53 protein-coding genes and 1 pseudogene (1 of these 54 running past the window's edge) are annotated in these 57,146 nt (G+C 63.0%); 25 read left to right on the top strand and 29 right to left on the bottom strand.

The features are described from left to right. A partial coding sequence (locus QRN52_RS12280) for a GH36 C-terminal domain-containing protein (protein ID WP_284753003.1) occupies nt 1-396 on the top strand: 396 nt, incomplete at its 5' end. Between the two features lie 75 nt (nt 397-471). Here the strand turns inward: QRN52_RS12280 and QRN52_RS12285 are convergent. After that, nucleotides 472-849: an isochorismatase family protein gene (locus QRN52_RS12285; protein ID WP_350225147.1), complete on the bottom strand. Its 378-nt coding sequence runs from the start codon at nt 847-849 to the stop codon at nt 472-474. 465 nt (nt 850-1,314) lie between these two features. Here QRN52_RS12285 and lpdA point away from each other — a divergent pair, with 465 nt between their 5' ends. Further along, the gene (lpdA, locus tag QRN52_RS12290) at nt 1,315-2,718 is read left to right on the top strand and encodes a dihydrolipoyl dehydrogenase (protein WP_284753004.1); all 1,404 of its coding nucleotides are present in this window, start codon (nt 1,315-1,317) and stop codon (nt 2,716-2,718) included. Between the two features lie 43 nt (nt 2,719-2,761). Continuing rightward, nucleotides 2,762-4,384, top strand: a complete 1,623-nt coding sequence (locus tag QRN52_RS12295) for an MFS transporter (RefSeq protein ID WP_284753005.1) — start codon at nt 2,762-2,764, stop codon at nt 4,382-4,384. 75 nt (nt 4,385-4,459) lie between these two features. Here the strand turns inward: QRN52_RS12295 and QRN52_RS12300 are convergent, their stop codons facing one another. The 5 genes from QRN52_RS12300 to QRN52_RS12320 are packed head-to-tail and all read right to left on the bottom strand — an operon-like array spanning nt 4,460 to nt 10,875. Next, nucleotides 4,460-6,856 carry a bifunctional salicylyl-CoA 5-hydroxylase/oxidoreductase gene (locus QRN52_RS12300; protein WP_284753006.1) on the bottom strand — a complete coding sequence of 799 codons (2,397 nt, stop codon included), beginning with the start codon at nt 6,854-6,856 and terminating at the stop codon, nt 4,460-4,462. 14 nt (nt 6,857-6,870) lie between these two features. Beyond that, nucleotides 6,871-8,526 (bottom strand): AMP-binding protein, encoded by a 1,656-nt coding sequence (locus QRN52_RS12305; RefSeq protein ID WP_284753007.1) that lies wholly within the window; start codon nt 8,524-8,526, stop codon nt 6,871-6,873. 36 nt (nt 8,527-8,562) lie between these two features. Continuing rightward, a complete protein-coding gene (locus tag QRN52_RS12310) occupies nt 8,563-9,480 on the bottom strand; it encodes an acyl-CoA thioesterase (RefSeq protein ID WP_284753008.1) in 918 nt (305 codons plus the stop codon). Nucleotides 9,481-9,484: 4 nt separating this feature from the next. Next, on the bottom strand, nt 9,485-9,973 hold the full coding sequence (locus tag QRN52_RS12315) for a cupin domain-containing protein (RefSeq protein WP_284753009.1): 489 nt from the start codon (nt 9,971-9,973) through the stop codon (nt 9,485-9,487). Nucleotides 9,974-9,978: 5 nt separating this feature from the next. Next, nucleotides 9,979-10,875 (bottom strand): fumarylacetoacetate hydrolase family protein, encoded by an 897-nt coding sequence (locus QRN52_RS12320; protein ID WP_284753010.1) that lies wholly within the window; start codon nt 10,873-10,875, stop codon nt 9,979-9,981. Nucleotides 10,876-11,034: 159 nt separating this feature from the next. Between QRN52_RS12320 and QRN52_RS12325 the strand changes: the two genes are divergently transcribed. Beyond that, nucleotides 11,035-11,433: a RidA family protein gene (locus QRN52_RS12325; RefSeq protein WP_284753011.1), complete on the top strand. Its 399-nt coding sequence runs from the start codon at nt 11,035-11,037 to the stop codon at nt 11,431-11,433. A 141-nt stretch (nt 11,434-11,574) separates the two neighbouring features. On the opposite strand, the gene QRN52_RS12330 is transcribed toward QRN52_RS12325, so the two are convergent. After that, complete coding sequence (locus tag QRN52_RS12330; protein WP_284753012.1) at nt 11,575-12,009, bottom strand: acyl-CoA thioesterase; 435 nt, start codon at nt 12,007-12,009, stop codon at nt 11,575-11,577. Nucleotides 12,010-12,397: 388 nt separating this feature from the next. Between QRN52_RS12330 and QRN52_RS12335 the strand changes: the two genes are divergently transcribed. Then, nucleotides 12,398-13,261 (top strand): PaaX family transcriptional regulator, encoded by an 864-nt coding sequence (locus tag QRN52_RS12335; RefSeq protein WP_284753013.1) that lies wholly within the window; start codon nt 12,398-12,400, stop codon nt 13,259-13,261. A 116-nt stretch (nt 13,262-13,377) separates the two neighbouring features. On the opposite strand, the gene QRN52_RS12340 is transcribed toward QRN52_RS12335, so the two are convergent. From QRN52_RS12340 to QRN52_RS12365, 6 genes are all read right to left on the bottom strand, one after another. Beyond that, complete coding sequence (locus QRN52_RS12340; protein ID WP_284753014.1) at nt 13,378-15,054, bottom strand: thiamine pyrophosphate-binding protein; 1,677 nt, start codon at nt 15,052-15,054, stop codon at nt 13,378-13,380. Beyond that, nucleotides 15,051-15,827, bottom strand: coding sequence for a cyclase family protein (locus QRN52_RS12345; protein WP_284753015.1), 777 nt, complete (start codon nt 15,825-15,827; stop codon nt 15,051-15,053). The genes QRN52_RS12340 and QRN52_RS12345 overlap by 4 nt, the downstream gene beginning before the upstream one ends. Nucleotides 15,828-15,835: 8 nt before the next feature. Beyond that, a complete protein-coding gene (locus QRN52_RS12350; RefSeq protein WP_284753016.1) occupies nt 15,836-17,425 on the bottom strand; it encodes a phytoene desaturase family protein in 1,590 nt (529 codons plus the stop codon). A gap of 15 nt (nt 17,426-17,440) precedes the next feature. Further along, the gene (locus tag QRN52_RS12355; RefSeq protein WP_284753017.1) at nt 17,441-19,225 is read right to left on the bottom strand and encodes a flavin reductase; all 1,785 of its coding nucleotides are present in this window, start codon (nt 19,223-19,225) and stop codon (nt 17,441-17,443) included. Between the two features lie 51 nt (nt 19,226-19,276). Beyond that, complete coding sequence (locus QRN52_RS12360; RefSeq protein WP_284753018.1) at nt 19,277-20,518, bottom strand: styrene monooxygenase/indole monooxygenase family protein; 1,242 nt, start codon at nt 20,516-20,518, stop codon at nt 19,277-19,279. 195 nt (nt 20,519-20,713) lie between these two features. Further along, a complete protein-coding gene (locus QRN52_RS12365; protein WP_284753019.1) occupies nt 20,714-21,508 on the bottom strand; it encodes an SDR family oxidoreductase in 795 nt (264 codons plus the stop codon). 299 nt (nt 21,509-21,807) lie between these two features. Between QRN52_RS12365 and QRN52_RS12370 the strand changes: the two genes are divergently transcribed. Together QRN52_RS12370 and QRN52_RS12375 are read left to right on the top strand one after the other, a co-directional pair. Beyond that, entirely contained in the window at nt 21,808-22,791 is a 984-nt protein-coding gene (locus QRN52_RS12370) for an AraC family transcriptional regulator (RefSeq protein ID WP_284753020.1), read from the top strand. A 39-nt stretch (nt 22,792-22,830) separates the two neighbouring features. Then, nucleotides 22,831-23,160, top strand: coding sequence for a hypothetical protein (locus QRN52_RS12375; RefSeq protein WP_284753021.1), 330 nt, complete (start codon nt 22,831-22,833; stop codon nt 23,158-23,160). A 12-nt stretch (nt 23,161-23,172) separates the two neighbouring features. Here the strand turns inward: QRN52_RS12375 and QRN52_RS12380 are convergent, their stop codons facing one another. Continuing rightward, nucleotides 23,173-23,763 carry a TetR/AcrR family transcriptional regulator gene (locus QRN52_RS12380; protein ID WP_284753022.1) on the bottom strand — a complete coding sequence of 197 codons (591 nt, stop codon included), beginning with the start codon at nt 23,761-23,763 and terminating at the stop codon, nt 23,173-23,175. A 120-nt stretch (nt 23,764-23,883) separates the two neighbouring features. Here QRN52_RS12380 and QRN52_RS12385 point away from each other — a divergent pair, with 120 nt between their 5' ends. Further along, nucleotides 23,884-24,237: a cupin domain-containing protein gene (locus QRN52_RS12385; protein WP_284753023.1), complete on the top strand. Its 354-nt coding sequence runs from the start codon at nt 23,884-23,886 to the stop codon at nt 24,235-24,237. Nucleotides 24,238-24,273: 36 nt separating this feature from the next. Further along, nucleotides 24,274-25,581: a flavin monoamine oxidase family protein gene (locus tag QRN52_RS12390; RefSeq protein ID WP_284753024.1), complete on the top strand. Its 1,308-nt coding sequence runs from the start codon at nt 24,274-24,276 to the stop codon at nt 25,579-25,581. 35 nt (nt 25,582-25,616) lie between these two features. Here the strand turns inward: QRN52_RS12390 and QRN52_RS12395 are convergent, their stop codons facing one another. Next, entirely contained in the window at nt 25,617-26,228 is a 612-nt protein-coding gene (locus QRN52_RS12395; protein ID WP_284753025.1) for a TetR/AcrR family transcriptional regulator, read from the bottom strand. A 224-nt stretch (nt 26,229-26,452) separates the two neighbouring features. Here QRN52_RS12395 and QRN52_RS12400 point away from each other — a divergent pair, with 224 nt between their 5' ends. The 6 genes from QRN52_RS12400 to QRN52_RS12425 all read left to right on the top strand — a co-directional run bounded on the left by QRN52_RS12400 (nt 26,453) and on the right by QRN52_RS12425 (nt 32,458). Continuing rightward, a complete protein-coding gene (locus QRN52_RS12400) occupies nt 26,453-27,907 on the top strand; it encodes an APC family permease (RefSeq protein ID WP_284753026.1) in 1,455 nt (484 codons plus the stop codon). A 44-nt stretch (nt 27,908-27,951) separates the two neighbouring features. Beyond that, nucleotides 27,952-28,755 carry a MoaF C-terminal domain-containing protein gene (locus tag QRN52_RS12405; RefSeq protein ID WP_284753027.1) on the top strand — a complete coding sequence of 268 codons (804 nt, stop codon included), beginning with the start codon at nt 27,952-27,954 and terminating at the stop codon, nt 28,753-28,755. Between the two features lie 49 nt (nt 28,756-28,804). Next, nucleotides 28,805-30,217 carry an aldehyde dehydrogenase family protein gene (locus QRN52_RS12410; RefSeq protein WP_284753028.1) on the top strand — a complete coding sequence of 471 codons (1,413 nt, stop codon included), beginning with the start codon at nt 28,805-28,807 and terminating at the stop codon, nt 30,215-30,217. Continuing rightward, the gene (locus QRN52_RS12415; protein WP_284753029.1) at nt 30,217-31,065 is read left to right on the top strand and encodes an SDR family NAD(P)-dependent oxidoreductase; all 849 of its coding nucleotides are present in this window, start codon (nt 30,217-30,219) and stop codon (nt 31,063-31,065) included. The genes QRN52_RS12410 and QRN52_RS12415 overlap by 1 nt, the downstream gene beginning before the upstream one ends. Before the next feature lie 511 nt (nt 31,066-31,576). Then, nucleotides 31,577-32,155: a VanZ family protein gene (locus tag QRN52_RS12420; protein WP_284753030.1), complete on the top strand. Its 579-nt coding sequence runs from the start codon at nt 31,577-31,579 to the stop codon at nt 32,153-32,155. Nucleotides 32,156-32,269: 114 nt separating this feature from the next. Continuing rightward, complete coding sequence (locus QRN52_RS12425) at nt 32,270-32,458, top strand: hypothetical protein (protein ID WP_284753077.1); 189 nt, start codon at nt 32,270-32,272, stop codon at nt 32,456-32,458. On the opposite strand, the gene QRN52_RS12430 is transcribed toward QRN52_RS12425, so the two are convergent. The 11 genes from QRN52_RS12430 to QRN52_RS12480 all read right to left on the bottom strand — a co-directional run bounded on the left by QRN52_RS12430 (nt 32,455) and on the right by QRN52_RS12480 (nt 44,475). Then, nucleotides 32,455-33,141 (bottom strand): glycoside hydrolase family 25 domain-containing protein, encoded by a 687-nt coding sequence (locus QRN52_RS12430; RefSeq protein WP_284753031.1) that lies wholly within the window; start codon nt 33,139-33,141, stop codon nt 32,455-32,457. The genes QRN52_RS12425 and QRN52_RS12430 overlap by 4 nt on opposite strands. 265 nt (nt 33,142-33,406) lie before the next feature. Next, nucleotides 33,407-33,934: an NAD(P)H-dependent oxidoreductase gene (locus QRN52_RS12435; RefSeq protein WP_284753032.1), complete on the bottom strand. Its 528-nt coding sequence runs from the start codon at nt 33,932-33,934 to the stop codon at nt 33,407-33,409. A 16-nt stretch (nt 33,935-33,950) separates the two neighbouring features. Further along, nucleotides 33,951-34,256, bottom strand: a complete 306-nt coding sequence (locus QRN52_RS12440; protein WP_284753033.1) for a tautomerase family protein — start codon at nt 34,254-34,256, stop codon at nt 33,951-33,953. Between the two features lie 147 nt (nt 34,257-34,403). After that, nucleotides 34,404-35,363, bottom strand: coding sequence for a GlxA family transcriptional regulator (locus QRN52_RS12445; RefSeq protein ID WP_284753034.1), 960 nt, complete (start codon nt 35,361-35,363; stop codon nt 34,404-34,406). 753 nt (nt 35,364-36,116) lie between these two features. Continuing rightward, nucleotides 36,117-36,545 (bottom strand): cytotoxic translational repressor of toxin-antitoxin stability system, encoded by a 429-nt coding sequence (locus QRN52_RS12450; RefSeq protein WP_284753035.1) that lies wholly within the window; start codon nt 36,543-36,545, stop codon nt 36,117-36,119. An 11-nt stretch (nt 36,546-36,556) separates the two neighbouring features. Further along, nucleotides 36,557-36,997 carry a hypothetical protein gene (locus QRN52_RS12455; RefSeq protein WP_284753036.1) on the bottom strand — a complete coding sequence of 147 codons (441 nt, stop codon included), beginning with the start codon at nt 36,995-36,997 and terminating at the stop codon, nt 36,557-36,559. Nucleotides 36,998-37,107: 110 nt separating this feature from the next. Beyond that, nucleotides 37,108-38,367 (bottom strand): M20 family metallo-hydrolase, encoded by a 1,260-nt coding sequence (locus QRN52_RS12460; RefSeq protein ID WP_284753037.1) that lies wholly within the window; start codon nt 38,365-38,367, stop codon nt 37,108-37,110. A 44-nt stretch (nt 38,368-38,411) separates the two neighbouring features. Then, entirely contained in the window at nt 38,412-40,097 is a 1,686-nt protein-coding gene (locus QRN52_RS12465; RefSeq protein WP_284753038.1) for an amidohydrolase, read from the bottom strand. Between the two features lie 8 nt (nt 40,098-40,105). Next, nucleotides 40,106-41,512, bottom strand: a complete 1,407-nt coding sequence (locus tag QRN52_RS12470) for an aldehyde dehydrogenase family protein (RefSeq protein WP_284753039.1) — start codon at nt 41,510-41,512, stop codon at nt 40,106-40,108. Between the two features lie 12 nt (nt 41,513-41,524). Then, entirely contained in the window at nt 41,525-43,141 is a 1,617-nt protein-coding gene (locus tag QRN52_RS12475; RefSeq protein ID WP_284753040.1) for a thiamine pyrophosphate-dependent enzyme, read from the bottom strand. Continuing rightward, the gene (locus tag QRN52_RS12480; protein WP_284753041.1) at nt 43,138-44,475 is read right to left on the bottom strand and encodes an MFS transporter; all 1,338 of its coding nucleotides are present in this window, start codon (nt 44,473-44,475) and stop codon (nt 43,138-43,140) included. The genes QRN52_RS12475 and QRN52_RS12480 overlap by 4 nt, the downstream gene beginning before the upstream one ends. Nucleotides 44,476-44,627: 152 nt before the next feature. Between QRN52_RS12480 and QRN52_RS12485 the strand changes: the two genes are divergently transcribed. The 4 genes from QRN52_RS12485 to QRN52_RS12500 all read left to right on the top strand — a co-directional run bounded on the left by QRN52_RS12485 (nt 44,628) and on the right by QRN52_RS12500 (nt 48,395). Beyond that, on the top strand, nt 44,628-45,845 hold the full coding sequence (locus QRN52_RS12485; RefSeq protein ID WP_284753042.1) for an RsbRD N-terminal domain-containing protein: 1,218 nt from the start codon (nt 44,628-44,630) through the stop codon (nt 45,843-45,845). Nucleotides 45,846-45,997: 152 nt separating this feature from the next. After that, on the top strand, nt 45,998-47,356 hold the full coding sequence (locus QRN52_RS12490; protein WP_284753043.1) for an MFS transporter: 1,359 nt from the start codon (nt 45,998-46,000) through the stop codon (nt 47,354-47,356). Then, nucleotides 47,353-47,760: a RidA family protein gene (locus QRN52_RS12495; protein ID WP_284753044.1), complete on the top strand. Its 408-nt coding sequence runs from the start codon at nt 47,353-47,355 to the stop codon at nt 47,758-47,760. The genes QRN52_RS12490 and QRN52_RS12495 overlap by 4 nt, the downstream gene beginning before the upstream one ends. Further along, nucleotides 47,757-48,395 (top strand): RraA family protein, encoded by a 639-nt coding sequence (locus QRN52_RS12500; protein ID WP_284753045.1) that lies wholly within the window; start codon nt 47,757-47,759, stop codon nt 48,393-48,395. The genes QRN52_RS12495 and QRN52_RS12500 overlap by 4 nt, the downstream gene beginning before the upstream one ends. A gap of 165 nt (nt 48,396-48,560) precedes the next feature. On the opposite strand, the gene QRN52_RS12505 is transcribed toward QRN52_RS12500, so the two are convergent. After that, complete coding sequence (locus tag QRN52_RS12505; RefSeq protein WP_284753046.1) at nt 48,561-49,709, bottom strand: RsbRD N-terminal domain-containing protein; 1,149 nt, start codon at nt 49,707-49,709, stop codon at nt 48,561-48,563. Between the two features lie 184 nt (nt 49,710-49,893). Here QRN52_RS12505 and QRN52_RS12510 point away from each other — a divergent pair, with 184 nt between their 5' ends. The 4 genes from QRN52_RS12510 to QRN52_RS12525 are packed head-to-tail and all read left to right on the top strand — an operon-like array spanning nt 49,894 to nt 55,302. After that, complete coding sequence (locus QRN52_RS12510; protein WP_284753047.1) at nt 49,894-51,417, top strand: amino acid permease; 1,524 nt, start codon at nt 49,894-49,896, stop codon at nt 51,415-51,417. Then, a complete protein-coding gene (locus QRN52_RS12515; protein WP_284753048.1) occupies nt 51,414-52,784 on the top strand; it encodes a M20 family metallo-hydrolase in 1,371 nt (456 codons plus the stop codon). The genes QRN52_RS12510 and QRN52_RS12515 overlap by 4 nt, the downstream gene beginning before the upstream one ends. Then, entirely contained in the window at nt 52,781-53,593 is an 813-nt protein-coding gene (locus QRN52_RS12520) for a nitrilase-related carbon-nitrogen hydrolase (RefSeq protein WP_284753049.1), read from the top strand. Before QRN52_RS12515 ends, QRN52_RS12520 begins: the two co-directional genes overlap by 4 nt. 50 nt (nt 53,594-53,643) lie before the next feature. Next, on the top strand, nt 53,644-55,302 hold the full coding sequence (locus QRN52_RS12525) for a flavin monoamine oxidase family protein (RefSeq protein ID WP_284753074.1): 1,659 nt from the start codon (nt 53,644-53,646) through the stop codon (nt 55,300-55,302). A 129-nt stretch (nt 55,303-55,431) separates the two neighbouring features. Here the strand turns inward: QRN52_RS12525 and QRN52_RS12530 are convergent, their stop codons facing one another. Beyond that, nucleotides 55,432-56,232 carry a FadR/GntR family transcriptional regulator gene (locus QRN52_RS12530; RefSeq protein ID WP_284753050.1) on the bottom strand — a complete coding sequence of 267 codons (801 nt, stop codon included), beginning with the start codon at nt 56,230-56,232 and terminating at the stop codon, nt 55,432-55,434. Nucleotides 56,233-56,308: 76 nt separating this feature from the next. Further along, nucleotides 56,309-56,521, bottom strand: coding sequence for a hypothetical protein (locus tag QRN52_RS12535; RefSeq protein ID WP_284753051.1), 213 nt, complete (start codon nt 56,519-56,521; stop codon nt 56,309-56,311). Between QRN52_RS12535 and QRN52_RS23950 the strand changes: the two are divergent. Together QRN52_RS23950 and QRN52_RS12540 are read left to right on the top strand one after the other, a co-directional pair. Beyond that, nucleotides 56,520-56,843: pseudogene (locus QRN52_RS23950) on the top strand (sugar ABC transporter substrate-binding protein); the annotation flags it as partial. The gene QRN52_RS12535 and the pseudogene QRN52_RS23950 sit on opposite strands and share 2 nt — an antisense overlap. Then, on the top strand, nt 56,783-57,146 hold the 5' portion of the coding sequence (locus QRN52_RS12540; RefSeq protein ID WP_284753052.1) for a sugar ABC transporter substrate-binding protein. 326 nt of this gene lie beyond the right edge of the window; the window shows 364 of its 690 coding nt (coding positions 1-364); the start codon lies at nt 56,783-56,785; the stop codon falls past the right edge of the window. The pseudogene QRN52_RS23950 and the gene QRN52_RS12540, both read left to right, overlap by 61 nt.

A 57,146-nucleotide genomic window follows, 5' to 3' on the forward strand; every position in this document is an offset into this window, starting at 1 on the left:
GGGCCCTCTTGTCTTCAACGACACGAACTCAATTCCCCACCAACCACGAAGAGCCACTTTGACCCTGACGGGCCGGCCTTGCGCGGTGTCGTTGCCACCGACGGCTCGGAGGCGATCTACACAATCGTGACGCCGCCGCTGTCCGCGGATTCGCGACGTCGGGTCCGCCTGCCAGGAGTTTTGGCAGAGGCACGGTACCGCGTCGAGTCCGCCCGCCCAGGCTCGCTCGGCCCCTCGTGGCTGAGCCCGTACTGGCTAGACCAGACCGCTGGTCTCGACTCCGACGCCGGGACCCCGTCCTACTCTGGGAGCCTTCTCCGGGAGGCGGGTCTCGACCTGCCCACCTTCCACCCGGACCGGGCCCTCGTCTTGCGACTGGTCCGCGTCGACGCCTGACCCTTCGCGATCCGCCGCGCCCGCACACCTTCGGTACCGCCAACGACGTCAAATGCGCCCTATTTCAACGGTCTCCTAACCCAGCTTGAGGAAGATGCCTGCTTCAGTGAGTTCGTCGACGAACGCCTGGACCGTGTCGGTTCGATTCCAGTCCCGCTGCAGCTCGCAGGCCAGCTGGGCAATGCTGACCGGCTGGGCGCCAGCCCGTGTGACGCGCGTGATCGCTGTTTCGTGGGCGATGACCGAAGTGCCACCGACCGCGTCAACGACTGGAAAGACCTCAAAGCCCTCGCGCAGCGCATCGAGGGTGGGGAAGCTGAGGCATGCTTCGGTCCAAAGCGCGGCTATGATCAGCTTCTTTCGCGCGGTCGCGCTGACTGCCGCTCGAAATGCCACATCCTCCCACGCGTTGATTGATGGCGAGGGCTGGGATAGTGCCCTTGTTTCGACCAGTGGCCACGTTTACCGTCGATAAGACGATCGGAATATCGAATGTGCGAGCGAGCTTTACCGTCGTAGGGATGTTTCGGATGAGTTGTGCCCTGTCGATCGAGTTGATCGACTGCACTTGTGTTGGCTGGTAGTCGATGACGAGGAGGGCGGAGTTTTCCGGGGTGAGAAGTCCGTCGGTGAGTGGATCGCGGCGAGGCTCGCTAGTCATTTGGGGAGCGCCTTTCGTGCAGGAGATGTTGATGGAGGAATGTCGCCGTGTAGTTGTATGCGTCATCCAGAGCTGCGCTGGTTCCAAGCCTCTACCCCGGGTTCACTATCGTCAACGTCCCGCAGCAGGAGGCGCACATGTAATGCTGCCGGGGCGGGGAAGAGAATTTCACGGTTGCGCGGGACATATCGCAACTATGCTGAATCTGCTGTCATCGGTGGGCTACGCGCGCCCGAACCCAAGGAGAGTTGGTTGTCATGAGTGAACACTTCGACGTCGTGATTCTCGGGGCTGGCCCCGGCGGCTATGTCGCGGCGATTCGTGCCGCGCAGCTTGGCCTGCGGGTGGCGGTGGTCGAGAAGAAGTACTGGGGCGGTGTGTGCCTGAATGTCGGTTGCATCCCATCGAAGGCCCTGCTGCGCAACGCGGAGCTTGCACATATATTCAATACCCAGGCGGAAATGTTCGGAATCATAGGGGACGTGTCCTTTGACTATGGCGCCGCCTTCGACCGAAGCCGACAGGTTGCCGATGGACGTGTCAGGGGCGTGCATTTCCTGATGAAGAAGAACGGGATCACCGAATACGACGGCTCCGGATCCTTCACGGACGCCCACAGCATGGACGTGGACCTGAACGCCGGGGGAACCGAGACCCTCACCTTCGACCACGCCATCATCGCCACCGGATCAACGGTCCGAATGCTGCCAGGGGTCGTGGCAAGCGCGAATGTCGTGACATATGAGGAGCAGATTCTGGACCGGGAGCTGCCCCGATCCATCGTGATAGTCGGCGCCGGGGCCATTGGCATGGAGTTCGCCTACGTCCTGCGCAACTACGGGGTCGACGTAACGATCATCGAGTTCTTGGACCGAGCGCTCCCGACCGAAGACGCGGACGTTTCCAAGGAAATATTCAAGCAGTACAAGAAGCTGGGCGTCCCAATCCTCACCTCGACGAAGGTGGAAACGGTGCTGGATGAGGGATCATCAGTCACTGTCACCTACACCGGCCGCGACGGTGCGGCCGGAAGCCTCCGGACGGACAAGGTGCTGGTTTCGATCGGGTTTGCCGCGAACGTCAGCGGCTTCGGACTGGAAAGCACGGGGGTGGCTCTAACAACCGACCGAAGGGCGATCGCCATTGACGACTACATGCGGACCAATGTTCCGCACATCTACGCGATCGGCGATGTGACGGCCAAGCTTCAGCTCGCCCATGTCGCCGAGGCACAGGGCGTTGTAGCTGCCGAAACCATCGCCGGAGCGGAGACCATGCCCTTGGGCGACTACCGCATGATGCCGCGCGCCACATTCTGCCAGCCGCAGGTGGCCAGCTTCGGCCTTACCGAACAGCAGGCCCGCGACGAAGGCCGAGACATCAAGGTCACCACATTCCCGTTCACGGCCAACGGCAAAGCGCACGGCTTGGGAGGGCCCACGGGCTTCGTCAAACTGATCGCCGAAACGCAGCACGGTGAACTGCTGGGCGGCCATCTCATAGGGCCGGATGTCTCTGAGTTGCTGCCCGAGCTCACGTTGGCCCAGAAGTGGGATCTCACTGCCACTGAACTGGCACGGAACGTCCACACTCATCCGACCCTCAGCGAGGCCCTGCAGGAAACCTTCCACGGGCTCACAGGACACATGATTAATCTTTGAAAGGTACGGCAGACGGACGTGGCAACTGAGGCAGGTGGAGTCGATGGCTGACCAGATACGCCAGGGCACCGAGCCGTCCACCTGGGCGCCGATGGCCTCGGCGATCTTCCGGGGCCTCTGGTTCGCTCAGCTTGGCTCCAATGTGGGCACTTGGATGCAAACTGTAGGCGCTCAGTGGATGCTGGTCAATGAACCGAATGCGGCCGTCCTGGTTTCCCTGGTGCAAGTCGCGACCACGCTGCCGGTGATGCTGCTGTCCCTGCCTTCCGGCGTCCTTGCCGACCTGCTCGACCGACGTCATTTGCTCATTTCGGTGCAGACGGCGATGGCCCTGACGGCCGGCCTTCTGGCGGTCCTCACCTGGGCCGGGGTGACCACTCCGGTGGTGGTGTTGGTGCTTTTGTTCCTCATGGGATGTGGTCAGGCCCTGACTGCCCCGGCCTGGCAGGCGATCCAGCCGAGTCTAGTGCCAAGGGCGCAGATTCCAGCGGCTGCAGCGCTGGGCGGTATGAACGTCAACGTCGGGCGCGCCGTGGGTCCGGCAATAGCCGGGGTGCTGGTGTCGGTATCGGGCCCGACCCTGGTGTTCGGGCTCAACGCGCTCTCTTTCATAGGGGTCGTTGTGGTCCTCATTGCCTGGCGTGAGAAGAAGCCGGCCGCACAGGCCCTGCCGATGGAACGCCCCGTTGCTGCGTTGGGCTCCGGCCTGAGATTTATCCGCAACGCCCCCGCGGTGCGGCGAATCCTTCTGCGGTCGGTGTTGTTCATCGTTCCGGCCAGTGCCCTGTGGGCGCTGCTGCCCGTTGTTGCTCACGGCGCCCTGCACCTGGAGTCGGCGGGCTACGGTGGTCTTCTAGGTGCACTTGGGCTGGGTGCGGTGCTTGGCGCATTCGGCCTTTCCCGGCTCAGGATGCGGTTCAGCGCCAACGAGCTGATGGCGGCCTCAGCGATCGTTTTTGGTGGCGCGACGGTGGGGCTAGCCTTGGTCCCCTCCGTGATCGTGGTCGCGCTCGTCCTTATTCTTGCGGGGACCGCCTGGCTGGTGGTGCTCTCCACCTTGAATTCGTCGATGCAGCTGATGCTCCCCAACTGGGTGCGCGCACGGGGCCTGGCCGCATACATGGTTGTCTTCATGGGTGGCCAGGCGGTCGGGTCGCTACTTTGGGGAGGCGTTGCCGGGCTGACGGACACCGTCTGGGCGTTGATCGTATCCGCCATTCTGTTGGGTATTTGTGCCATGTCGGTGGCAACCTGGCCGCTGCCGCCGACTATTGGCCAGCTCGACCTCACCCCCTCGGCGCATTGGCCCGAACCCGCACTGGCCTTTGAACCCGACCCCTCAGACGGCCCGGTCATGGTCCTGAAGACCTATCAGGTCGCTGCGGAAGATATTGATTCCTTCACCTCGCTGATGTGCAAGGTCGGCGAGGCACAACAACGCTCCGGCGCAATGCAATGGGGGCTCTTTGCCGATGGCAACGCCCCCGGCCGTTTCGTCGAGAAGTTTCTGATTCGTTCCTGGGAGGGTCACCTGCGCCAACACCAGGAAAGGAATACCGCCGCCGTTCAGGCCGTTCAGGCGCAGGCAGAAGCCCTGAGCATCGAGAGGCCAACCGTCAGGCACCTCATAGCGGCAACGGCCAACGCACCCCGGGGTGGAAAGTAGCCGGGTCCGCCTCCTGGCGGCACCCGGCCCTACCCGAGCCTTGAGTCGTCCGCGGCCCAGGTTACTCCCAAGCCGTCAGGGGGCCAGGACGCCTTCCGGTGCGAGGGCAGCTGGCGTCCAGCGCAGGTGTGACGTAGTCTGCACATCCGTATCCAGTTCCCTGAGCAGGGAGAGCCGGGGGCGGACTGCATCGGTGCGGCTGCTCGGCGGCTTCCGGCGTCCGGCCCTGAACTGCGGAACCCAGTCTGCTCCGTCGCCTTGGTATTCCTGCTCGGCAGCTGCATGCAGTGTCCACTGCGGGTCGTACAAGTGTGTGCGCCCGAGGGCCACGAGATCGGCGCGGCCCGCGAGCAGGACCGAATTGACGTCGTCGTACGTGGAAATGGCGCCGACGGCGATGACGGCCGCTCCCGCGGGCTCGGCGACTTCCTGTCGGATGCGGTCCGCGAAAGGCGTCTGGTAGCTGCGGCCGAAGGCCGGCTTCTCCTCCTTGGCGATCTGTCCGGTGGAGACATCTATGCCGGCAGCGCCGTGGGCGATAAAGGCCTTGGCTATGGCCAGTGAATCATCGGAGGTGTTGCCTCCTTCGATCCAGTCGGTCGCCGAAACGCGGACGGTCATCGGCTTGTGGGCAGGCCAGACCTTCCGAACAGCGTCGAAGACCTCAAGGGGGAAGCGCAATCTGTTCTCGAGGCTGCCTCCGTACTTGTCGGTCCTGCGGTTGGAGATGGGAGAGAGGAATGACGAGAGCAGGTAGCCGTGCGCCGCGTGCACTTCCAGGAGATCGAAACCGGCATCGGCGGCCCGGCGGGCGGACTCCACGAAGTCCGCCTTGACACTTTCCATTCCGGCCCGGTCGATCTCGCGGGGGGTCTGGTTTCCCGGGCCGTAGGGTAGCGCAGATGGCCCGACCGGCTCCCAGTTCCCTGCCTCCAGTGGTTCGTCGATGCCCTCCCACATCAGGCGCGTGGATCCCTTGCGGCCGGAATGTCCGAGCTGGACACCGATTTTCGCCGTCGACCGCGCGTGGACAAAGTCAACGATCGACTTCCAACTGTCCCGCTGGCCGTCGGTGTAGAGGCCGGAGCAGCCGGGCGTGATACGGCCTTCGGCGGAGACGCAGACCATTTCCGTCATGACCAGCCCTGCTCCACCGAGCGCCTTGGACCCCAGATGGACCAAGTGGAACTCCCCTGGAATCCCATCGGTAGCGGAGTACATATCCATCGGAGAGACCACGATCCGGTTCTTCAGTTCCAGCTCTCCGATGCGGTACGGCTGGAACATGGCCGGGGCGACAGTCGGTAGTCCCTGGAGCTCGGCGAAGTTCCGGTCTACGTCGTCGGCGAATTCAGGGTCGCGGAGCCGCAGGTTTTCCTGGGTAATGCGGCGGGATCGGGTGAGCAGGTTGAATGCGAACTGGGTGGGGTCCTGATTCCTGTATTGGCCGATCCTTTCGAACCATTCGAGCGAGGCCTGGGCGGCCCGCTGCGTGGATTCGACGACGGGCCGCCGCTCCACCTCGTAGGCGGACAGTGCGGACTCGAGGTCAGAGTGTTCATGAAGGCAGGCTGCCAGGGCCAGCGCGTCTTCCATGGCGAGCTTGGTTCCGGACCCGATGGAGAAGTGGGCGGTGTGCGCGGCGTCGCCGAGCAGGACGATGTTGCCGTGGCGCCAGCTGCTGTTGCGCACTGTGGTGAAGTTCAGCCACTTGGAGTTGTTCGCCAGGACTTCGTGGCCTTCCAGCTCGTCGGCGAAGATGCGGCGGATCTTCTCGATGGCCTTTTCATCGGACACGCCGGGCGGAAGCACCTCGCCGGCGGTTTCGTCAAAGCCGGCCGCCTCCCACACGTCGGGAGACATTTCGACGATGAACGTGGATCCTTCGTCAGAGTAGGGGTAGCCGTGAATCTGCATAACGCCGTAGTCGGTTTCTTTGACGAAGAACTTGAAGGCTTCGAAGACCAGGTCGGTGCCCAGCCACATGAATTTATTGGCCCGGGGATTGAGGTTGGGGCGGAACGAGTCGGCGTATGTTGCTCGGATCTGCGAATTCACACCGTCCGAAGCGAGCACCAGGTCGTAGCCGGCTTCGAGCTCCTGGATGGGCGGAGCGAGTGTGCTGAACCGCACGTCCACTCCGAGTTCGAGGCAGCGGCGCTGCAGGAGTTCCAGCAGCTCCTTCCGGCTCATGGCGGCGAATCCCTGGCCTCCAACGGTCAAGGTTTCGCCGCGGAAGTGGATGTCGATGTCCGACCAGCGCGCGAAGCGGCGGCTCATGTATTCGGCCACCACGGGGTCGGCGTTTCCGATGCCGCCCAGCGTCTCGTCAGAAAACACGACGCCGAAGCCGAATGTGTCCGTGGCGGCGTTGCGTTCCCAGAGCGTGATGTCGTGGGCAGGATCAAGCTGCTTCATCAGTGCTGCGAAGTACAGGCCTCCGGGGCCGCCTCCGACGATTGCGATCTTCATGGATCGGGTCCCTTCTAGGCTTGGGTTGCGGCCGCGTCGGCCAGCTGGTCGTTCTCGTTTTCGAGGTACTGCCGCAGCCGGAAATGCTGCAGTTTTCCGCTCGGGTTTCGTGGCAGCTCATCCACGAAGCGGATGTCGCGCGGGTATTTGTACGGGGCAATCGTCAGTTTGACGAAGTCCTGGATTTCCTTGCGTTTGGCCTCACCGGCCTCCACGCCTTCACGCAGGACGACGAACGCGCACACAACGCTTCCGCGGTCCGGGTCGGGGCGGGCGACGACGGCATTTTCCAGAACGTCCGGGTGCTGGTTGATGGCCGCCTCCACTTCGGGGGCGCCGATGTTATACCCGGAGGAGACGATCATGTCGTCCGACCGTGACTGGTATATGAAGAAGCCGTCCTCGTCCTGGACGAAGGTGTCACCGGTGATGTTCCAGCCGTTCCAGACGTACTTGGACTGCCGCGGATCATCCAGGTAGCGGCACCCGGTGGGGCCGACCACCGCCAGCCTGCCGGGTTGGTGAGGACCCAGTTCGGCGCCGTTGTCATCGAGGATGGCCGCCCGGAATCCGGGGACGGCTTTGCCGGTCGCCCCGGGCCTGCTGTCCTCACCGGGTGCTGAGATGAAAACGTGCAGCATTTCCGTGGCACCGATGCCGTTGACGAGCCGGACGCCGGTTGCATCGTAGACGGCCTGCCACGTTTCTTTGGGCAGGTGTTCGCCGGCGGACACTGCGATGCGCAGGCGGCTCAGCAATTCACCGCGGCCGGCCTTCAGGATGGCGCGATACGCGGTAGGTGCCGTGAAGAGTATGGAGGCACCGGCGTCGGCCGCGTTTTCCGCGAGTTCCACCGGAGCCGCCCGCTCCGTCAACAGCGCAGAGGCGCCAAACCGCAAGGGAAACACCACCAGGCCACCGAGCCCGAACGTGAAGGCGATTGGCGGAGACCCGGCAAACACGTCGTCCGGCATTGGCTGGAGGATGTGGCGGCCAAAGGTGTCTGCGATCGCGAGGATATCGCGGTGAAAGTGCATGGTGACTTTCGGGTCTCCCGTAGTCCCCGACGTCGGACCCAGAATGGCGACGTCGTCTGCCGCGGTTTCGACATTCGTGAAGGTTCCGCTCTTGGCAGCGCACCGCTGGACGAAATCTGCTCCGTCCGTGCCGCCGTAAGCCAAGAGGCTGACAGGTTCGCGTTCGGATGCGGAGGCCAGATCTTCCATGAAGCGATGGTCCGAGACTGCGAGGACCGGCCGTGTGAGCCGGATAAGTGTCGCCACCTCTGAGGCCCGCAGCATCGGCATGGTGGTGACGACGACGGCGCCGGCCTTGAGAACACCCAGCCAGGCGGCGACGAGCCAAGGGTTGTTGGGTCCGCGCAGCATGACGCGGTTGCCAGGGAGTACGCCGAAATCTTCGGTGAATACCTGGGCGGCTTGGTTGGAGCGCCGCTGCAATTCAGCGTAGGTCCATACGGTGCCGTCCGGCGTCCGGAGGGCCGGTCGGTCGCCTCCGAATTGCGTTACAGCCTCATCGATGAGAACTGCGGCCGCATTCAGCTGTTCAGGGTATTGGAGCTCGGGGAGGGTGAACTCCAATGCCGGCCAGGTTGAGGCCGGCGGCAGGTGGTCCCGCGTAAATGTGTCCACATGGGCCGATGTGCTCATGCCGCTCCTTCTAGGGTTCTTGCTTCTGATGTCGGATTAGGATCCGGGCCGGATCATGCCTTCTTGGGCGACGGTGGCCAGCAGGCGGCCGTCCCGGTCGAAGAAGTGGCCAAGGGCCATTCCTCGGTTGCTCTGGCCGGAGATGGCCTTCTGCGCGTAGAGGACCCATTCGTCGGCTCTTCCGTCGCGGTGGAACCACATGGAGTGGTCCAGGCTGGCTGTGGTGAGGCCGGGCGAGGACCAGTGCAGGCCCTGGACCCGGAGGAGAGGCTCCAGGATGGTGTAGTCGCAGACGTACGCAAGGGCTGCGCGGTGCAGATTGGAGTTCAGTCGATGGTCGCCGAGCTCGGGCAGGCCATCGAAGGCTTTCACCCAGATGGCCTGATGGGCCTCCCGTCCCCCTTCGACCTCCACGTAGACGGGGCCCGAGACGTGACGCATGTCGAAGCTGCGACCGGTGGACCAGTACTCAGCGGCGGGGCCTTCGACGCCGATGAGGACCTCGGCAGCACTGCGCTGCGATTCCGGATCGAGATCCGCAGGAGTTGCTTCCGCAGGAACAGGGGTCTGGTAGTCGGTGCCGTCTTCAGGAACCTGGAAGGATCCCATCGCAGCGAAGACCGTCTTCCCGTTTTGATAGCCGCGCACGCTTCGTGTGGAGTAGCCGCGGCCATCGCGCAGGTGCTCGACTTCGTAGCGCACGGTTGATCCAACATCCACGGGACGCATGAAGTAGCTGTGCATGGAATGGAGCGCCCGATCAGAGTCAACCGAGCGCATCATGGCAGCGGCCGACTGTGCCACCATGTCTCCGCCGTAAGCCTTGGGCCAGGGAACGTACTGGGTGGTGGCCTCGTATGCTTCCTCGTGCACTTGGGCCGGAACCGGAGTCAGTTCCACGGCGCGGAGAAACGTCGCTGATGTCAGGGTCTGGGCCGGCGTTGTCGCATTCATGGTGTTACGCCCGGCGATAACCGGCGAGGGTATCATCTGCAACATCTTCGAGGTTGACCACGATGTTCTCCGGCGTGCGGGTCGTGAGCCAGACCAGTTCCTCTGTCACGGACATGTTCGCCTCGACATGGGGCATGAACGGAGGAACGAAGACCCAGTCCCCTGCCTTCATGTCCTGGTAATCGGAAAAGTTGTCGCCGTAGTAGATCCGGCCGTGGCCCCGCAATACGTATCCGCCGGTTTCGGCTTCGCCGTGGTGGTGGGGCAAGGAGCGGTATCCGGGGACGTTGGAAACTTGTCCGAACCAGATCTTCGTTGCCGGGGTGTGTTGTATCGAGACGCCGGATACCCGGACACAGTCTCCGGACTGGGCAGTGTTGGTGTCTTCCTGCCCGGCCCGGGTGACGACAGGAACAACTTTGCCGTCGGCTCCCGCGTAGATGGAGTTGTCTCCCTCGGTCCGGTACTGGGTCTCTGTAGTGAGGTCGGTCATGGTCTTCACTCCTTGGTGTTTGTGGTGAGCGCGGGGATGCATGGGGTGGCCGCGCCATCGTTCGAATGGATACGGATCGGGTTTTCCAGGCGTCCGATGCCTGATATTTCGGTCGTCAGAACGTCTCCGTCCTGCAGGAAGCGGGGAGGGGTCATTCCCATTCCCACTCCCCCGGGGGTACCCGTGAGGACGAGGTCTCCCGGGCGAAGGATGGTGAATTGTGAGATATAGGACAAGAGGCGCGCAGGTCCGAAGACCAGTGTGCGGGTGTTCCCTTCCTGGACGAGTTCGCCGTTCACGTAACCGCGGACCTCAAAGTCTCCAGCGACGTCCTCGGGCGTGACCAGCACCGGGCCGACCGGGGTTGTCGCGTCGAAGGCCTTCCCTTGGAACCATTGCAGGGTGCGGTTCTGCCAGTCGCGCATCGAAACATCGTTGGCCACGGTGTAGCCAGCGATCGCCTCCTTGGCCTGCTCTTCGCCGGCCTTAAAGAGCGGGCTTCCGACGACGACAGCCAGTTCTGCTTCCCAGTCGACCTTTTCGCTTCCCCGGATGTCGATCACGTCGGTTGCGCCCGTCAGTGTGTCCGCGTGCTTGGCGAAGAGCGTCGGGTATTCGGGGAGATCCCGGCCCATCTCCTGGATGTGGTCACCATAGTTCAAGCCGCAGCAGATGACCTTCCCCGCCTCGGGCACCAGTGGCGCAAATATTGCACTACCGGCATCAATCGTCGTCCTGCCGGCTTTCGATCCCTCAACCGCGGCCTCGACGGTAGCGCGCCAGTTCGGATCGGCCAGAAGGGCTCCAACGTTCGGGTAGGACAACGGCAGAAACGCATCGGCACCAAGCCCAATGACCGCCGTCGTGCCGCCCCAACTTGTGCGGAGTGTGGCAAGTTTCATCCGTCCGATTCCCTTCGGTCCGTGCCAGGTTGCGTGAGATTTTTGATATGTCGACTTTTTTACGGTCGTCACATATGCTCAAGGTAGCACGACGGAATCGATCCGAACAAGGGTCTTTTTCATCCATAGGAACCACCACTCATTTTCAGGAGGAGCACCATGAGCAAGAGGACCGTCAACCCCGAAACACTGCCCGCGCCGTCCGGTTACGCCCACGGCATCCTCGCCGGAAACGCGGTTTACCTCGGAGGCCAGACCGCGCTCGATCGCGACATGCAGATCGTCCCCGGCGGCATCGTGGAACAGTTCAGGCAGGCGTTCTCGAACGTCCTGACCACCCTGGCGGAAGCCGGCGGCCAACCCGAAGATCTGGTGAGCGTCACCATCTACCTGACCGATGTGGACGACTACATTGCCAACGGGAGGGAAATCGGGCGGATCTGGCGCGAAATGGCAGGCTCGGAGTATCCCGCAATGGCAGGAATCGGCGTTACCCGCCTGTGGCAGAAGGAAGCCATGATCGAGATCCAGGGAGTCGCCGTCATCCAGGATCGCTGAAGGCCGACTTAAGAATTCCGACGGCGGGGACTCCCCACCCTCGGGACCGGAACCTCCGGTGACGCAGGCACGCTCGGATTGAGCCGCTGGGATCGCCGGAGGTTCTTTTGCGCCGCAATCCGCCCTGCTTGCGCGGGCCTGCTACTCCGCGTGCTGAGAGGCAACCGCATCCACGACGGCGGCAGGCCAGGGTTGCGCTTTGTCGGACCCCGGCGGGACGTGGGCGACCGTCACTGTGCCGAAGGCGGCAAGGCCACCAGGCAGTTCGCCGTGCGGATGACTTCGAACCTCAAAGGCATATGTCATGGAAGCCCTACCCAGCTTGGAAATACCCACTGTTGCAGTGATGCGCTGCCCGAACCACAACTTGGCTTTGAAGTGGATCTCCTGGTGGACGCGAGGCACGCTGGGAAAATAGTCGGGCAGCTGGAGCCTGCGCAGGAAGAGCTCCGCCTCGGCAGACTCCACCCAGCGCATGATCGCCGAATTGTGTTGATGCCCGGACGCATCGGTATCCACCCACTCCACTGTGCGCTCGACACTGGCGCGGGGACTTATGCGGGACATGCGCTCCATAGCGGCTCCTCTCGACATTCCGAACCCCAGGATCGAAACTCCTGACGGTCCTAATTTCTCAACCATAACAATATATAGAGAAGTATTTACGAGCGTCACCATAGCGTCATACACTTGATTCATGCCGCATGTATCGCGGACACAAGAGTGTTCCGTTCTACTTGCATTTCCAAGGAGACGACGATGTCTGGTTCACGCTTTGAAGAAGACAAGGGAAATGCCCACGAACTGTCCGTGAGGGCCTTGCTTGAGGAGAGTTCAGGGCCGTGTTTGGTGGCATCACACCTGTTGCAACTGCCTGGGCCGGCCTGACGTTCATCTGACACCGGGGCCTGCCGATGTAGCCTATGACTGTCACTGAAACCCGAACCAATAGAGGTAGTACTGAATGGCCAACGCCGATGCTGTCCCCGACGTTGCCCCGATGCCACGCCATCAACACCTGATCGTTACCGTGTATGGCCTCTACGCCCGCAACCAGGACGGGACATTCGCTGTTGCCGACCTCATCCAGCTTCTAGGCGACCTGGGAGTGGAGTCGGCAGGTGTACGGTCTTCCGTGTCGCGGCTGAAGAAGCGCGGCGTGCTCGTCAGCTTGAAGCGTGGAGGCTCCGCTGCCTACAAGCTTTCACCCGAACTTGAGGACGTCTTCACGGCAGGCGACGAACGTATTTTCGCTCCACGCCGCGCCAAGAAGGACGACGCCTGGCTCCTGGCGTCGTTCTCTGTCCCTGAGGCCCAGAGGCACCTACGGCACAAGCTGAGGACCATTCTGACCCGTATAGGGTGCGGCCAGGTGTCCCCGGGGTTGTGGATCGCACCCGGCAATTTGGCACACGAGGTGGAACAACTACTTCGACGCGCCGGCCTCATGGACTATGTCGATCTGTTCAAGGCGACTCACCTGACCGAGGGACACATCCACGAGAAAGTGGGGCAATGGTGGGACCTGCCCTCGCTTGAAGCGCTCTACACCGACTTCATGGAGCAGCACGAGCCTGTCCTCCAGCGGTGGTTGCAGCACGAACAAGGGGATTCCGAGTCCCCCGAGCTGCTGAAGCAGGCCTTCGCCGACTATGTCCCCATGGTCACCCAATGGCGTCGGCTGCCCTACATGGACCCTGGACTTCCCCAGGAGTACCTGCCCGATAACTGGCACGGCCTCGCCGCCCAGGAACTCTTTACAAGATTGCACGAACTCCTTGGCCCCAAGGCCCAGCGCTACGCCTTGTCCGTCGTCGGCGCAAATTAGTCCGGACAGCACGGCCGTCAGAAGGAGCCGGGCCCGTTGTGCCGGTCCCGGCCCCTTCGCTGAATCAACGCCCCTTCGTTGACGGCCCGGCCTGCGGGTTCCAGGCCGATGATGGGTCAGTGGCCTTGGAACGCCTCCGCCAGCCACCAGGATCCGCCATCCGAGGCGATCTTTGCATCGATCACGAGAGGGCGTTCCTGCTTCCCGTTGCGGTACAAAGCAACCCAGTCACGCACCGGCTGGAGGTCATCCACCGTGCGGACCGTGACACCGTCGGCGCCGTATCCCCTGGCGATGGCTGCGACGTCGGTATCCGGGAAGCACACGGTGCCCAGCTCTGCGTCCTCGTGGTGTTCGGCGAAGTGGTGGACCTCGGCGCCGTAGGCGGCGTCGTTGTAGATGATGCAGACGAGGGGCAGCTTGAGGCGCACGGCCGTTTCCAGTTCCGTGATGCCCATCAGGAACCCGCCATCCCCTGCGCCGAGGACAGGCAGGCGATCCGGGCGGGCGACGGCTGCACCTATGGCCGTGTACAGGCCCAGGCCGATTGCCTGGAAGGCCTGGGTGAAGCAGAAGCCAAACTCGTCCGGCACCGCCAGATATTGACTCGGGTATCCCATGAAGTTGCCCGAGTCGACGGCGACAATCCTGTCAGCCGGGAGGATCGAATCGAGTTCCCGGCTGATCACCCGCGGATCGATGGACGTCGCCGTGGACAGGTCCGGTGTTTCAACGTCCCGCCACCGCGAGCCTTGCTTGATGGTCAACGCGTTCTGCTCGGTGCGGTACTTTTCCGCGGAGGCCGGCTGGATCCTGCGCAAGGCCGCCACGGCGTCCTCCGCCACGAGGGCAGAGTCGCCCAGCACGCCGAGGGTGATCGGCCGGTTGGCGGCCAGGGCTGCGTCTTCGACGTCGATCTGGATCACTTTGGTGCCGGCGGAGATCAGCCTTCCGTGCCGCATGGTCCACATGTTCAAGGTGCAGCCCCATCCGACAATGAGGTCCGCTCCGCTGATGAGCTCCGCAGTAACCGGGGACGAAAAGCCACCGGAAATGCCCAGGTTGTGTGAATCGCCGTTGAACAGGCCGCTTGCGACGGCGGAAGTTGCCACGAGCGCCCCCGCATGCCGGGCCAATGCCAGTATGGAGTCCCTGGCGCCCCTCCCGCCGCGTCCCGCGACGAAGACCGGACGGCGGGCCTCGGCAATCAGGCCCACAAGTTTTTCCACGGCAGCGGCATCGGGCCTGATCCGGGATGGTTCCTGAATCCCAATATCGCCAAGCAGATCCGGCGCCGTTGCGTTTTGCACGTCGAGGGGCAGGTTGAGGACAACGGTGCGACGTTCATTGACGGCGGTCCGGAAGGCCCTCACCGTGTCTGCGATTGCGGTGTCGGCTGAATGGATCCGTTCGGCCACAGCCCCGACGCTTCGGGCAAGCGCGTCCTGGTCAATCTTGAAGTTCGACCGGATCGCGGCCGCCTGGGTGTCGGCAGTGAGCACGATGAGGGGCGTGCGGCTCTTCGCTGCTTCACCGATTCCCGTGATGGCGTTGCTCAGACCGCAACCCTGGTGGGTTGTCACCACGCCCACCTTCCCCGACATCCTGGTGTAGGCATCAGCCATGGTGGCCGCCCCGCCCTCGTGCCTGGCCGCAGTATAGGGAATCCCTTCCTTGATGAGGGCATTGGTGACCTCAAAGTTGCCGCTGCCAACAACGCCGAAGACGTGTCCGACTCCCAAGCGGGCGAGGGTCCTCCCTACCAGCACGGACACTTGAGCCTTCCCGTTCATGAAGCCTCCACCAAGGCGTAGACACGGCTCGGGCTGCCGGTTCCACCAACGATCGGCAACGGCGCGACCACCAGGGTGGCGCCTACGACCGGGAGGCGGTCTAGCCGCCGGAGCGATGTCACTCCGTATTTGTCCGCCCCGAGGAGGAAGGAATGGACCGGGAACATGGGGTCCATGTTTGCCGCCTGGCCGGCATCGATGCCAACGGTTTCCACGCCGAACCCGCTGATTCTGTCGTTGCCGGCAATCCACTTGGCGCCTGCAACAGAAACTCCGGGAGTATGCGGACCGCTTTCGTCTGCATTGACGAAGTCCGCCGCATTTCGTCCGCGGGCGGACCAGCCGGTCCTGAAGATCACCCAGCAGTTCTCGGGCAGTTGACCGTGCTCTTGTTGCCACTGTTCAAGGTGCTCCGGTTCGAGCAGGAAATCAGGGTCCTGCGCTACCTCGGCCCTCTTGTCGATGACGACGGCGGGGCCCAACAGTCGCCTCGGTTCGATCCGGTCCACCGACTTTCCCTCGCGGCCCGTAATCCAGTGGACAGGTGCATCCAAGTGGGTGCCGGCATGCTCACCGACGGTGACGTCGTTCCACGCCCAAGCGGGTCCGGCGTCGTCGAAATTGCTCAGCGGCGAGAGCGTGAGACCTACAGTGTTGGCGAGCGGCTGCGGCAGGCTAAGTACGGGGGTATCACCGCTGAGGGGTGTCGTAAGGTCGATGACTTCGATCGAGCCATCGGACAGGGCCGCCATGAGCGCGCTGAGGACAGACATTTGTTCTCCTATGGTTTTGATGATTTGTTCAGTCTTTGGGCTACGAGGTGACCCGAGCCGCCGGAAAGCCCGGGACCGGGGTGGGTTGAAGCGCCTATATGCCACAACCCCCTCATCGGGGTCCTGTGTCCTGCGGCCTCAGGGAAGGGACGCCACAGCAGATTCTGGAAGAGCTCAGCAGATCCCCCGTAGGGGTCGCCTTTGACGGCGTTGGGGTTCTCCGAGGCCAGGTCAGTGGGTGCCAAGATGTCCCATGCCAGGACAGAGTCCCGCGTACCTGGCGCGAAGTGTTCAATCCGCGACAGGACACGTTCCATGTACTGTTCCTTCAGCTCTACGGACCAACCGTCGTCCACGGCAAGCACCCCTGCGGCATCCCCTTTGGGCGCGAAGGGCACTTCCTGCAGTTGCACCCAGAGCGTCGCCTTGCCACGGGGGGCCCGGGAAGGGTCGAGTACGCACTGCTGCCCGACCACCACGGTCGGTTCCGCCGGCAGCAGACCCGCTTCGGCCTGGGCGCACGCTATGCCTGTACTGTCGGAGCCGTTGCTCACGTGCACGAGGGGAACCGTGTTCAGCCTGGCGTCCAGCCATTCCACGGGTTTGTCCAGAGCGAGGTGGATCTGCATTGCGCCGCGGCCGTTCTGGTACCGTACGGCGGCTTTGGCTGTGCCGTCCGGTGCTTGGCTGAGCAGCCGGGAGTACAGGGCTTGCGGAGAGACGTTGGCAAGGACCGTGTTCGTGTCGATGGGGCCGTTGGACGTCTTGAGGCCCACAACTTTGCCGGCTTCCACGAGGACTTCGTCCACATCTGTATCCAACAGAATCCGTACGCCTTTTTCACGCAGCAGGGACTCAAAGGCGGCAACAAAGTTCGAGGCACCACCTTTGACCACGGGAAGGCCATGGGTGTGCATGCTCATGGCCATGACGGGCAACATGACGCCGCCAGTGGCCTGGTCTGGGCCAAGACCGGCATGGAGCAGCCATGGGGACCAGAGCTGGTCTGCCTCCCACCCGTCGAACCGGCTCCTGAGGTAGTTCCGGCCGCTCATCACTGAGTCCCGCACGAACGCCTCCGTGTCCTTGATCTTCCCTCGCTTCAAGGCGCCGAAGGCGATTTTCAGGACCTGCTTGAAGGATCGAAGTTCAGCGCCGAATGCACCGAAAACGGTCCCGGCGTTGCGGCCGAGGTCTTCCAGCATCGTGAGGTAGGCGCCTTCGTCCTCCGGGGCATGGAGCCCCGCCGCAGTGACACTCGGGTCGCGGTGGGCTATGGCAACCCGGTGTGCGCCGGTCCGGGCGTCGCCAGCCACGCTGGCTGTTACGGCGCCGTCCGTGTTGCAGTATTCCAGCCCCCTGGCATGCAGTTCCCGTCCCAAGGACTGATAGGCGCCTCCCGACACGAACAAGGGATGCCAAGAGGAAAAGGTGTCGTGGACAAAGCCCGGCAGTGTCCGTTCCGAGGAGTGGATGAAGCCGCCGAGCCTGTCCTGCCGTTCGATCAGGCACACCTGCTTCCCCGCGAGGGCGAGCTCCGCTGCGGCCACCAGGGAATTGATCCCTGAACCGATGATCGCTATTTCACTGGAGGTCATGCGGTGCCTCCTCTCTCAGAAGTCCGGATGGCTGGCGGTGGCGTGGTACTTCCCGCCGTGGAACACCAGGGGCGCTCCGCCCGGGTTTTCGTATTTCTCCACCTCGCCCACGTAGATCACATGGTCGCCGGCGTCGTGCCGGGATACGGTCCTGCACTGGAAAGTGGCCACCGCCCCGTCCAACAGTGGAACTCCCGCAATTCCTTCCGATGTCTCGGCTCCCTCGAACTTGTCGATAGAGGGAGTGGCGAATTGCCGCGACAGCACGTGCTGGTCGCTCGCAAGGATGTTGATCGCGAAATAGGTGGATTCCTCAAAGTCGGTGAGGCTTGGAGCCCGCTTGCTGGGGCACCACAGCACCAGAGGGGGTTCCATGGAGACGGAGGTGAAGGAGTTGGCGGTCATGCCCACTTTCCGTCCGTCCGCCGCAAGGGTGGTGACCACGGTGACGCCGGTGGCAAACTGTCCAAGCGCGCCCCTGAAGTCCCTCAGGTCAAAGGCGGCGGAGTCTTCCGATTTCTTGGACTGCACGAAATCTTCCGCTGCCGCGGGGTCAAACCACCATGGATGGAAGGTTCGGGGATCATCAAATCCGGCCGCGACGCTTGAAGCCAGGGCAGGATGCTCCGAGGCCTCGCCCAACGCCGCCTTTTGGTGTTCCCTGCGTGGCTTGAGCATGTCATTCGTCCACGTGACCGCCCATTGACCCCAGCCACGCCAGAATTCGTCGAAGGTCCTTTCCATCCATTTCCGGTCGAAGGCTTCCTGCCCCCTGCGAACGATGGAGTCCAGGTAGTACCGGGAAGCCAAGGTTGCGTTGTTTGAGCCTTGGCCCGTGAGCGGGTCGTTGAGCAGCACCGCATCTCCGAGGCCGAAAACCAGTCCGCCGTTGCCCAACTCCCCCACTGCGGAACGCACGGTAGGGGTGATGCGTCCCAGGAGAGTCGCACCTTCGTCCGTGAGGACTGCATCCGCAAAGTTCTTTGCTTCATGCGGGAAGTGTTCCTCCAGGATTTCCAGTGAACGCTGAAGCTGCTCGACCGGCGTGCGGATGTCGCTCCAGCGGTCCATAGGACCACCCACGACTCCCTCGAAGACCATCATTTGGCAGGGCCCTGAGACGGTCAGTCCGGGAAAAGTGAAGAACTCCCCGACCCCGGGCACCATGGACATGCGAATGCTGTCATCGCGCTGCCCCGGCAGCTCTCCGGCACCGGGCTCTTCTTCCGCCCCAGGCTGCTCCCCGCCCGGGTTGCCAACGCTGACATAGTTGAGCGCGAGGACCCGCTGCGGACGATCGAAGGGTGACTTGGCCTTGTCCCTGGGAAAGATCTGGCCGATCTCGCCCTTGCCGGTGCTGACGATGACCAGTTCGTAGTCGCGTGCGAGTTCCTCGAGCATGCGCGGAGTGACCTTCTCGATTCGGAAGTCCCCGCCGGCGGCTACGAATGCCTCGATCCACGCGGCACTCTTGATCCGCTGGTCGATCGAGCGTGCCGGCGCATCCAAGGGGGCCTCCCAGTCAATCGGATCCGCCGAGCCTCCCCCGTCGACCCGCACTCGGATGGCATTGATGGCGGGCACCGCCCCGCTGTCATAGAGTCCGCTTAGCGCCGGGCCCAGCTGGGCCTCCGCGGCGAGGGCGGTGGCAAACATGCACTGGCTGGACATGACCTTGCCCGTCCGGATTTGGGTGGCTGAGCGATCCGAGAAGAGCGTAATCGCGTACCCCTCCCGCTGCAGGCCCAGGGCCAGCTGGGCGCCGGATTCGCCCGCACCGATAATTGCAATCTTTCGCATTTCCAGACTTCCTTCACACGACGTTGTTCAGCAAATTGCCAGAGGGCGTGGCTAGGAGACCCTGGCGGCGTCGACGCTCGCCAAGTAGGCGGCCGCCTTGTCCGGGGACATGAACCACTCCTGGAAGTCCGGCGGGTTGTTGAATCCGTTCACGAACCGGTTGGCGATTTCCGCCGACTGGTTCGCTGCACCAAGAAGCTCCAGGACATGCGGCGGGGGCGGCGCGAGGAGGGCATTTGTCCATTGGGCTACGTGCTTGGCGTAATTCCAGTAGCTTTCGAAGGTGGCCTGCATGAAGGCAGCGTCGAAGACGCCGTCACCGTGTTCTTTGATGCTCTTCAGGTAGGAAGCTGCGCATTTGCTGGCGTTATTGGATCCTTGGCCGGTAATTGGATCGTTGAGGACCACGACGTCGGCCAGGCCCAGCACCTGCCTGCCGCTGGGCAACGTAGCGATGGGGTGGCGGACCGTCGGCGGGAACCGTCCCTGCAGGAAACCGTTCGAATCGGTGAGTTCGACGCCGGAAGCACGGTCTGCTTCCCACGGGAGGAAGGCTTTGAGGATGTTCTTGGAGGTTTCCAAGTGCTCCTGCGGCGTGAGGCCTTTCCAGCAGTCCATCGGGCCGCCTGGAATGCCTTCGAAGACCATGATTTCGCAGGGTCCCGTGGTTGTCAGCGCGGGGAAGGCGAAGTATTCCCCGACCCCGGGGATGAGGTTGAAGGAAACGGCAGAATATTCCTCCCGGGGCGTCATGCCGTTCACGTACGTCAGCGCAAGTGCTCGCTGCGGTGCGTCGTAGGTGCTTCGCCCGGCGTCCCGGGTGAAGAGCTGCGCAATTTCGCCCTTACCCGCTGCGACAATGACGAGATCCGATTCCCGTGTGTATCTTTCGAGTTCCTCTACTCCCGCATCCTCAAATATCAGTTCGCCGCCTCGTTGAACAAAGGCTTCCATGAAGCGCGGGAATTTCACTCGCTGGTCAATCGACTTGGCAGGGTTGTCCAGCCGGGAGGCCCAGCCAATGGCCTTCTCTCCCGGATTTTCAGGATGGGGAACGGTGAACGAGATCCCGTCGACAGTCGGGGCGTCCGGCCAGAAATCCAGTTCAAGGCTGCGTTCGTGTTCCAGCGCGTCGTGGAAAATGCACTGGCTTGAGGAGACCTTGCCCTCCCGGATTTCCTCGGGAGTTCGGTTGGAAACCATGGTTACGGCGAACCCGCCATCCAGCAGCCCGATTCCCAGTTGCAGCCCCGACTGCCCTGCTCCAACGATGGTGATGTGACGTTGTGTCATGTTGTTGCCCCTTTGTCCTTAGATCTTCTCGGCATGTCTGAATGATTTGGGTCCCGCTGCCGCGAACACGGTGGGGGAATCTAGCCCAACTGGGAGCGGGAAACTAGTTGATGGCCAGCCTTGGCGCCGGTTTGGGCAAGTTTGTTCCCATCCCTGGCGCGGTTCGTGAACCACCTTGACGTTCTTCACTTGCACTCACCTCTCTTTAGCCGCGAGCAGGGGTATGGTCTCCTCGGCACGTTCCGGGCCCAACGCGGAGTACCCGCCGTCGACCGCCCAGTCAGCACCGGTGACGAAACTTGCCCGATCACCTGCGAGGAAGGCGACGACGTCGCCGATCTCCTCAGGACGGCCAACCCTCTTCAGCACATGAAACGGCGCGGCAACAGAATCCGTCTTGCCGATGTTTCCGTTGCTGAGGGTATCCATGATGTTGCTCCAGACCCACCCCGGACTCACCGAGTTGACCCTGATCCCGTCCTCGGCGAAATCGACCGCCATGCTCCTGGTCAGCTGAACAAGGGCCGCCTTGCTCGCGGGATAGAGCCACCTCCCCGTCTGGGCAACGGAACTGGAGATCGAAGTGAAGTTCACGATGGCGCCGTGCCGGGAGGCCTTCAGGTGGGGCCGCGCGGCCTTGGCAGCCATCACAGCGCTGACCAGGTTGACGTTCAGTGCTTCAAGCCAGTCGCTCCGGCCGGATTCCGCACCGTCGTCCTTATAAGTGCAGGCCAGGTTCACGAGGATGTCGACGCTGCCGTGCCGTGCGACAGTTTCATCCATGAGGCGGGACAGCGCCGCATCGTCAGTGATGTCGGTCTGCGAAAAGTGGATGCCGCCGCCCAGGGCATCCACCTGGGCGCCTCCTGCGGCGTCAATATCTGCGACGACGACGGCGGCGCCCGCGTCGCGTAGTGCGGCAGCTACGCCCTGGCCGATCTTTGTCACGCCTCCGGTAACGATTGCGGTCCTGCCTGAGAGTCCGGACATCGCCAAACCTTTCATCGGTAATCAGTGGGATGGTTGATTGCTTGGGTGGGACGGTCGCTTACTTCGCGGACGGTCTTGGGATTGGCCGTGGGTGAGTCCGTTCCCACTCCACGCGCCGCTCGTGCACGAGCTTGACGTTCTTCATTTCCGCTCACCTCGCTAAGGTGGATTCGTTGTTGCTGTTGTATGACCTGCGTCATACTTGTCCTAGAAGTGACTCTATTCACACCCTGAAAACCGGTATATCCACTTGGCGCAGGGCACATCCGAAAAGCGAAACCCTGGGAAAGTCGGTGCCAATGGTCAGGATTCTTCCGCGCGACGTCTTGAGGGGCCTCCCCACGGTCGCCACGACCGACGTCGATGACGCACACGAGAAGATTGCCAATTTGTTCTGCGGCCACGACCTCGTTCCTCGCACGCGTGGAACGTCGGTGGACATGAAGCTACGCTCCCTGCACAGAGGCGACGTCGGAATCGAGTACCTGGACTACGGTGCGGACGTCCGGATCGACCCCCAAGGCCTGGAAAACTTCCATCTGATCCAGATTCCACTGGCGGGGCACGCCCGCATGGACGTGGGCTCAAGCACCGTGGATTCCAGCCCCAGAGTCGCGACCGTTCCACCCGTCGATCGCCCTTTTTCAATGGCCTGGGATCAAGGAACCCCCCATTTGATCGTCTACGTGCGCCGCCTGGCACTCGCAACCGTGGCCGAACAGGTCTATGGTGAGGCTGCCAGCAAGGCGGTGGACTTTGGCTATTCGATGAACCTCGCCACAGCCGCCGGACGCGCTTTCCTGAGATCCGTCGTCGAACTCCACGACGACATGATCAGCGAGGCCGACGGCGCCGCGCCCGTTTTTGTCCAGAAGCTTCTGGTAGACACCATGCTGTCCCGACTGCTCATGGCGATGGACGACGCCCCCGCGGAAAGCGGTGACCGCAACCCGGATTCTGAGAGCAGATTGATTCGGCGCTTCAGGGAGCTCCTGGAACATCATTCATCGGAGGATCTTGCCGTCCCGGACATAGCGGAGAACCTCGGGGTTTCGGTCCGCACCCTTCAACTCGCCCTACGCTCCGAGACAGGGGCAACGCCGTCGGAACTGCTGCGGAGGGTACGGCTGGACCGCGCCCGGGAAATGCTTCTCGAGGCCGAGCCGGGCGAGCAAACCATCATTTCGATAGCCGAGCGCTGCGGATTCTCCCATCAGGGACGTTTCTCTGCTTTGTATCTGGACACCTTTGGGGAACTGCCCTCGGAAAGTCTGCGGCGGTAACAGAGAACGCTTCCGCGATGGCACGGGACCGGTGAACTCATGCCGGAAAAGATGATCGCGCTGATCGGCATTCCGAGGCAGCGCGCCATGTCGGCAGGGACACCACGGCACACGATCCGCGTCAGTGACGAACTGCGGAACGAAGCCCACCGCAAAGCAGTGCGGGAAGGCACGTCCGTGTCCGAACTCATCCGCACCCGGCTCCGTGACTACGTCTCGGCGCCGGCCGAGCACCGGCACACCATCGCCGACTCCCTCGTCTACTTGGTCCCTGACCATTTCAACGACCTGCACGGCCCCGCGACCGGAACCATGGAACTCCCCCTGCACCCGGCTGATTGTTCCTCCTCGCCGGCGGCCAGGCCCTGATGAGATAACCCTTCACGCCTTGAGGTTTGGCAGGGATCCGGCTTCGGCCGACCGGGCCAGGATTGTCCACAGATAGCGGATGGCACGCTCAACGCCTTCCTCGTCCACGCCGGCGATAAGTTGGAGCACCAGGCCGTCGAGGGCCGCGAAGGCGGCCTGCGCCGCCCCCGAATCACTGCCTAATCCCAAGCGGCCAAGTCCGGCCGATAGCGCCGAAATGTAGCTTTCGTAGAGGTGGCGGACCGCGCCAGCGAGTTCCGGACGCCGTCTTGCCTCCAGGATCATTTCGTACTGGAACGTCTGCAGGTCCGGGTTTTCGCGTATGAGCGCCATGAGGCTGCGGCAAAAATCGTCTTCATTCGAGGGCAGGTTCTCCAGCCCGGACAGGCCAATCGACCGGCTGACCGACCACTCCAGCGCCGCCTCGATCAGGGCATCCCGGCTACCGAAGTGATGGGCCACGAGCGAGTTGTTCACGCCGGCGATCTCGGCGACGGCACGGTACGTCAGACCCCGCAACCCCTTCCGTGCCACCACGTGAATCGTAGCGGCGAGCAGGGCTTCCCTGCCGGTGCCATAACCGGCACTGACGAACTCTTCCATAAGGCAGAGTCTAATGCCCTTCGAAACAGTCTTGACGGCAACACTAAGCAGATGCTTAGATGTGATCCTCACCACAACTAAGCATCTGCTTATTTTCAGCATCAACACCAAGGAGACACCATGTCCACACCCACGTCCGCACTTGAATTCACCGTCCACGACGCCTTTGACCCGGAAAAGTATGAGCCGTTCGACCTGGGACGGGTGCAGTGGGTCCGCCGGCCGGGCGACGGGAACCGCCCCGCCCTGTCCGCCGGATTCTGGCACGTGACACCCGAGGAAGCACCGGAGCCCTTCGATTTGCTGATCGAGGCCGACGAGACCATCCACATCATCGAAGGACACCTCCTGATCGAAGTTGAAGGAAGCGAGAGCTTTGACCTGAAGCCAGGTTCGGCAGCGTCATTCAACAGGGGCGCCCGGACTCGATGGAGCGTCGTTGAAACCACCACCGAGTTCTTCGTTTACTCCTGACCCCGCTCCCCGAATAGGACCAGCAAAGGCTTGACCATGACTGAAACCACCTTCCGGACCGAACAGACCGACGTCGTTATCATCGGCGCAGGCTTCGCCGGGCTCACGGCAGCCCGCGAACTGCGCCACGCCGGCCTGTCCGTCGTCGTCCTCGAAGCCCGCGGCCGGATCGGCGGCCGCACATGGCTGGACGAGCGGCTGGGCCGCCCCTTGGAAATTGGCGGCACCTGGGTGCACTGGACCCAGCCGTACGTCTGGGCAGAAATGAAACGGTACGGCCTGGGGACCGTGCAGAGTCCGGTCCCGGAGACCGCCTATTGGTGGGCGGACGGGAAGCGACACCAGGGCGACCCAGAGCAACTGCTAGGTGATATCGACGCATCCAACCGTAGGCTCATGGACGAATCACGCCGGTATTTCCCAGAGCCCTTCATCCCGTGGGCGAATCCGGAAATCAGGGAAATTGATGCAACGCCCCTGCCGAAGAAGATCGCAGAGCTGCAGATCACCGACTATTCCAAGGACATCCTGGAATCCTTCTGGGCACTGAACTTCAACGGACCCCTAGACGATGCGGCATTTACGCAGGCCCTCCGCTGGGTCGCGCTCACCAACGGGGACTGGATGGTCAGCTTTGAAGCGTGCGCCACGTTCAAGATCCAGGGCGGCACCGAGGCGCTCATCCAGGCCATGGCCGCGGGCACAGACATCCGGCTGGATACAAAAGCCATCGCTGTCGAACACGACGAGGCGGGCGCTACCGTCAAGACTGCGGAGGGCTCGAGCTATCGGGCGAACCATACAGTCTGCACCGTCCCCTTGGGTGCGATGCGCGGGATCTGCTTCGAGCCGCAGCTTCCGGATTCCAGCAAGAACGCCATTTCCGAAGGACAGGTTTCCAAGGGCATTAAGGCCTGGATCAAAGTCAAAGGTAGACGGAAGCCTTATGTCGCACTGGGGTCCGCCGATTGGCCGCTCAATTTTGCGCAGACTGAGTATGACCAAGACGGAGACACCATCCTTGTGGCCTTTGGCCCCGATTCCTCGAAGCTGGACGCCTCGGACCTCGGCCAGGTGCAAGCCGCCATCGACCTACTAGTCCCCGACGCGGAAGTTCTCGAGGTCGCAAGCCATGACTGGACGGCAGACCCCCTGTCCGGGGAGACGTGGCCCATGCATCGCCCCGGATATCTCACCGAGGCTCTGGCCGTTTTCCAGAAACCACAGGGCCGCCTCCTCTTCGCCGGCTCCGATTACGCCGCCGGCTGGGGCGGTTTCATCGACGGAGCCATCGAGAGCGGCCTCGAAGCAGCCCGCACCATCCAAGACGCCACGCCGGTTTAACATGAAGTGCTGCAATGACGGCCGGGACTAAATGCTCAGCTGGTGGTTGCCGGGCGCCGGGATTCGCCGGAGGCGTCGCTGGAATTCAGCAGCCCGGACACCAGCTTGCCCACCTGGATCACGGCCGACCTGATTTTCGCGGGGTCGGTGATCGTGAGGAACTGGAGCATGAGGCCGTCCAGGGCGGCAAAGATGGCCAGGGACGCTTCGCCGGTGGTGTCGAGACCGCGCTGGCTCAACGCCTCTTCGACGGTGCCCACGTAGGTCTTGTAAAGCCGTTCCACCATCGCCAGGATCTTCGGGTTGCGCCTGGACTCGAGGAGCATTTCAAACTGGAAGAGCTGCAGTTCGGGTTCAGCCGACACCGTAGCCATGAGCGAGTCGGCGAATCCTTCATCAAAGTCCGCGATACCGGCCAGGCCCGTCTCCTCGATGGAGCGCTGAACGGCCCACTCCATGGTGGCAGCCAGAAGTCCCTCGATAGATCCGAAGTGGTGGGTAACAAGCGTATGGTTCACGCCGGCCCGGGCGGCCACCGCGCGATACGTGACACCCCTGAGGCCCTTTTCTGCGACGACGTCGATCACCGCCGCCAGAAGCGCGTCGCGGCCGTCTCCGTACGGCAACCTCCGTGAATGCTGGCTCATAAGGCGAGTCTAGCCTCGTCGGCTGGCACCGAAAGGCCGTTGACAGGGAAAACTATACAGATGTAGAGTTTTGGATGTGGCCGGGATCACTCCCAGGGTCGCAGTCCTCGAAAAGAGCTTCGGACCTACCCGCTACCGCGCATTGGCGCGCGAAAGCAGGGCTTTCTAAATCTCCCCTTCAGCATCGGCGTTTCCGCCATTTGCGCTTCTGAAAGAGCCATCTCATGAATCAAGAACAAGGCGAGACCTCGGCAGGTCTCGGATTAGTAGAGCCGATGTCCAACGTGCCCACAGTGCGATTGAAGCCGAACAAGCTCGGCGTCATCGCTGTCGCCTTTTTTTCCATCGCCGCGGCCGCTCCCATGGCCGCCGTTGTAGGTGCCAGCCCGGTGCTTTTCTCGGCAAGCGGCCCCGGGACCCCGGTGATTTACACCATCGCGGCCCTGCTCGTTGCTCTGTTCTCGGTCGGATACCTGCGGATGAGCCACCACATCACCAACGCAGGAGGCTTCGTCGCCTACATTGCAAAGGGACTGGGCAACAAATGGGCCACCGCCGGGGCCGGCATCGCCATCCTCACCTATCTCAGCCTGCAGATCGGTCTCTGGTCCCAGTTCGGGGTTTTCGCCCAGCAACTGGTTGAAAGCCTCACGGGAATCGGCATACCCGTCTACGTTTGGATCGTCGTCGTCCTGGCATTGACGGCAGGACTGACGATGAGGGGCGTCGACGCGAGCCTAAAGGTCCTGGGAGTTTTGATCCTTGGAGAAGCCCTCGTGGTCGCGGCCCTGGTGTTTTCCCTTATTGCCCAGAAGGGGCTGGGAATCTTCACCTTCGAGGGTTTCACGGCATCGAACGTCTTCGGTCCAGGCCTGGGGATCTCGATGCTTTTTGCCTTCGCCTGCTTCACGAGTTTTGAAGCCACGGTGGTCTTCGCCGAAGAGGCGAAAAATCCAAGGCGGACTATTCCTCGGGCGGCATACCTCGTCATCGCCTTCGTCGGAGTGTTCTACACACTGTCCACCTGGGCCATCAGCGGTTCCATCGGAATAGACCACATCCAACAAGAGGCAAGCGACAACCCCGCGGGCATGATCTTCGACCTCGCCAATGCCAGCGCCGGCCCATGGCTAAGCGTCGCCATGCAGATCCTTGTGGTCACGAGCTTCATCGCCATGCTCCTGGGCCTGTCCAACATGTTCTCCCGGTACCTGTTTGCGCTTGGCCGGGCCGGAGCCCTGCCCGCCAGACTTTCCTCCGTCTCCAAAACCGGAGCGCCGTCCTTCGCCGGCCTCGTCAACGCCTTGGTCGTCCTGATCGTGATCAGCGCCTTCCTGCTGACCGGAGCCGACCCCATCGGCATCGTCTTCTCCTGGTTCGTCGCCTTGGGCACGGCCGGCTTTATCACCATCCTGCTGCTGACATCAGTCGCGATCGTCGCGTTCTTCGCCCGAAACGGCATCCGGGACAATCTCTGGGTCACCGTCATCGCCCCGTCACTGTCCGTCCTGGCCTTCATCGTCATCGGATACCTGACGCTGGATAACTACGACGCCCTGCTCGGCGGTGCAGGAGGAGTCGCGCGCTGGCTCCTTCTTGGCATACCGATCTTCCTCGCGGCTGGACTCGTACGGGGAACGCAAAAACCCTCGATCGACTACGCCGCGGAAATCCTCTAGCGACCGACATCAAGCCCTTCATGACTACCAAAAGGAACCACACCATGACCTCAACGGAACTTCAGGACTACATCCCCGAAGACCAGTGGCCCCCAGTATCCGCCATGCTAGACGGCTTCGGAGACCAGACCCTCCCGGCCTCCGAAGCGCTTGCAGGCACCGTCCTCCGCCTCCCGGCAGAGGACGGGTCCACCACTGAATACGGGTTCGAGGATGCATCTTCTCTCACCTGGCGCGTCTCAGGAGGTGACGCCAATCAGAGCGGCACAGCCACCTACAAGGCCATCGAGGCACGCCCCGGAATCTTCATCATTGACTTCGTCCGGGGCCAAGGCGTCGACGCCGAGAACGTCACCATCATTCTCGACCGCAACACCGGGGCCGTCACCGCCGGCGTTTCCACGTTCGTCACCGTCGACGGCAAAACCCGAAGCACCACCGAATTCAGCCACACGAACACACTTGGCACAGCCGCCACACACCAACGCTCCACCGGGTTGGTCGGAAAACGGATCTTCTACCGCTACAGCGACGTCGAAACCTACGAACACATCTACCTGAACCCGGGCACCTTCACCTGGAACTGCATCCGGGGCGGCGAGGCCGGACTCGCCGACACCGACCGATGCATGACCTGGGACGTCGCGGATGACCTGTACATCTTCTTCTGGACAGAGAAAGTCATGACCGTCGAGGCCGTGCTGCTGGTCGACCTCCGGGAACAACGCTCGATCGGACGCATGTTCGGATGGGACGACCCAGCCGCCGAACCCGTGATCCTGCCATTCAACTCCCGGCTGAGCGTGCTGAATACCACCGAATACCCGCAGGACACCCACAAAGACTAACTGGATATCGAGCCAAGGCTTCACTTAGCTACTCGAAGAGGAGTACCCCATGGAAACGTACGATTCAATGCTCGCCAGGATCTCCGCGGCCCCCGGCCAAGGCAGCCGCACCATCCTGGACCCAGCCACGGGCGAACCCGTCGGGGAGGCGCCCGTGCACACTGTCGACGACCTCGAGCACGCAATCGCCGCCGCAGCAGCCGCCCAGCCGGCGTGGGCCGCTCTCGGCCACGACGCCCGCTCCGCCGCGCTCCTGAAGGCCGCCGACGCCGTCGAACGCTCCGCCGAAGAACTCGCTCAACTGCTCTCCCGCGAACAAGGCAAACCGCTCAACGGCCCCAACGCCCGCTTCGAAGTCGGCGCCTGCGCCGCCTGGCTCCGCGCCGCCGCCACCACTCCCCTGGCGCCAGAGATGGTCGTAGACGACGGGGAAACTCGAGCCGTCCTGGATTACCGGCCCATCGGCGTCGTGGGAGCGATCGGTCCATGGAACTGGCCCATGATGATCACCATCTGGCAGATCGCACCCGCCCTGCGCATGGGCAACGCCGTCGTCGTCAAGCCGTCGCAAAACACGCCGCTGAGTGTGCTGGCGCTGGCCGCCGTTATCAACGACGAACTACCCGAAGGATTGCTTTCGGTAGTCAGCAGCGGACGCGACGTCGGCGCCCGCCTGGCCGAACACCCGGCTATCGGCAAGGTCATGTTCACCGGTTCGACCGCCGCCGGCAAGTCGATCATCAAATCCTCGGCCGGCACCATCAAGCGCCTCACCCTGGAGCTCGGCGGAAACGACGCCGGGATCGTCCTGCCCGACGCCGACCCCAAAGCCATCGCCGAAGGCCTCTTCTGGGGCGCCTTCATCAACACCGGCCAGACCTGCGCGGCGCTCAAGCGCCTCTACGTCCACGACGACATCTACGACGGCGTCTGCGAGGAACTCACCAAAGTCGCCGCCGCGATGCCCATGGGCGTTGGCCTCGACGAGGCGAACGTGCTCGGACCCCTGCAGAACAGGCAGCAGTATGACATCGTCGCCCGGCTCGTCGAGGCCGCCCGCGATTCCGGCGCCCGCATCCTGCTCGGCGGCAATCCGGACCCGGGCCAGCCCGGCAACTTCTACCCCACCACCCTCGTCGCCGACATCGACAACAGCAACCCCCTCGTCGCCGAAGAGCAGTTCGGCCCCGCCCTGCCCATCATCCGCTACAGCACGGTGGACGAAGCAATCAGGATGGCCAACGGGGTCGACGTCGGACTCGGCGCCTCCATTTGGTCCCCCAACCTCACCGCCGCCCGCGAGGTTGCAGCACGCCTCGAAGCCGGCACGGTCTGGATCAACACACACGGCGCCGTGGACCCCCGCATTCCGTTCGGCGGGGCCAAACAATCCGGCTACGGCCTCGAATTCGGCGTCGAAGGCCTCAAAGCGCTGGGCATTCCCCAGGTGATCAACGGCTGATGAACACGAACCCACACCCCGTGGCCATTGTCACCGGTGGAGGCACAGGTATCGGAGCAGCGTCAGCGGCGGCCCTTCGCGCCCAAGGATGGGACGTTGTAATCTGCGGGCGTCGCTCCGAGAACCTGGCAGCCGTTGCCGCGTCTACCGGCGCCGTCCCCTTCGTGGCTGATGCCGCATCGAACGCTGACATCCACCGGCTTGTTGAAACCACCGTTGGCCGGTTTGGATCCATCGATGGCCTGGTGCTGAATGCTGGCATCATCCGGGCCGGAGCTGTGGGGGACCTCGAACCCCGAGACTGGGATGACATGGTCCTCACCAACCTGACAGGCCCCTTCCTCCTGGCCAAGGCAGCAATGCCACACCTCATTGAAGCCCGAGGCGCCATCGTCGGAGTCGCATCTGCTGCGGCGCTCAGGGCCAGCGAAGGCATCGCCGGCTACAACGCAAGCAAAGCGGGGCTGGCCATGCTCATCCAGTCTGTCGCAGTGGACTACGGACCATCCGGCGTCAGGGCGAATGCTGTATGCCCAGGATGGACCCGGACGGAAATGGCAGACCGGGAAATGGCGGAGTACGGGGCAGAACTTGGACTGGAACCCCAGGACGCATACTCTGTCTCCACCTCCTTCGTGCCAAGTCGCCGGCCGGCCGAGGCATGTGAGGTGGGACGGGTCATCGCGTGGCTGCTCTCAGATCAAGCGTCGTACATCAACGCCGCCGTGTTGCCGGTCGACGGCGGCATGATCGCCGTCGATCCTGGTTCCCTCGCCCTTGATCCACGCGTCAAAATTACCAATGTTCAGACGACCCGATCCCAAGGAACGCCTAACCTTCAACGCTAATCGACATACGAACGCTAACTGAGTGAGATGATCCCGGGCAGCCACGTCAGGTCGCCCGGGGTCATCCGACCTTCGTTTCGCGCGAGAGGCCTATGACCCGCCACCTACAACAAAGGCGATTTTTGGGTGGCCGAGCCCTTGCGAGCAGCACCTCAAGGCCTTGTGGGGATCCCCCAGTGAGACACACTCGGTGAGACACTTCTGGTCGTATAACGGGTGAAAATGCGCATGCCGAAGACTGCTTCGCTAACCACCAAACGCCAAACGCCGGACACACGGACGCATCGCTGATGAATGATGCCGGCGAACTGGCTCAGCTCGGATGCGGCCAACGGACCAGGTTGATTGCCGTAACGCAGGCCCCCTGGGCATCCTGCTAAATCCGGCATCGTCGCGGCGGTGGCTTTCGTGCGGCCTGGATCCAAGGTCGGCCACGTTTCGCTCATCTGCGGCGGCTGTCGAATCCAGGTCTCACAGGAGCACGACAGGTTGCCTCTGTATCGTCCTGCGGATGTGTGTACAGCCGAAACCCACCGCGGTCACGGATGATGTGCCGAGCAGGCGACTCACCACGAAACGGGCGAAAGCGGAGACCGCGGCCATCTTCGCCGTTTTCGCCCTCTACGCGGCCTTCCTGCTGAAGCTGCTTCTCTTCTCTCGTGTACCGGGTTCGGAAAGATCGATCAATCTCATCCCGTTCGCAAGTATCGCGGAATACGCGTTCAGCCACTCACCCGGGACCGAGAAAGTGGCGTTCGCCAACGTCGTCGGGAACATCCTGACCTTCATCCCGCTCGGAGTCTACGCATCGTGGCTCCGACATCGGGCGGCCGCATGGCCGACCATACTCACGGTCGCCTCGGTCAGCGTCGCCGTGGAGATCATCCAAAGCGTGTTTGCGGTTGGAGCATCGGACATCGACGACGTGATTCTGAACTGCGTCGGAGGACTCATCGGAATGCTCGCATTCTGGCTGCTCTCCGCGATCCTGCGCGAGCGATCCCGGGAACGGACCGCAATGGGCGTGTTTTCACTGCTTTCGATGCCCGTCTGGGTCTACTTCTTCTTCATCATCCGACTACACATGTGAATACAACCATAATCTGGCCTCCGAGCAGAGCGGCCCTAGGGTTGCTAGGCCCCTTTGAAGCCCCCGGATGGGGTTGTCTAGTGCCGCGGGGAATCGTTTTGGTATCTATGAAGCGTGGCCCGTGATTGGGCCGCTGTTTCCAGCATGGAAGGGTTGCTGAGCGAGGAGCGGGAAACCGGCCGGCAACTGGGCAACACGCCGCAGGCGTTCAGCCACTTTGCCGTGGTCATGAGCGCGCTGGCCCTGCACGAGGGCAGCGTGAACCGCAGCGACGTACCGGTGCGGGACCCTGGGACCGACTAGCGCAAGAAGTCCGGGTTGAAGGAGTTGAGGTCGACGCGGATTCCGCCGATGTCCTGGCCGAGTTTTTGCTGGACACCGACACGCATGTTCCCCGGCACGTTCCAGCCGCCGTAGGAAACCGGCGCGGGCGAGAGAAGGTCCGGAGTCCAATGCGCGTAGTCGAAGTCATGGAAATCCCCGTCCCACAGCGGAAGATCCGAGAACTCGCTGCTATCGCCCATTATCAAGGGCCAGTGTGTGTGAATGCCGTAAACAATGGGCCGCACGCCCATGTCCCGGATTCCGTCCACCATGTTCCTGGTAATGGGTGGTTCGCCTAGCTCGACGTCCAGTGCAAAGAACTCCAGCTGCTCACGGTACGGACCGGTGGCCTCTATGCCGCCCTCCCAGCATTCCGCGTTGCGGGTGTAGACGGCAATCCTGAGTCCGGCGTCCAGCGCCATCTTGAGCTGCGTTTGTGTCCGGTCCCATGGAGTACAGGTCCCCCACGCGGTTGAATGCATCACGTACATACGGAAGCCCGCGTTGTAGGCACTGACGAACCAGCCCGGGTCGGTGATGGTGGCGGTAGTGTCCAGGACTTTCACCGACGATTCCGCCGAATGCGCCGCGGGGGCAGCCAGGGCGCTGGCCACGGCCAGGAGCGAGGCCAACACCACTGTCAGTATCTTCCTCTTTTTCATCGGGTCTCCCGGGTGGTCCTCTCGCACAGTGTAGGACTCCCGGGGCTGAAGAGGAATAGCCCGCCGTCTGGCGGGATTCCAGGCCCGCGCCGGCCTGCCGCACAGTTACATTGGGTTCAACTGGAAGCCGCCACCGAATCAATTTCCGCGGGCACTCTTCTGCCCATTTGACGTGAGAAGGGCCTACAAATGTTTCCGGGGCCGGTGGGCCCAGAAACAGTTGACATCGCCGGCCTCGTCAATGTCGTCGAGATCGGTGACATAGCTAGCGATGACTACAAAGCAGCTGATGAAAGCTGCTTCGAAGGCGCTGAATGCCGGCGTCATCCAACTCCCGGACGCCGTGGATGACCAGCGGTTCCCGCCATGCCATGCCGAGTCGCCGCGCTGTTGCTTTTAGCGGCACAAGCATTGCTTCGTACTCCCAGCCATGGAGGCCGTTTGGACCGTAGCCGTCGAAGGCGCCGCCAGTGGTTGTGACAATCCGGAGCGACTTACCTGCCAGGGCTCCGGGAGTGCCGGTCCCGTAGGCCCAACCTCGGGTCAGGACCTCGTCCAGCCAGCGTTTGAGAATCGACGGCATGGTGTACCAGAAGGTGGGGTATTGCAGCACGATGTGCTCTGCCCCCGCGATGGCTTCCTGTTCGGCCTGGATATCAATGGAGTCCGTCCCATACAGCTCGGAAAGAACCCGCGTGTAAACCTCCTCAATGGACTTTGACTCCTCGAGTAGTGCGGCGTTGATGCGCGAACTGCGCAGGTCCGGGTGGCCGACGATAAGTGCTGTCTTCATGCTGTGCTCCAACGACTCACTCACTTTCCTGCACGGGTGCCTTCTCGGCCAGTTCCGGTCGAGTAACCGGGTGCCCGTCGATGGACTCGTAAAGGCTCTTGGAGCGGGCCAGTCCGTCCATCAGGCTGGCCGGTCCCCTGAAAGGCAGGCCGCCGATGTGCCAACCGTCTGTGTGCAGTTCCTCAATGAGAACCCAGACCACCTCGCGGAAAGCTTCAGATCCTTCGAACTTCACCATGACGTCCGTGAGGGCTGCCGCCATGCGGTGCTTTTCGTCTTCCGTGAAGACCCCGTCGACGAGCTTGACATTTACGAACGGCATTGCGTTCTCCTCTTTGTAGGTGCTCCGGATTGCCGGATATACCAAGCTTTGACCACGGGCGGCGTCGGCGGACCCGCAAATACCGTCAACCACCCCACAGATACCGTCAGGGTGTCTCGGAGGCAGATGGTGAGGTCCCGGGAACCATCAGGGCTGCGACAGGAGGCGTTCCAGATACAGCGAGGGACTCATTCCGATCTTCTGCGTGAAGACCCGCCTCATCGTCTCAGCACTTCCAAAACCGCTTGCGGCAGCCGCGGCGGCGACGGTGGCTCCCCTCTGGAGCATTGCCTGAGCCGCTTCGATCCGCACCGTTTCGACGTATCGACCAGGAGTGGTGTTGGTCCCCTCTTGAAACAGCCGCGCAAGGCTGCTGGCGCTGAGATTCGTCAAGGCAGCCATAGCGTCAATCGAGTAATCCGCACCGGGATCGGCCGTAATGCGGTCCAGGAGCTTTCTGAGGACGTGGTCCCGGGGAACGCCCACCCGGACGGCGACAGAGCGCTGGGATTGCCCTCCCGGCCGTTGATTGAAAATGACCATTTGACGGACCACGGCCCGGGCAACGTCCGGGCCGTAGTCCTCCTCAACCATGAACAACGCCAGATCCACCCCGGAACTGATGCCCGCCGAGGTGATGAACGAACCGTCCTGCACAAACAACGCATCAGGCACGACATGCACCAGCGGATATGACCTCCTGAACCGTTCGACCTGGGTCCAATGAGTGGTCGCGTTCCGGTAGTTCAGCAAGCCCCCGTGTGCCAGGAGAAATGCACCGGTACAGACGGAAGCGACCCGCCCGGCACCGTTCGTTAGATGGGAAACCGCCTCGACAAGTTCCTGCCCGAAAGGCCTGGACACCATCCCATATGCACCCGGAACGATGACGGTGTCCAAGGCGCCTGTCTCTGCGGCTGCGGCCTCGGCGGTCAAATAGTGTCCGTTGGAAGCTTGCTTGGCTTTGCCGTCGCTGGAAACCAAGACAGTGTCGTAACGGGCCCCAAAGGCATTCGCATGATGAAACACGTCAGCGGGCCCGCCAACATCGATCATTGTCACGTTGTCATGGATCAAGAACCCGATAGCCCGGCTTCGATCACTCACTTCTCACCGTAGTCTCTCCAAAATGTGGCGCTGCGCACAGCGTACGCCAACAGGCACGCGTCTGGATGCCCTTCAATAATCATCAAACTTGACCCGTAAGTTCGCGCCGGACGACACTCGATGCAAGCACAGGACGACTCGAACACCGTCATCATGCCGATGTTGCTCATCACCCTTCCGGGTTGAAAACCGTAACCTTGTTACCCAGTTCCGTTTTGGTTTCTATGCATTCACTGATTGCTTTGGGGCCGGTTCTTAAATTGTAGTTCTCAAAACCATGGGATTAGCAGTTGATGCGGAACCCCCGTTTCCTTGAGAAATCGACGCTTTCGGAATCTTGCCCATCGGCCCCGCTATCAGAACGACAAACCAAGACTGACAGGCAGCCTGGACTGTCAGCGGCGAATCAATGCGGATGCACCCGAGAACAAGAAATGCAAAACGCTGACGTCCAAGGGCCGTTCGCTTTCGGACGTCCTGCCGGTCGAGACCACATCCAGCCGTGGAAGCATCCGACCACCGAGACGGCGCCCCCAACACCCCGCCAAACCAACGGCCACCAACAAAAACGAGCCCAGAATGGCCCAATAGAAAGGTGATCTGTGCACAGTCAGAGGGCCGAGGCCCCCTGCCGGAAGCGTCACCGATGTCCTGATACAGAACTATCACCCATGTCCAGAGAGATAACATTTTTCACGGAGACGAATGTCCGCTATTGCAAATGCGGCCTGTCCGAGCAACCGGGGAAACGTCTCAATCGTCCTGTCCTCCCCCTTGCGACATCCAGTAATCGTTGATCGCCTGAACGGCCTGCTCTTTCGTCATGCGGGCAACATCTCGTTCATTCAGTCCAACGGTGTGGGTGAGTTGCCAGACCAGCGCCAGGGGAATAGCCGAAGCAGAAGGGGCTGCCAATCCGCGGGCAGGCAAGGCTCCGTCATCGACGCATGCCCAAAACTCATCCTCACTGACCTCGAGCTGGTCTTGGAGAATATGGTTCCAGATCGAACTTGAATACGTGGTGAGATCAGCCGGGCGGGAAATCCGGGTCCGCAAGATCCGTCCATCTTGCAGACTCAACCGGTAGGTCGCGTGATGGCGCACTGGTTTCCCGCGGGCATTCGTCACCAGCTCCCAGCGCTCGGTTAGACAGAACTTCTCATGGTCGTCCAGTTCGCCCACGCGTCGGACGCTCATGCCACCGAGCCGGTGAGCCAGGCGGTCAATTGCTGATCGGTGCACAGGTCAATGAGCTGAACCAAGGCCCAGTTCTCGCGGTGATTGGGCGCCGCGTGCAAATGGTCCTCCCAATCCTCCGCGTAGTCCCGCAAAGCATCGACGAAGTCCGCCAAGGCATCAGCCAGTTCCGTGGCCTCAGCGGCAAAAGGCCGCCCCGGCATGAAGACAGCCCATGCTCCGTCCTCGTTCACGACCTGGACATTGGCGACGACCGTCAATTCCAGATACCGGCGCAAGCTCTCTCCATTGACGACGGCGGCCGTAGCTCGGTCGGGCCGCCGTATCGTGGAAAGCCCTCCCCGCTCGCTGGCATCGAGGATCGTCTTCAACGAATCCCGTGCTTGGGTAAACCCGTAGACGTGTCCGCCGGCTGTCTCACGTGCGGGGGTGCTCATCTATCAATCATCCGCACGTACATTAGGTACGTCAAGTACGTCTGCGTCGAGTCCGGTGCCGGTACGGCCCAGTCCGACGGCGAGAGTGTGCACCATTGTGTTCGCCCGATCTAGTCCTCCAGGGCTCCGTTGCAGAGGCGGTTGACCACCTCGGTGAGCATCGCCAGACCCGCAACGATGTCCTCGTCCTTGGTGTATTCGTGCTCATTGTGGGAGATGCCGTCCACGCTGGGAACAAAGAGCATCACCGTGGGAACGATGTCCTTCATATTGGTGGAATCGTGCCCGGCCAAGGTCATGACTTCCTTGTTGGACAGCCCCAGGTCGGCGGCAACCTTGGCGGCGAGTTCCACGCCCTCGGGCTGGTAAGGAGTGACCGGCCACGAGTGCGAATGGTGCTGTTCCACGGAAACGTTGGCAAGCGCCTCGATTTCCGCAATGCGCTCGTGCAGCAGGGCATCGGCCTGGGCGAGTACGGATTCGTCGGCACTGCGCAGGTCCAACAGCAGGCTGACCCGGGACGGCACCACAACGGGCGAGTTGGGGTAGACGTTCAATTGCCCCACCGAGGTGTGGAGCGCTCCGGGGAACCGGTTGGCGATGTCCCGGGCGGCGACCACCAGCATCGAAGCTCCCAAAAGGGCGTCCTTGCGGTCCGCGATGACGGTGGAGCCGGTGTGTGCCTGCTCGCCGTGGACCACGAATTCGTACTTATTGGCCGCCCAGTTGGAGGACACCAGGCCAATCGTGATGCCTTCGCGCTCCATGCTGCGGCCTTGTTCGATGTGGATCTCGGCGCAGTATGCCGCTTCGGGGCCTTCGAAGGCACCGCGGCATGCGATGGCATCGAGGGCGTCCTGCACGGAAATCCCGGCAGCGTCCATGGTGGCCAGCGCCGTGTCCAGCGGGAGCTTGCCGGTGTACACGGAAGACCCCATCATGGAGGGCTTGAAGCGGCTGCCTTCCTCGTTGAACCAGTTCACGACGGCGATGTTGAACTTGGGTGCCTCAGCTCCGGGCGCGTTCCACTGGTCAACCAGCCGGAAGGCCGCATGCGCAGCCGCCAGGACTCCGTAGGCACCGTCGTAACGTCCCGCGGTCGGCTGGGAATCCATGTGTGAGCCCACCACAACGAACGGAGCTCCCGCCACGGCCTCGTAGAGTCCCCACTGGTTGCCGATCTGGTCAAAACGGACTGTGAAGCCCCGGGCTTCCAGCAGGCTCGTCAGCCAATGCCGCTGTTCGCCGTCGGGCTGGCTGGCAGCCTGCCGGTCCACGCCGCCGTTCGCGGTGGCGCCGAAAGCGCTCATGGTGTGGAAGTCCTGGACGAAGTCCGTGTCCTGGGCGGTGAAGCTGGTGGTGGAAGTCATTGGTTCCCCTATGAACTGTGTTGGATCTAAGAAGAGTGCTGAATCTATGAACTGTGTTGAAGCGCGGTCAAAGTGTTGTGGGTGAAACGGCCGCCGACGGCTGTCGCGAGCACGTGCAGCTCTGCAATATTGCCGGCGTCAAGCGGCGAGCCGGACAGGACGGTGAAGTCGGCAAGCTTGCCCGGGGCCAAAGAGCCCTTTACGGCCGACGTCCCTGTGGCCTCGGCCGCTCCCGTGGTGTAAGCGGCTAGTGCCTCGTACGGGGAAAGCCGCTCCGCCGGGTTGCCGAACACCGCCCCGGAGGATGTCCTCCGGTCTACGAAGGCCTGCATGCCGCGGAGGACCTTGCCGTCCGCGACGGGACGGTCGGAGCTGCCTGCCAAGGTCACCCCAGCGGACAAGAACGACGACGCGCGGTAGGCCCAACGCAGTCGCTCGGGACCGAGCGACGCCGACATGCCGTCGCCGCCCTCATGGAAGAAGCTGGCCTGCGGCGTCACTGCAATGCCAAGGGCGGCAAGCCGTTCGAGCTGTTCCGGCCTGGTCATGGAAGCGTGCTCGATCCGGTTCGGCAAAACGCGCGGCCCGTACTTCGAGTCGCACTCCGCAAGAATGTCGATCGCGAGGTCCACAGCCCGGTCTCCGATGGCGTGCGCCGCGACAGACCACCCGGCAACATAAGCGGCCTCGATCCGTTCCCGCAGCAGTGCAGGTTCGGCTTGGAAGTAGCCCGTGTTGCCGGTGTTGTCCTTTTGCCCGTGACTGCAGTATTCGTGGCTGACCGCGGCGGTTTCGCCAAGGAGCGAACCGTCGAGAAAGACCTTGGCGGGGCCAAGGGAGAGGTACTCGTTGCCGAACCCACTTGTGATGCCCAAATCCAGGCCTGCAGCACCTGAACCATCGTCGCCATGACCGTCAAGCCGGTGCAAAACGTCCAGCACCGGCATCACTTGGGCTCTCGCATGGAGTTTGCCGTTGGCCGCGGCCCGTTGGTACGCGGCTAGTTCCACCGGGCTGTGGCCAATCCAGCCTCCGCCCACGCCCGCTTCGGTGAAGCTCGTGATGCCCTCGGAAGCATAGTGACGCGTGGCCCGGTCCAAGGCCGCCTCGATCTCGCCCACCGAGTACGGCAGGATCAGCTCCTGGATCAGCGCCTGCGCCGTCTCCTGCACGAGTCCCGTAGGACGCCCCGCCGCGTCGCGGACGATCACGCCGCCGTCGGGATCCGCGTACGACGGCGACTCGGCACCTGCCAGCCGCAGCGCGGCTGTGTTGACCACGGCCATGTGCCCGGAGTTGTGCCGCATGAAAAGCGGTTGCTCCCCCGTAATGCGGTCAAGTTCACGAATGTCCGGGAACTCGCCGCCGTACTGCTGCTGGCTGAAGCCCGTGGCCATGAGCCAGGCCTTTGCCTTAACGCCAGCGGCGTCGTTGCCGGAAGCGGAGACAGCATCTTCCAGCAACGCGTACAACTCCCCCAGGCCCCGCGCCTTGGACACATCCAGCTCGGCCAAGCCCAGCCCGAACCACGTGGTGTGGCAGTGCGCATCGATGAAGCCCGGTGTGACGGTGGCACCGCCGAGGTCGAGGATCTCTGCGGTGGCGAGGCCATCCAGGTCTTCGTCGAGTCCCACCACAAGGCCTTGCCAGATACCCAGCGAACGTGCGCCGGGACGGTCCGGGTCCATCGTGATGATGTCCGCGTTGCGTAGGAGCAGATCGAGTTTCATGCCAAGGCCTAGCGGTGCGAGGTGGTGACGGACTTGATCCGGGTGTAGTCCTCCAGCCCGAAGACGGAGAGGTCCTTGCCCGTGCCGGAGTGCTTGAAACCGCCGTGTGGCGCCTCGGCCGGAATGACTTGGTGGCAATTGATCCACACCGCGCCGAAGTCGAGCGCATTGGATACCCGCGTGACCACACCGTGGTTGTTGGACCAAACGCTCGAGGCCAGGGCGTACACGGTCCCGTTGGCCAGCTCAAGAGCCTCTTCCTCGGTGGAGAACGGCTGGACCGTGACTACGGGGCCGAAGATCTCGTCGCACACCACCTCGTCAGTCTGGAAGACGCCGTCGATCACCGTCGGTTCGAAGTAGTACCCAGTGCCGGTGCGCTTCCCGCCGGACCGGACGGTGGCGTTGGCCGGAAGCCGGGTCATGAAGCCCTCCACGCGCTCCAGCTGCGCGGCGCTGTTCAGCGGCCCGAGGTCCGAACTGTCATCGCCGAGGGTCAGCGCGGCGGCCGCAGCGCCAAGGGCCTCGGCGAACTCCTCGTGAATGTCCGCGTGAACCAGGACCCGGGTCACGGCGGTGCAGTCCTGGCCCGCATTGAAGAACGCGCTCAGGGCCAGTTCGCGGGCTGTCTGCTGGACATCGACGTCGGCGAAAACGATCGCCGGTGCCTTTCCGCCCAGCTCCAAGTGGACATCCTTCAGCGTCTTGGCCGCGGCGGACATGACCTGAGCGCCTGCCCTGGTGGAACCCGTGATGGACACCATCTCCGGGATCTCGTGGTCCACCATGGCGGCACCGGCCTCGCGGCCTCCACAGACGATGTTCACGACGCCCGCCGGGTACACCTGCTGGGCCAGCTCGCCCAGGATCACGGTGGACCAAGGAGTGGTGTCAGCGGGCTTCAGGACCAGCGTGTTCCCGGCCGCCAGCGCCGGGCCGATCTTCCAGACGGCCATCATGAACGGGTAGTTCCACGGGGTGATCTGCGCGACCACACCCAGCGGTTCGCGCCGGATGGTGGACGTGAAGCCCTGCACGTACTCTGTGGAGGCCGTGCCGGACACGACGCGGCAAGCTCCGGCGAAGAAGCGCAATTGGTCGGCGCCGCGCAGGATCTCCAGTTCGCGGGTCACGGCACGCGGCTTGCCGGTGCACGCAACCTCGGCGTCCAGCAGCCGGTCCACGTTGGCTTCGACGAGGTCCGCGAGCCGCAGCAGCAGCGCCTGTCGCTCGCCCGGCGTCGTGCGCTTGTAGCTCTTGAAAGCGGCGGCAGCGGCTTGGAAGGCGAGGTCGACGGCGGCCGAGTCACTATCCGGGGCGGTGCCGACCTGTGCCCCCGTCCGTGGATCGAAGAAGGGCAGGCTCGCCGGGGCGTCGACCGCTTGGCCGTTGATGATGTTCTTGAGCGTGATCACGTGGGGCTCCAGTCAGTTGCTCTTGGGGGAACGGGTGGTGGGGTCCTGCGGGAGGTGCAGCACGGCAGGAAGGCCGGAGTCGACGGCGCGGCGGAACGCGGCGGCGAAGTCCTCCGCCCTGTCCACGCGCTCGCCGTAGCCGCCGTAGGAGCGGGCCAGGGCCGCGAAGTCCGGGTTGGTCATGTGCGTGCCGGATGGGCGGCCCGGGTAGTGGGCTTCCTGGTGCTCGCGGATAGTGGCGAAGATGCCGTTGTCCACTACCAGCACAATGAACCGTGCTCCGTGACCCATGGCCGTCGCGATTTCCTGGCCATTCATCATGAAGCAGCCATCGCCGGCCACCGATATGACCTGGCGGCCCGGGTAGGCCAGCGAAGCGGCAACGGCGGCCGGGATTCCCATGCCCATGGCTCCGTTGCGCGGAGCGGCCAGGGAGTTGGCGCTGTCGTGCTTCAGGTAGCGGGCTGGCCACAGGGCGTGGTTGCCCGCGCCGAAGGTAAGGACGGCGTCGTCGTCCATCTCTTGCTTGAGGATCTCCATGACGACGCCGAGATCCACTGCCGTGCCTCCGTCGGGCTGGGCCGCGGAGAACTTGAGGTAATTTGCCCGGGCGTCCCGGAACCAGCCGGCGGCGGGCCGCACGGCAGAGTCAGTGTCCGCGATGGCCAGCGAAAACGCCGAAACGTCAGCAGTGAGGTGCTGGTCCACTCGGCCGAAGTGGCCCAGCAGGTCCGGGTCCGGGATGACTACCACGGTGGTGGCCTTGAGGCCTCGGGTATAACCGTCGGAGAGGACGTCGCCGCGGACGCAACCGAGGAAAACGAGCAGGTCGGCGTCGTCCAGGAGGGCCGCGGTGACGTCGCTGCGGCCGTAGCCGAGGAAGCCGGCGTAGGACTCGCTGCTGTGCGGGACGGCGTCGTAGGCGCGGAAATCGGCCACGACCGGGACGTTGTGGCGTGCCGCCCAGGCGGCCAGGGCGTCCCCGGATTCTTTCGTCCAACCTTCGCCACCCACCACGATGAGCGGTTTGTTGGCCGCGGCGAGCCGCGTTTCCAACTCGGCCAAGGCCGCGGCTGAGGGACCGGGACGGGAGACCTTGCGCGGCTCCACGGTGTCTTCATCAATGGTGTGCACCAGCACATCTTCGGGCAGCCCGATGACCACAGGACCTGGGCGTCCGCTGAGGGACGTGAAGATTGCGTCGTCCACCACGCGGGCGGCGGAAGCGGCGTCGTCGAGCGTGACGACTTTCTTTGCGGTGCTGCCGAACCAGGCGTTGATGTCGAATTCCTGGAAGGATTCCCGGCCGCGATCCGCCACGGGGATGAGGCCCACGAACAAAATCATGGGTGTCGCGTCCTGGTATGCCGTATGGATAGCGATGAACGCGTTGGCGGCACCGGGGCCGCGCGTCACCATGGCGACGCCGGGGAGTTCCGTGAGGCGGCCCTCGGCCAGCGCCATGAAACCTGCTCCGCCTTCGTGGCGGGTCACGATGGTCTCGATCGAGGAGTCGTGGAGTCCGTCCAGGACGTCCAGGTAGCTCTCGCCGGGGACGCCGTAGACCCGTTTGATGCCTGCGCGTTCAAGCTGCTCGACGATGAGGTGGCCTGCTGTAGTGGTGCTCAATGCTTCATTCCTTCTTCTTTGATGCTCAGGCCGGGCAGGAAGATGCCGGACAGAGCGGTCAGTACGGAAACAATCAGGAGAATGATGGCGCCGGGCCAATATGAGTTGCCGTTGGCAGCCACCAGCGCTGTGGCGATCAGGGGCACGAAGCCGGAGATGACGCCCGCGGTATTGGAAGTGATGGCGACGCCCGTGTAGCGGACCTTGGTGGCGAACAGTGCCGTCAGCGCCGTGCCCGAGACGGCGTACGGGATGGACAGGACGGCGACGCCGATCATCATGCCGACGACCACCAGGACGGAGTTGCGGCTGTCGATGGCCAGGAAAACAGGGACCGCAATGATGGCCGAGGCCACACCGCCCCACAAGATGACTTTGCTGGCACCGAATTTTTCGCCCATCCTGCCAGCCCAGACCAGGGCTCCGATTTCGAGTGCGGCAGCGAGGAGGGTGCCCAGGAGAAGCAGTTCGGACGGCAGCTTCAGGACCTTGGTGCCGTAGAAGACCACAAAGCTCGTGATGAGGTAGAAGCCGCCGATGCCGAGCAGTGCCGAGCACATGCCCACTAGGATCTGGCGCCAACTGTTCTTCAGCACGCCACGGATGGGGGCGTGCTCGGTCTCGCCGGATTCCATGAGGGCTTCGAATTCGGGCGACTCGCTGAGCCTGCTGCGGATCCACATGGAGATGGCCAGGAGAGGGATGGCTGCGATGAACGGAATGCGCCAAGCCCACGCGTCGAAATTGTTCTGACCCACGAGGAAGAGCATGCCGAAGAAGCCTCCGGAGGACAGGATGGTGCCGGTCGGTGAACCGATCTGCGGCAGCGCCGCATAGCGGGCACGCTTGGCAACCGGGGCGTTTTCGACGGCGATGATCACCGCGCCGCTCCATTCGCCACCGACGGCGAGGCCCTGCACGATCCGCAGGGCCACCAGCAGGATAGGCGCGGCCAGGCCGATAGTCATGTAGTTCGGCAGCAAGCCGATCATGCCGGTGACGACGCCTATTCCGACGATGGTGACCATGAGGATCTTCTTGCGGCCCGCTTTGTCCCCGAGGGCGCCGAAGATGAACCCACCGATGGGACGGGCTACGAACCCGACGGCGAGCGTGGCGAAGGAGCCCATCGCCGCCACGAACGGATCCTGCGAGACGAAGAACTGGGCGTTGAACACCAGGGCGGCCGCGGTGGTGAAGAGGAAGAAGTCGTACCACTCCAACGCTGTGCCTACGAGGGCGGCGAGGGCGACCTTCCTGGTAACCCTCTCATCGACTGTGCGGGGCATCCCGGGAGTCAGATCCGCGGGGGCGCTGCCTGCGCTGCTGGCCATGATTACTCCAAAAGATTCGAACTATGCCGTGAAAACCGGGGAACTGCCGGTTGTGATTGGTCTCACTCGGCAGTGACTACTCCCATAGTGCCAGTAGATCCGCCCAAAAAGACTAGCTCTGTGCCACGGAATATTGGCCATAGAATGTGTAAATGCACAATGTAGAGAATGCCGGCGACGCCGCGCGATGGGGTGAGCTCGTGGAAGGGCTGCACGGGCGGCTGGAGGAACTCGTCGAGCTCTTCGTGACGCGCGTCCAGGAGATCCCCGAATATGCCGACAATAGGGTGAGCCTCCCGGAACTGCGGAACACGGCACGTGAAACTTTCCGGCGCCTCATAGACGGACTGCGGGACGAGAGGTTCCGCCATTCGAACTCCCACGGCAGCCAGGATTCACTGGCGCGCTTCTCTTCGGAACTGGGCGCCAAACGGGCCCGTGCCGGAATTTCGCCCGAGGCCCTGATTTCAGCCGTGCGCCTCGATTTCAGCATTCTGTGGGCAGATCTCCTGCAAATCTCCGACACGGAGGACGCAGTGCTCCTGACATCCCATGTAGACCAGGTGTGGCGCGTGGTCGATGAGTTTGCCACCCAAACCCACTCGAGCTATTCGAGCGAACGGGTCCGCATGGCCCAGGAGGAATCGAACATCCGCCGGGAGTTCATCGCCCGGTTGTTCAGCAAGTCCGAGCTATCGGCAGACACCATCAGCCAGGCCGCGGCAGCCCTGGTCACGGACCCGGAAGCAAGGTTCTCCATCGTCGCCGCGAGTGGGGACGCGGCTTCCAAACTACGGACTATTGCCACCCAAGGGGGCTGGCTCCAACCGTCCCAACGCCTCTACGTCCACGAATTCGGCGGCAGCACCTACGTGTTCTGGGCGTTGCCCCGGGCCTACGGCGGAGGATCCAGCGGCACCCCGCGGCAAGACGAAGGAACTGCCTACGTTCCCGCTCCCATCACCGGAATACCTTGCGGTTATGTCGAGGGATTTTCCGGCCTGCGCGCCCTGCCCTCCGCAGCACGGACAGCAGAGCGCCTCGCCCTGCTGCTCCAGCCCGCGGACCGAGGCCCATTGACGGCCGCAGCTGCGTGGGCCCGGCTCGCAAAGCAGCAACTCCAGGATGCGGGCCTGGACCTCTGGGCCGATCTTGAGTCCGCCCTCTCGAAATGCCGCGACGGCGAGCGCGAGCGGCTGACCGAGACCGTGCGCCATTTCCTGCACACGGGCAACATCACCACCACGGCGCAGGAACTGTTTTGCCACCGGAACACCATCCTCAATCGACTCAACCGTTTCCAGGAGCTCACTGGCATCGATCTGGCCGTGCCGGCGCAAGCGGCCCGGCTAGTGGTGGCCTGGGCCTGAGGTCTATCACAAAGGAAAGCTACCGTTGTGTGAACACACATTTTCTGTCGTTTTTTGCTGGAAATTCAGCCATTGAAGTGTGGTACGCAACACAGGATAGTTATCTGCATCCTCACCCGGGCACTCGCCCCCACACTCATCTGGAGCTTCTCATGGCCCAAACGGTAGATACCGCCTCCGTGTCCGCAGCCAGGCTTGACCTGGCCAAGATGCGCAAAATCGCCCTCGCCAGCGTCATCGGCACCACAGTCGAGTGGTACGACCTGTTCGTGTTCGGAACAGCGTCCGCCTTGGTCTTCAACAAAATCTTCTTCCCCAGCTTCGACCCGATCGTCGGCACCATGCTGGCCTTCGGCACCTTCGCCTCGGCCTACATTGCCCGCATGGTGGGCGCCATCATCTTCGGCCACTTCGGTGACCGGCTCGGCCGCAAATCCATGCTCCTGATCTCCCTTCTCACCATGGGAGCGGCAACTTTCGCCATCGGCTTGCTGCCTGACTACAACACCATCGGCATCACGGCGCCGCTGTTGCTGCTTCTGCTGCGCGTCATCCAAGGTCTGGCGTTGGGCGGCGAATGGGGCGGCGCGGTACTCATGACCGTTGAGCATGCTCCTTCCGCCCGCCGCGGCTTCTACGGTTCCCTCGTTCAGGTAGGCGTTCCCGCAGGCACCTTGATCGCCAACGTCGCGTTCCTGGTCGTCGCTTCCACCGTCAGCTCGGACGCACTGCTCAGCTGGGGTTGGCGCATCCCGTTCCTGGCCTCCTGCCTGCTGGTGGCTGTCGGCATCTACATCCGCCTCCACATCGAGGAAACCCCGTCATTCCAGGCCGTCAAGACCGCCGGCGCCAAGGCGAAAATGCCCTTTGCCGCCCTCATGGCCAAGTACTGGAAGCAAGTTGTCCTCGGCGGCATCGCCACCCTCTCTACCGGGAGCACCTTCACCCTGCTGGTTGCCTCCGGCGTTTCCTACGGCAAGAAGGACCTCGGCCACTCGGAGAGCCTCATGCTCTGGGTTGTCCTGGCTTCCTGCGCACTGTGCTTTGTGCTCATCCCCTTCTTCGGGAAGCTCTCGGACAAATACGGCCGCAAGCCGATCATCTACGCCGGAGTGGCCGCTGAGGCGCTGTTCGCATTCCCGATGTTCTGGCTCATGGACACCAAGTCCGTACCCCTGTTGTTCGTCGCCTACCTCGGAATGATGACAGCCTTCGCAGCCAACTACGGTCCCATCGCCACGTTCCTGGCCGAACTCTTCGGTTCCAAGGTCCGCTACTCGGGATTGTCCGTGGCCTACATGCTCTCCGGCCTCCTCGGCAGCGCCGCTACCCCGTTCATCACCACCTGGCTCCTTGGCCTGACGCACCAGAGCTCATCCATTGCCTGGTACATCACAGCCGCGGCGCTGATCTCCTTGGCGGCACTGTTCGTCCTGACGGAAACCCGCCACGGCAACATCGACGCCGTCGACGTCGCCCCGGTGGATGCAGCGGACGCGGCCGCGAAGTGAGCGATTCCCCAGCGACGAACCTGGCCACCATCACGCGGCTCGGCGAGGTCCCCGGCCAGGCAGCCGCCGTCGGACCTTTCTCCCACGCGGTCATGGCCAACGGTTTCGTGTTCACCTCCGGCCAGATCCCGGCTGCCATCACCGGTTTGGACGACCAACCGGAGACCTTCGAAGGACAAGTCCGGCAGGCGATCGAAAACCTGCGTGCGGTACTGGAGGCAGCAGGTTCCAGCCTGGCGCACGTGGTCAAGGTCAACACATACTTGACCAGCCAGGACCAACTCGAGGAGTACAACCGCGTCTACACGGAGTACTTCGGCTCCGCGAAGCCCGCGCGCACTTCCGTCTGTGTGAGCCTCTGGAGAGTATCCCTTGAGATTGAATGCGTGGCGGTGCTCGCATGAGCCAGGCATCTACGGCGGAGCTTCGGTCCTCGGCAGGCCTGTTGGCCCGGCTTGCCGAGGTCAGCTACCCCACTATCGGACACTTTCTTGAGGACGGATTTGTTGATCCGGCAATCCAGTCTCTGCTCGACGGCGTAAAGGTGGCCGGGCCTGCGGTGACAGTCCGAATCGTTGACAACGATGCGATCGCCATGAACCGTGCACTCCTAGAGCTGTACCCCGGAGCCGTGCTGGTGATCGACATGGATGGCGACCACCGTCACGCCCCCGTCGGCGCAGTGACGGCAGCAGCTGCCAAGGCCCGTGGCGCGGCCGGCATAGTTGTAGACGGCCGAGCCACGGATCTGTTGGAGTTGCGGAGCACCGGACTGCCGGTCTTCGCCCGCGGGACCTCGTGCCTCACCACCAAGCGGCTGCACGGCAAGGAATCATCGGTCAACGTTCCCGTGTTGTTCGGCGGAGTCGAGGTTCATCCCGGAGACTGGGTGCTGGGTGACGATAATGGCGTGATCGTGCTGACCCAGGAGGAGGCGACAGCAGTCTTGGAGCGGGCACTGGCCTCGGACGCGGCCGAGCCGGAACTGCTGGCACGAATCGCCGCGGGTGAACCGCTCGAAACGCTGCTCGTGCACTGAATCGCCTGACCGCCACACGCCGCCTTGCGACGCGCTGCTGCAGCACGCTCGACTTGTCCAGAGACGGAGGCTCAAAGCCACCCAGGAGTGTGTGGCTTTGAGTCGTCTCCACGCCGCGGCCTTCGTGATGCCAGCACGGGAATAGCGACTCCGGAACCTGCGACCCTATCCCCCAACGGCAAGCAGCGCCAACGCACTGTCCCGTGGCTTTTGAAGGTCCAGGCCTGTGTAACCTTCAAATGCCGCCAGCCTGTTGACAACGGTGTTCCGGTGGCAGGCGAGCCTGTCTGCCACGGCTACGAGGCTGCCGAGCTCCAGGAACGCTCGAACCGCTTCCAGGAGGCGTTCCCGCTCCGGGTCGCTACATCGACCAAGCGCCGAAAAGACCAGGGTTTCAGGGTTACAGCCCACTTGCGAGAGTCGGTGTGCTGTGATGGACAGCCAACGGTCCCTGAGCGTGAAGACTCCCTTGCTGCCCATGGGCAGGTCTTTCATGATTTCCCGGGCGGCGCTGACTGCTGTGCGCACTCCTGTTATCCCGTTGGCGTGCGGTGCCACAGCGACGGCCACATCGTCGAACAGCGCGGCCTCCTGATAACTCAGCTTTTCGTTGGACTCCACCGTTCGGGGCCGGATGACAAGAGTGTGGTGCCCTTGGTCATAGGTCAGCACAGGAAAGTCCCGCGGCGGACGCGCCCGGACCCGCCTCCTGATCAGCAGGCCGTCGTTCCGGTCGATGGCCGCTACAAGAAGCATCGCGTGAGGGTTGATGCGGAGGGCACCGGCTATGCGTGACAACTCAGTTGGGGACGGCTCGGCCGGCGCCAACAGTTGGGTCAGATACTGCTGTTGAAGATCGGCATCGGCGCCCTCAATTTCCTCCAACTCCCTCAAATACCGCTCTTGGACGCTGGACGCGAAGCGGTCGACAGTCGCCCACACGACTTCCGCCTTCCTTACCAACAACACAGGGTCTGCGCGCAGCTCCGGTGCGGACAAAGCATCCCAGAGCACCGAGAAATCGAGGCGAATCGCCCGGACCAGGCTGTCCAGCGGAACGCCCTGACGTGCCCTCCGGGCGCCAAGTTCGGAGGCAAAGACCGAAAGTGCGCCAATATCCTCGGCAGGGCCGCCGAGAGCCGAGAGCATGGCAGAGAAGGAGCTGAAACTGCTGCGACGCAGGTCTTCAAGTGTGAGGCCGGAATCGGCGTAGGCGGGATCGGGAAGAATCCGGGTCAGGAAATTCTCGACGAGGCCAGGAAGCTGCCTGCCCACGGCATCGACCAAAGTCAGCCACTGCTCATCGTCCGTCATGTCGCCCCTCCCACAGCATCTCCATACATCCTCGCGGAACCGGACGCCACGGCCCATGTACGTTCGTACATTTTTTGCATGCTTTTACGTTCGCCCCTGTCATGGGCAATCATCCATCGCCTTGGGACGATCGAGATCAGCTGCTCCTGTGGCAGCCCAACACTTTCACCGGCCAGGAGTTTCCATGACCACCATTGATCCAGTCGAGGAGCGGACAACGGCTGTCCGCCCCGACGAGCAATCCGGCTACAAGAAGGGCCTTTCCAACCGCCAGGTCCAAATGATCGGCATCGGCGGCGCCATCGGCACGGGACTCTTCCTCGGCGCCGGCGGACGCCTGGCCTCAGCCGGGCCCGTCCTCCCCGTTGTCTACGCGATCTGCGGAGTGTTCGCCTTCTTCATCCTCCGCGCCCTCGGCGAGCTGGTCCTGCACCGCCCGTCATCAGGCTCCTTCGTCTCCTACGCTCGGGAGTTCTATGGCGAAAAGGCAGCGTACATCTCCGGGTGGGTGTACTCACTGTCGTGGGCGCTCACCGCGATCGTGGACATTACCGCCGTCGCCGTTTACCTGAACTACTGGACCGCGTTCAGCAGCGTCCCGCAATGGATCCTCGCGCTGGCGGCCCTGCTCGTGGTCACCGGCGTCAACCTCATCTCCGTGAAGCTATTCGGCGAACTGGAATTCTGGTTCGCCATTATCAAGGTTGGCGCGCTCGTGGCGTTCCTCCTGGTGGGCGGCATCTTCCTCGCCGGCAACTTCCCGGTCGCCGGACACCAGCCCGGGCTCTCCCTGATCACCGACCACGGCGGCCTGCTGCCCAACGGGCTACTCCCCGCGGTCATCATTGTGCAGGGCATTGTGTTCGCTTACGCCGGCATCGACATGATCGGCGTAGCCGCCGGCGAAACCAAGGACCCTAGGAAGATCATGCCCAAAGCGGTCAACGCGGTCATCTTCCGGATCGCCATCTTTTATGTGGGCTCCACTGCCCTGCTGGCGATGCTGCTTCCGTATAGCTCCTATAAGGCCGGGGAGTCCCCGTTCGTAACCTTCTTCGCCAGTATCGGCGTGCCCGGTGCGGGCGACGTGATGAACTTCGTGGTCCTCACCGCCGCGCTATCCAGCCTCAACGCCGGGCTCTACTCCACCGGGCGGATCTACCGCTCCATGGCCCAGACCGGGACGGCACCCCAATTCATGAAACGGATGAGCCGCGGCGGGGTGCCCTACGGCGGAATCCTCTTCACCGCTGCCTTCACTCTGCTCGGCGTGGGGCTCAACGCAGTTGTTCCAAAGATGGCCTTCGAAATCACCATCAACGCCACCGCGCTAGCCATCCTCTGCACTTGGGCAACCATCATTTTGTGCCAACTGAAACTGTACAAACTGTCCAAAGCGGGACTGATGCCGCGGCCAGCCTTCCGGCTCTTCGGTGCGCCTTGGACCTCCTACCTGACCTTGGCGTTCCTGGCAGCGGTGCTGGTCCTGATGCTGTTTGATTTCCCGATCGGCACGTACACGGTGGCCTCCCTGGCAATCATCATCCCGGCCCTTATGGCCGGCTGGTACTCCGTGCGAAGGCGCGTCAACGAACTTGCCAGGACCCGGCCGCCGACCAACGCCATCCCGGTAGCGGGGGCCACAGCCCAGCAATCACCGGCCCAGTCTTCCACCACGCGGCTCAACAACGAGGAGCACACACCATGACCACCGCAGCAACGCGTCCCGCCAACGCCCTGACCCAAAAACCTGCCGACATCAGCCGGGTAGCGAGCGATGACGATGCGTCCTTCCTCCGCGACTTCCGCAGCCTCTCGACCATCGGCGAAACACCCGGCCACGGCGTGGACCGCCAAGCCGGCACCGCGGCGGACGCACAAGCACGTACCTGGTTCACCTCCCTCGCCTCCCAGTACGGGTTCCGTACGGAAACGGACCAAGTTGGAAACCTTTTCGCGCTGATCGAATGGAACCCCGGCGCACCCTACGTCCTCGTGGGCTCGCACCTGGACAGCCAGCCGACCGCCGGGAAGTACGACGGCGCGTACGGCGTTGCCGCGGCCCTTCACGCCGCCCGCAGGCTGGCGGACCGGGCAGCCTCGAAATCGTCCGACGGCGGCAACGGGCCAGCGGTTCCCAAGTACAACCTTGCCGTCGTTGACTGGTTCAACGAGGAAGGCTGCCGCTTCGCCCCGTCCATGATGGGAAGTTCCGTCTACACAGGAAAGCTCCCCGCCGACGTCGCGCTGTCCGTTACGGACACCGCGGGTACCAGCGTGCGCGAAGCCCTTACCGAAATCGGGCACCTAGGAAGCGGCGATGGCCCCGCTGCCGCCGCCTATGCGGAGATCCACATTGAACAGGGCCGGTCGATGGAGGACTCCGGCACCACGATCGGCCTGGTCCACGCCTGCTGGGCCGCTGCGAAATACACGGTTACCGTCCACGGCGAGCAGGCACACACGGGTTCAACCGTCATCGCCGACCGCAAGGACGCCCTGCTGGGAGCGTCGCGCCTAGTGGTTTTGCTGAGGGAAATCGCGGACCACTTCAGCGGTGCCGTGCTGCACACCTCCGTGGGTCAGTTGACGGTGTATCCGAACTCGCCCGTTGTGGTGCCGTCCCGGGTGGACCTCGTGATGGACTTGCGGACCGCCGATGAGGGCGTCCTGGCCGCTGCCAAAGCCCTGCTCCGCTCCGGTATAGCCGCCATCGAGACGGAGGCCAACGTCAGCATTGAGGTCGAGGAGTCCCACGCCTGGGGCATCAACCCCTACCAACCCGCGGGTGTGGCCTTGGCCGCCGAATGCGCAGCCGAACTGGGCCTCAGCAACCGCCGAGTGTTCACGCTCGCCGGGCACGACTCAATCAACATGAAGGATGTCGTCCCTACGGTCATGCTGTTCGTCCCCAGCGTGGATGGCATCTCCCACAATGAGCGCGAATACACGAACGACGACGACGCCTGCGCCGGCGTAGACATGCTGACCCGCGTAGTTGAGAGGCTGTGCAACGGAGACCTCGACGATGCCGCGTCACCCGAACCCGGCTCCCGGCTGGAGGGCAACAAGTGACTGGCCGGATCAAGGTGGCCGTCCTTCAGGCGACCGGTCTGGTCAACTCACCGCAGCAAAACCTGAACAGGCTTGCTGCCCGAGCGCAGGAAGCAAAGGCACTGGGCGCGGACCTTCTGGTAACCCCCGAACTGTTCATCAGCGGTTACGCTCCCGGCCTAGTCAACAGCACCGACGGGACAGTCCAGCGGCGGCAGATCGCCGACATCGCCTTATCCGCAGGCCTGGCGATCGTGGGTTCCACAGTCGAACACGACCGGGAGCGGCGCTACATCTCGGCGTCCTTCTTTGATCGCGACGGTGCCGAACTGACCCGCTACCGCAAGCAGCACCTCTTCGGGGCAGTCGAGAAGGAAGCGTTCGACGCCGGGGAGGCACCCCCCGCCGTCGTCGGCTTCGACGGAGTCAACGTTGCCCTCGGAATCTGCTTCGACATCGAGTTTCCCGAGTTCGCGCGTGCCGCGGCCGTCGCGGGAGCGGAACTGCTCTGCATTCCGACGGCGGTCCCCTTGCGTGAAGGCGGCCAGTCCGACGCACACCCGTTCGACACCCGGCTGATTCCGGCGATGGTGGTCCCCACCCGAGCCCTCGAAAGCCAGCTGTTCATTGCGTACGCCAACCACACCGGCCCGCACTTCGCCGGCCTGAGCACCATCGCCGATCCGTACGGGCGGCACCTTGCGGCCGCCGGTGACCATGCCGCGCTTATCGTCGCGGACGTTGCCGTGTCCACTCTTCGCCAGGCCCGGCTGGACACCGACTACCTCTCCCCGTTCATCAACAGCGCAGCCAGCGCCCACCCCCAATAAGGACCCACGTGACCATCGCAGCCACCAGCACGCCGACTGCAAAACTGAGCATGCTCATCCCAGATTTCCCGTTCCCCTACGATGACTACATCACCCATGAAGCGGGAATCGGTTCCGTCCCGGCCGACATGTACGGCACAGAAGTGGCCGTTGTGGGCGCCGGGCTGTCAGGGCTCGTCGCAGCCTACGAACTCATGAAAATGGGACTCAAGCCGGTTGTGTACGAGTCCTCAAGGATCGGAGGACGCCTCCGTGGAGGCACCCAGCCGGGCAAGTCCGGACCGGTGGCGGACCTGGGCGGGATGCGCTTCCCAAAGACCGGCACCTCGTTCTTCCACTACGCGGATCTTGTTGGCATCGAAACCCAGCCGTTCCCCAACCCGCTGACGCCTGCTGCCGGAAGCACCGTGATCGAACTTGGCGGCACGGCCCACTATGCCGAGAGGCCCGACGATCTGCCTGGGTTCTTCCGGGACGTCTCCAACGCGTGGGACGACTGCCTGGAGGAACGCGCCCACTTTAGCGCCATGCAGGAAGCCATCCGCACCAGGGACCTCGCCACGATCAAGAGGCTCTGGAACGAATTGGTTCCCCGCTTCGACGACATCTCCTTCTCCGGTTATCTGGCCACGTCAAAGGCGTTCGCGTCCCTCCCGTTCGAATACCGGGAGGCCTTCGGCCAGGTCGGGTTCGGAACGGGCGGCTGGGACACCAACTTCCCGGACAGCATCCTGGAGATCCTCCGCGTCGTGTACGTGGATGCCGACGCGGACCAACACCGGATCATCGGCGGGGCGCAGCTCCTGCCGGAACGCCTCTGGAACCATGCCCCCTCCGACCTGGCGCACTGGCCAGAAGGCACAAGCCTCGCGTCCCTTCACGGCGGGCACCCGCGGCCCGGCGTCGCTTCCATCCGGCGCCTTCCTGGCAGTGGGGGCGCAGCTGCAGCGGTCGAGGGACCCATCGCCGTCACGGACAAGTGGGGACAGTCGCGGGAGTATCCGGCGGTCATTGCGACGTGCCAGAGCTGGCTGCTCTCGGCGCGCATCGACGTCGACGAGTCGCTCTTCAGCCACAGGCTCTGGACGGCGATCGAGCGTAGCCACTACATGCAGTCCTCCAAGACGTTCGTAGTGGTCGACAGGCCGTTCTGGAAGGACATCGACCCGCAGACCGGCCGCCAGCTCATGAGTACCACGCTCACAGACCGGCTCACGCGCGGCACCTACCTGCTGGACAACGGCCCCGACCAGCCCGCCCTGATCTGCTTGTCCTACACCTGGAACGACGACGCCCTGAAGTGGTTACCGCTTGATGCCGACGAGCGAGTCCGACTTATGCTGCACTCCCTGAAGCAGATCTATCCCACCGTGGACATCGCCTCGCACATCATCGGGGATCCAATCACGGTCTCCTGGGAAGACGACCCCAACTTCATGGGTGCCTTCAGTGACAACCTCCCAGGGCATTACCGCTACCAGGAGCGGCTTTACACGCACTTCATGCAGGAAGGAATGGACCCGGCCCACCGCGGCATCTATCTGGCCGGCGACGGCATCTCCTGGACCGGCGGCTGGGCCGACGGAGCCGCGACTACGGGCCTCAATGCCGTGTGGGGCGTCATGACGCAGCTGGGCGGCAAGACCAATCCGGAAAACCCGGGCCCGGGCGACCGCTTCGACGAACTCAAACCCGTTCGGCTTCCCTGACCTCCCCGGGCAGGCTGTTCATCGGCCCCGACTCACGCATCGGCCGTATGGGGCCCCGTCTTAAAGGGGCTCCATACGGCCGTGCCCATGCCAATGGGTAGCACCGGATGAACGGGCGGCTCTGGGCGGTTATTCGGCGCGGGGCCTTGATGCCGCCAGGCGGCTCGAATCGGGCAGTGTTGCCACGAAAACGTCGGTCGCGCTGATGTCCGCCAGTGCCTTGCGCCGGGTGTCGTCGAGGTATCCGACGTGGTTTTGGAATGCCGCGCGGGCGGCTTCCGGGTCCTGGTCTGCGATTGCCTGGTAGATGGCCGTGTGTTGCGCCCAAACGGCTTCGCGGTCCAGCAGATCGACGAACACGGTGTTGGTGGCCGGCCGCATGAGATGCACCGACATCATGGCGAGTTCGAGAATCTGGTTCTTTGCGGCCCTGGTGATCGCTGTGTGGAACTCAATGTCTAGCTGGAGCCATTCAGCGAGATCGAGATCGGGGTTCGAAGCGAGGTGTATCGGTTGGTGGATGGCCTCGAGGTCGTCCTCGGTGCGCCGGCGTGCGGCCAGGTCGACGCACTGCATTTCCAGCACCCAGCGGGCCTCGTCCACGTCGTGCAGGGAGACGTTGCCGGCCCGGTACCACAAGCGGATCGCGTCACTGAGCTGTTCGGCGACGGTCTCAGCATCAGGCACCGCAACATAGGTCCCTCCACGGCTTCCGCGGGAAGAGACGACGAGTCCTGTTGCCGCCAGGATCTTCAGGGCTTCCCTTGCGGTGGCGCGCGCAACATCGAATGATTCCGCCAGCTCCAACTCAGAGGGCAGCCGCTCCCCCGGCAGCCATTGGCCTACGCTGATCGCCCTTCGCAGCTGGCGGGCAATTTGCCCGGACGCGTCCTTGCGGCCGAGCTGAACCGGCACGAACTCTTCTGGCATCGCTAAACGCACCTTGCCTTCACATCGGTGGAAACCCCTTTACAAGGAAAGGATACTCCTTGCATAATGTCCAAAGTTAGACATTGACTTTTCCCCCCAACGATCGTTGCGGGAGCCACCCGATCCACCCCTTGGAGAAACCGATGAGTTTGAAGATCAGCACAGCGTTGGGGATCGCTGCACTCGTGTCCGCTATTTCCCTCAGCGCCTGCACCGCACCTCCCAAAACCGCAACGGATACCCCCGCCACAGCCGCAGCATCGGGATCGGCGGCCAGCACCGAAGCCATGAGCAACACCCTTAAGTTCGTCGATGCCGGGACCAAGGCGCCAGCCGGGAAAAAGGTGGCCTACCTGGCAGAATGCGCTGCCGCCAATGCCTACTGCCAGACCCGGCAGAAGGGGGCGCAGGAGACAGCCGCCAAAATGGGTGTCCAATTGACCGTCTTCGACGCGAACTTCGACCCGGCCGCCCAGTTGCAGCAAGTCCAGGACGCCGTGCAGCGGGGATTCGACGGATACATCTTCTCGCCCGTCGCGGACGCCCCCGGATGCTCGGACTTCCACCTGCTCCAGGCCAGCGGCAAGCCCGTCAGCACCATCAACAGCCCCATGTGCGGCAACCCCGACTACACACCGGAGACTGCCGGATTCGTCGGCATGCAGACCACCCGGTTCTTCACCGAGCACGTCGAAACGCCTTCAAGTCCTGCACCGCGTCCTGCAATGCGGTCGCCGTCGGAGGCTTCGTCGGATCAGACCTGTTCACCCGATGGGAAGCCGCGATCAAGACAGCGGCCGCGAAATACCCGAACGTCAAGGTTGTCTCCGACCAGCCAGGGAACTTCGATCCCGCCAAGGCTCTCTCGGTGGTCCAAGACGCGATCAGCGCGAACGGCAAGATCGACCTCGTAA

Origin of the sequence: Arthrobacter sp. efr-133-R2A-120, from assembly GCF_030209835.1 — a bacterium.
Taxonomy (GTDB): domain Bacteria; phylum Actinomycetota; class Actinomycetes; order Actinomycetales; family Micrococcaceae; genus Arthrobacter.

Coding starts and splice junctions, on each gene's coding strand:
- QRN52_RS12310 (WP_284753008.1), bottom strand. CDS start 9,480: ATGAATGCGACAACGCCGGCCCAGACCCTGACATCAGCGACGTTTCTC.
- QRN52_RS12480 (WP_284753041.1), bottom strand. CDS start 44,475: ATGGCCAGCAGCGCAGGCAGCGCCCCCGCGGATCTGACTCCCGGGATG.
- QRN52_RS12345 (WP_284753015.1), bottom strand. CDS start 15,827: ATGTCTGTCCTCAGCGCGCTCATGGCGGCCCTGTCCGATGGCTCGATC.
- QRN52_RS12385 (WP_284753023.1), top strand. CDS start 23,884: ATGTCCACACCCACGTCCGCACTTGAATTCACCGTCCACGACGCCTTT.
- QRN52_RS12375 (WP_284753021.1), top strand. CDS start 22,831: ATGCCGGAAAAGATGATCGCGCTGATCGGCATTCCGAGGCAGCGCGCC.
- QRN52_RS12505 (WP_284753046.1), bottom strand. CDS start 49,709: ATGACGGACGATGAGCAGTGGCTGACTTTGGTCGATGCCGTGGGCAGG.
- QRN52_RS12320 (WP_284753010.1), bottom strand. CDS start 10,875: ATGAAACTTGCCACACTCCGCACAAGTTGGGGCGGCACGACGGCGGTC.
- QRN52_RS12525 (WP_284753074.1), top strand. CDS start 53,644: ATGCTCATCCCAGATTTCCCGTTCCCCTACGATGACTACATCACCCAT.
- QRN52_RS12390 (WP_284753024.1), top strand. CDS start 24,274: ATGACTGAAACCACCTTCCGGACCGAACAGACCGACGTCGTTATCATC.
- QRN52_RS12360 (WP_284753018.1), bottom strand. CDS start 20,518: ATGACACAACGTCACATCACCATCGTTGGAGCAGGGCAGTCGGGGCTG.
- QRN52_RS12530 (WP_284753050.1), bottom strand. CDS start 56,232: ATGCCAGAAGAGTTCGTGCCGGTTCAGCTCGGCCGCAAGGACGCGTCC.
- QRN52_RS12465 (WP_284753038.1), bottom strand. CDS start 40,097: ATGAAACTCGATCTGCTCCTACGCAACGCGGACATCATCACGATGGAC.
- QRN52_RS12460 (WP_284753037.1), bottom strand. CDS start 38,367: ATGACTTCCACCACCAGCTTCACCGCCCAGGACACGGACTTCGTCCAG.
- lpdA (WP_284753004.1), top strand. CDS start 1,315: ATGAGTGAACACTTCGACGTCGTGATTCTCGGGGCTGGCCCCGGCGGC.
- QRN52_RS12400 (WP_284753026.1), top strand. CDS start 26,453: ATGAATCAAGAACAAGGCGAGACCTCGGCAGGTCTCGGATTAGTAGAG.
- QRN52_RS12440 (WP_284753033.1), bottom strand. CDS start 34,256: ATGCCGTTCGTAAATGTCAAGCTCGTCGACGGGGTCTTCACGGAAGAC.
- QRN52_RS12305 (WP_284753007.1), bottom strand. CDS start 8,526: ATGAGCACATCGGCCCATGTGGACACATTTACGCGGGACCACCTGCCG.
- QRN52_RS12455 (WP_284753036.1), bottom strand. CDS start 36,997: ATGAGCACCCCCGCACGTGAGACAGCCGGCGGACACGTCTACGGGTTT.
- QRN52_RS12315 (WP_284753009.1), bottom strand. CDS start 9,973: ATGACCGACCTCACTACAGAGACCCAGTACCGGACCGAGGGAGACAAC.
- QRN52_RS12510 (WP_284753047.1), top strand. CDS start 49,894: ATGACCACCATTGATCCAGTCGAGGAGCGGACAACGGCTGTCCGCCCC.
- QRN52_RS12415 (WP_284753029.1), top strand. CDS start 30,217: ATGAACACGAACCCACACCCCGTGGCCATTGTCACCGGTGGAGGCACA.
- QRN52_RS12355 (WP_284753017.1), bottom strand. CDS start 19,225: ATGCGAAAGATTGCAATTATCGGTGCGGGCGAATCCGGCGCCCAGCTG.
- QRN52_RS12500 (WP_284753045.1), top strand. CDS start 47,757: ATGAGCCAGGCATCTACGGCGGAGCTTCGGTCCTCGGCAGGCCTGTTG.
- QRN52_RS12300 (WP_284753006.1), bottom strand. CDS start 6,856: ATGAAGATCGCAATCGTCGGAGGCGGCCCCGGAGGCCTGTACTTCGCA.
- QRN52_RS12405 (WP_284753027.1), top strand. CDS start 27,952: ATGACCTCAACGGAACTTCAGGACTACATCCCCGAAGACCAGTGGCCC.
- QRN52_RS12410 (WP_284753028.1), top strand. CDS start 28,805: ATGGAAACGTACGATTCAATGCTCGCCAGGATCTCCGCGGCCCCCGGC.
- QRN52_RS12485 (WP_284753042.1), top strand. CDS start 44,628: ATGCACAATGTAGAGAATGCCGGCGACGCCGCGCGATGGGGTGAGCTC.
- QRN52_RS12295 (WP_284753005.1), top strand. CDS start 2,762: ATGGCTGACCAGATACGCCAGGGCACCGAGCCGTCCACCTGGGCGCCG.
- QRN52_RS12335 (WP_284753013.1), top strand. CDS start 12,398: ATGGCCAACGCCGATGCTGTCCCCGACGTTGCCCCGATGCCACGCCAT.
- QRN52_RS12325 (WP_284753011.1), top strand. CDS start 11,035: ATGAGCAAGAGGACCGTCAACCCCGAAACACTGCCCGCGCCGTCCGGT.
- QRN52_RS12435 (WP_284753032.1), bottom strand. CDS start 33,934: ATGAAGACAGCACTTATCGTCGGCCACCCGGACCTGCGCAGTTCGCGC.
- QRN52_RS12430 (WP_284753031.1), bottom strand. CDS start 33,141: ATGAAAAAGAGGAAGATACTGACAGTGGTGTTGGCCTCGCTCCTGGCC.
- QRN52_RS12515 (WP_284753048.1), top strand. CDS start 51,414: ATGACCACCGCAGCAACGCGTCCCGCCAACGCCCTGACCCAAAAACCT.
- QRN52_RS12380 (WP_284753022.1), bottom strand. CDS start 23,763: ATGGAAGAGTTCGTCAGTGCCGGTTATGGCACCGGCAGGGAAGCCCTG.
- QRN52_RS12370 (WP_284753020.1), top strand. CDS start 21,808: ATGGTCAGGATTCTTCCGCGCGACGTCTTGAGGGGCCTCCCCACGGTC.
- QRN52_RS12330 (WP_284753012.1), bottom strand. CDS start 12,009: ATGGAGCGCATGTCCCGCATAAGTCCCCGCGCCAGTGTCGAGCGCACA.
- QRN52_RS12340 (WP_284753014.1), bottom strand. CDS start 15,054: ATGAACGGGAAGGCTCAAGTGTCCGTGCTGGTAGGGAGGACCCTCGCC.
- QRN52_RS12365 (WP_284753019.1), bottom strand. CDS start 21,508: ATGTCCGGACTCTCAGGCAGGACCGCAATCGTTACCGGAGGCGTGACA.
- QRN52_RS12490 (WP_284753043.1), top strand. CDS start 45,998: ATGGCCCAAACGGTAGATACCGCCTCCGTGTCCGCAGCCAGGCTTGAC.
- QRN52_RS12535 (WP_284753051.1), bottom strand. CDS start 56,521: ATGGCTTCGGTGCTGGCCGCCGATCCCGATGCTGCGGCTGTGGCGGGG.
- QRN52_RS12420 (WP_284753030.1), top strand. CDS start 31,577: ATGTGTGTACAGCCGAAACCCACCGCGGTCACGGATGATGTGCCGAGC.
- QRN52_RS12350 (WP_284753016.1), bottom strand. CDS start 17,425: ATGACCTCCAGTGAAATAGCGATCATCGGTTCAGGGATCAATTCCCTG.
- QRN52_RS12395 (WP_284753025.1), bottom strand. CDS start 26,228: ATGAGCCAGCATTCACGGAGGTTGCCGTACGGAGACGGCCGCGACGCG.